Here is a 57,671-nt window from a genome sequence, read left to right as displayed (position 1 = left end):
ATTAATTGCTTTAGCGAATTTCTTTATCATCTCTTAAGCCTATCAAATACTTCATATTAAAAAGTCCTGAAAAGCGCAGGGCTTTTTTTGTTGGGGAAATGTATCAAGATAAAAAGCCTGACCGCTATCACATTGATAGCGGTCAGGCTTTTCGTTCTATTAACCTTTGTAGTTTTCATCATATTCGAGATAAACAACATGTGTTTCAAGGTATTCATTCAGTCCGTGTTTTCCGTCTGCTCCACCGATTCCCGATTGACCGCGGCCGGCATGGAATCCATTGATGGCCTCGAAGTTTTCACGATTGACGAAGGTTTCCCCGTAACGAAGCTCGTTTGCGGCCCTCATGATTTCATGGAGGTTCTCACTGAAAATAGAAGACGAAAGACCATATTCTGTATCGTTCGCAAGCTCAATCACTTCGTCAAAATCCTTGTAGGTCATAATCGGCAGTACCGGTCCGAAGATTTCTTCCTGGATGATGTCCATCTCCTGCTTCACATCGACAAGAATGGTAGGCTCATAGTAGAAGCCTTTCTCAATGTTAACCGGCTTTCCGCCCGTAAGGACCCTTGCCCCGCTTTCGACGGCAGTGTCGACCATTTCCGTAACGGTCTCAAGGCGGTCTTTATTCACAAGGGGACCGATCTCGTTATCGCGGTTTGTTGGATCTCCGACAGTAGTGTTTCTCATTGCTTCGGTCATTTTACTGATGAATTCTTCTGCCACATCCTCATGTACATATACCCGTTCGGCATTCGTACATGCCTGCCCGGAGTTTGTGATCCTGGATGTCTTGATCTTTTCAACGGCCAGGTCAATATTGGCATGCTTTGTGACGATGGCCGGAGCCTTACCGCCGAGTTCCAGGTTTACTTTCGTGATCGATTTAGATGCGGCTTCCATCACTTTTGAACCTGCAGGGTAACTTCCCGTCATGGACACCATGCGCACTTTAGGGTGGCTCGACATCGGAGTCCCGATATCCGATCCTTTCCCTGTCACAAGATTGAAGACTCCTTTAGGCAGTCCCACTTCATCTGCGATCTTAGCAAATTCACAAGCAGTGTTCGGTGTGTACTGACTGGGTTTCAGGACAATGGTACAGCCTGTCACAATCGCCGGTGCCACTTTTCTCGCCAGGATGAACATCGGGAAGTTCCAGGGAACGATTCCTGAGACAACGCCGATCGGTTTTTTGTAAACCAGTATGTTCTCGTTAGACCGTTCACTCTCAAGGATTTCTCCTTCATAACGAAGCGCCCAACCCGCCATGTAGCGGAAATACTCGATGGCAACATCCAGCTCGCCTTCAGAGGCATCCAATGTCTTGCCGTTTTCTTCCGTCAGCATCTGAACAAATTGCTCTTTCCGCTCTTCCAATTTGTCAGCTATTTTATACAAATAAGAAGCCCGTTCCTTCGATGGAACCTTACTCCACGACAGAAATGCCGTATGGGCTGATTCGATTGCCTGATTGACATCCTCTTCAGTGCCTAACGGGATGGAAGAAATCGTCTCCTCATTCGCAGGATTAATGACATCCATCGTCTCATTTGACGTACTATCAACAAACTCACCATTCACATATAACCGATACTTCTTCACCATTACTCCTCCTCCAGATCTATTAATCACATATCTTCCTCTTTTCCCGTCCAATGGGGAGGAGTAAACATAAGGATGTGCAACAAAAGAGGGACGGACTTCCTTCACACATACCTGAATGTTGATATATCAGGGTTTTGGGTGAGAATATGGAGGTCCGTCCCTCAAAAAGGTTATTTACTTGGGTCGGCGATTTTGACGAGTTGTTTGCCGATGTTTTTTCCTTGGAAGAGTCCGAGGAAGGCGTCTGTTACGTTGTCGAGGCCTTCTGTGATCGTTTCTTCGTATTGCAGTTTTCCTTGTGATAGCCACTGACCAAGCTCGGTTGCGCCTTCTTTGAAGCGGTCACTATAGTCGTTGACGACAAAGCCTTTCATGAGTGCGCTGGATTTGATCAGTTTCGATTGAACACGCGGTCCAAGGTCACGGTCTGTCTTATTATACGAAGAAATCGCGCCGCATACTGGTATACGTGCATGTTTGTTTAGTAAACTAAGGGCAGCGTCACCGATTTCACCTCCGACATTTTCAAAGTACACATCAATGCCGTTTGGACATGCTTCTTTTAACGTTTTGTAAATATTGTCCGTCGTTTTATAATTGATTCCTTCGTCAAACCCGAGGGTATCCGTCAGATAGCTGACTTTTTCTTCTGATCCTGCAATCCCGACAACACGGGCGCCTTTGATCTTGGCGATTTGTCCAACCACTGATCCTACTGCACCTGCAGCTCCGGATACGACCACGGTTTCGCCTTCTTTCGGCTGGCCGATGTCCGTCAGTCCGAAATATGCCGTCAATCCAGTCATCCCGAGGATACTTAAGTGTGTAGAAATCGGGGCGACATCGGGATCGATGGAGCGGACCTCTTTTTCATTGGCAAGGGAATACTCCTGCCACGGAAGCATGCCGACTACGAAATCCCCTTTCTGGAAGTGCTCAGACTGTGATTCCACAATTTCTCCAACGACTCCGCCGGAGAGCGCTTCGTTTAATTGGAAAGGAGCAACGTAGGACTTGGCATCAGACATTCTGCCGCGCATGTAAGGATCCACGGAAAGATAAAGAGTCTTTACCAATACTTCCCCTTTGGATGGCTTTGGTACTTCGACATCCTTGTAAAGGAAGTCCTCTTTCACAGGCATTCCTTCAGGGCGGGATACTAATTGAATTTGTTTCTGTGTTTCAGGCAGCATAATGATTCCTCCTTGAAATTTGACTATATTCATTTTTTCCGATTACTTGAAACTTATCACATTAAGTTTAGATTCTACAAAGAATAACCCTTGAGAAAGGAGTGATAAATGTGCCAAATCTATGGGATGCAGAAATAGCTGTCACCTCCAATCAGGCTAAGAAATTGATTGAGTCCCAGTTCCCGGAGTTGATCCCTGCTGACACCAAAATTTTGGATTATGGTTTTGACAATACGGTCATGGCAGTAAATAACAAATGGGTTTTTCGGTTTCCGAGGAGAGAAATCGCTGTAAGACTTTTGCAAACGGAAGGAGTGCTCCTGCCACTCCTTGAAAAAAGCGCCCCGGATCTTCATATTCCGGTTCCTGTTTATTACGGTAAACCTTCGTCTCTCTACAAATGGCCGTTTCTCGGCTACCGTTTTGTAGACGGAAAGATTCCGTCACGTGCAGCGTCTGTCGAGAGAGAGGGGGAGTCTGCCATTGCCATGGCACGGTTTCTTAAAAAGCTTCACGGAACGAGTGTGGCGGAAGCAAAAAAACGTGGAGTACCTTATGACGAGCTTTCCCGATTGGATGTTGCAAAGCGGTACTCCATTTTGGAAAAAAACAAGGAAGAAATCAAAGATCTCAACCTTTTTCATCCAATGGAAAAACTAGAGAGGTTTCTTCAGAACTTACCGGGTAAGGCTTTGCCCGAGGAAATCGCATTGGTACATGGCGACCTTCACTTTAAGAACATCGTGGTAGACAAAGAGGGTCTCCTTTCAGGGGTCCTTGATTGGGGGGATGTCCATCTTGGTCACCGGGCCATTGATTTAAATCTGATCTACAGCTTTCTCACTCCAAAAGGAAGGACTCAATTTTTAAAAGAATATGGAGAGGTTGGGGAGGAAGAATTGGACTACGCCAGATTCAAAGCGGTTTATACGAACATGGTTTTACTTCTTTACGGCTACCATGAAAAGCAGCCTCATACAGTAGTGGAAGCTCAGAAAAGCCTGAAGCTTGCCCTGACATGAAAAAAAGCCTGGTTGACTACTCTGTCAACCAGGCTTTCTATTTCTCTTACTTCACATTTTTTTGGATGTATTTTACGATCTTACGAAGTTCATTGGCATGGGGACGGCCGAATGGACTCGTTTGTCTTTGCTGGTACATGGCTTGTCCTTTTTCATTCACAAGGAAGTAAGCCGGTTCACCATGCTGTCCGTGATCTTCATACGGAGCATCTTCACCATGGTAGAAGACGTCATATGCTTTGATCGCTTCTAAATTTTCGTCGGCCAGTACAGGGAAAGTCAGATCTTCTTTGTTGGCAAACTCCTGTAGATCGGCCATTTTGTCACTTGAAATCGTGAGCAAATGCACATTCTGTTTTTCGAAGTATTCTTTGTTCGCTTGAAGCTCCCTTAATTCTTCCTGACATACAGGGCACCATGACCCTCTGAAGAAGACGATGAGATGCCAGCTTTGATGTTCTTTCTGATGGTCCTCAAATGAGAAAGTTTCACCTGAAACTGCAGGGAGCGTGAAATTTGGTACCTTATCTTTTAATTGAAAAGCCATTATTCATTCCTCCTATGTTTTTTCTTACTTGTCAAATAGGCGTTAGGACAAACCTGACCTCTTGCGATTACATACAGTGTAGTAGTGTAAATTTCTTTCATAAGATGTATTTCCCTTTTGGTGAGAAATAAAACGTACAAATGTGCTTAGCATGAATGGAGAGGATGAATTCAATGAGAAATAACGGCAAACCGAAACTATGTATTTTCCCGGAATATAAGTGGTGCGGTCCGGGATGCAGCGGACCGGGTGCACCCGTCAATTCGGTGGACGTTGCATGTAAAGCCCATGACCTATGTTATGAGCGATACGGCCCGACATGTGAGTGTGACCGGATGTTCATGAAGAAACTGGAGGGGGAAATCAATCCCCATACTCAGAAGGGACGGCATGCTTTTCTCTTCCATCAATACATGCAGCTGCAGACGAGGGTTAAGTGCCAGGGGAATCGATGTGGAAGGGACCGGTGCAGGGGGTTTTGGATTTAGATAAGGACTGCTTGAATTGTTCAAGCGGTCCTTTTTTTAGGGTGAATAATACTTTGTATCCATTTATCTCCTCTTATTCAATTAAGTTGATGTTGAAATTGGTCGCTATTTGTTGAAAAATGGCTAATATACCGTGTAAGTCATTGTTCTTATTTTTTTGTATGTAAAAATATAGCATTCTTTAGGTGGATAGATTTTCTCCTACTTCTGAGGATTTTTTAAGCAGATGGTGGTATGAAAGTATTCAAAATGAATTTAGAACTAAAGTTCCTTTTTAAGTTCGCTCAGGGATTTTCAAGCTTGATTCTATTACAATTACCTATGATATCGATAGTAAGAGAGGAGAGGGCCTATGTCATCTAGTTCAACACAAAAGAAAAAATATCTTTTTGAAATCCATTTTTTAAGAGCATTTGCTTGTTTAGCTGTATTGGGAGTTCACGTGTCAGCTACTTATTACTCAATGAACGATAATACGTTTAATTGGTTTTCATATTTTCTAAACCAAGTAGGGCGATTTGGAACGCCTATTTTTGTAGTAATTGCCGGGTTTCTCTTATTCTACCAAGTAAAAAGAAACACGTATTCCTTAAGTAAGTTTGTTACTTCCCGAATATCAAAGATTATTATGCCATTAATATTATGGAGCTTGGTTTATCGATTCTTGCTCTATTATTTTGATAACCAACAGATTGGATCGATAAAAACAGAAATTGTAAAGATCTTTACAGGCGATCACTTCTATCATCTCTATTTTATTGCCATTATTGTTCAATTTTATTTTATCTTTCCGATTCTGCAAAAAGTTTTTAGAACAAAAATGGGATTGGTTGTTTTAACTGTTATCTCATTCTTTATCAGTTATCAAATGATAGGTTTTAATCCCGGAATTGAAGGGTTTATCGGCAATTTCATGGCAAGTAAATCGTTCATGCCGTTATGGATTTTCTATTTTTCATTCGGTGGATTGTTGGCATTCTTCTGGGAGGATATCAGAGATTTTGCAACTGACTTCCCCTGGAAGATGCTAACCTTATCATTACTCTTAACGGCAGGAGCAATTATAGAGTATTCAATCAATGGAGACCTTACGAACAGGAGACCAAGTAATTTACTGAATATACCTCTACTGAGCATTGGGACTATTGGGATGTATCCTTTACTTTCCAAGTGGAACTTTCTGAAAAAGCCTCTGACGTTATTAGGAAAGTATTCAATGGGGATTTATTTAATCCATCCCTTTGTTCTTCACTTGATGAAATTTTATTTACCATCTTCAACATGGGACATGATATATCTGCCAATAACATTTGTCGCAGTATTATTAATTTGTGTAGGATTGATCCGACTTATTCAGTACATTCCATTAAGCAGTTATTTCATTCCTGTACCACGAATTAAAACATCAAACAAAGAAAGTGTAGGAAATATTTCATCTAAAGAAGCAACGGCATAGAAAGAACCGGGGTGGCTTTATTATCCCCGGTTCTTTTTTTATTGATTTTTCAGCTCAGTGGAAGAGTATAGTGATAAACCGTTTCCTCTTTTATATAACCATTCTTCTCATACAATGCCTGCGCATGGACATTGTCCCAGTCCGTTTCCAAAATGACCGACTTTGCATTGGTTTGCATCGCATGTTCCTTCGCAGCGTCTAGTAACATCTGTCCGGCACCCAGTCTGCGAGCCTTTTTGGAAACATAAAGGTCATTCAGCTTCCAGATCCGTTCCATATAAACGGAGGAGAAAGAAGGATACAGCTGGGTGAATCCTACATATTCATCATCGTGAATGGCGACAAAGATCACAGATTCATCATGTGACAGACGGTCTTCGAGATACTTTCTCGCTCCAAGCGTATCCGATTTCTGATGGTAAAACATGCGATAATCATTAAAAAGTTCCACAAGGCCTTCCAGGTCTGAAAGGCGAGCACGAAATACCTTCATCCAATCCCCCCTTTTATACACTATTTTATGATAGATGGGGAATAACATGACGGTGAGATTCAATATGAATGGGGAAGGAGTAGTGAAAAGGGGGAGTTTTGGAAAAAGGGATAGCCTAAACGGGAGGCTCAAGTGGAAACTGGGCTTTTGGTCAGGGGAAATAAGAGAGAAATCATCGATTTAGAATTTATTGCGTCATTTTTATGGGTGATTGCGTCATTCTGCACGGAATTGCGTCGTTTATAAGAGTATATGCGTCAAAATACATATAATGGAAAAAATAACGGCGACTTTACATAAAAAAACCAGCCTGCACTAAAAGCAGGCTGGAAACTCAGATCAAAACGGTTTGATAGACATTAAGATAATAAGAATAATAGCGGCACTATGTATAATGATGTTGTATGGCTTTAATTCTGAGTTGATTTTTCCGTAAGATTCAGGAACATCTTCACCTTCGTGGTTGTGGATGATTTCGGCCATCTGCTTTACTTTTTTTGGCATGATACCGGCAACGATGAACTGGACACCGATGTAAATCACGATGGAAGCAATATACCAGCCGGCTTTGAATAGATATGGGTTGATGATACCCATAATCAGGCCGGTAATAAGTAGTACAATACTGCCCACTTTTGCAAAGGTTTCGATTTTTTCACTGAGATCTAATGAGAATTTCGCCTGATGTGACGTTTCAGGTGTTCTCATCACGACAGGCATCGAAAAGCTTGCGCCAAGGCCGGCGACCGCTGCAATAATGTGGACAAGAACCAATAAACCGTAAATTGACATGTTATTCACCTCCATATTAGGTAATTTTGAACAGGTTTCATTGTATAGTAAAATAGTACCATTTTCCAGGCTTTTTTGAAAATGGAAAGAAACCGAGGGACGGACCTCTGCTTTTTATCCATAAAGATTGATATGACAGGGTTTATCCCGTAAATAGGTGTGATTTTTGAGGTCCGTCCCTCCAAGAGATACAAAAAAACCATGAAGGCAAATTCGCCTTCATGGTTTTTTTAACAGTTATGCTTGTCGGGACTACCCAAGCCCCTTCCGCTTTTCTTAGTATCCTTCGACTACTAAATCAAGTTTCCCAGTTTCGGGGCTGATGACAAGTCCGTGAACGGGGATGTTTTTATCCATTAACGGGTGGTTCTTGATCATGTCGACACTGTGGGCGACGCTTTCCTGTACAGAGCTGAAGCCTTTCAGCCAGTCGTGGAGGTCGATCCCTGAGTAGTTGACGGTGTCGATTGTTTCTTCCGGAATCCCGCGTTCTTTCATTTTATCGAGGATACTGTTACTGTTGATGGCACTCATGCCGCAGTCGTGGTGACCGATGACAATAACTTCATCTGCCTGCAGTTCGTAGACTGCCACAAGCAGGCTGCGCATGATGCTTCCGAATGGGTGGCTTACGATGGCGCCTGCATTTTTGACGACTTTTACATCTCCGTTTTTCATGTTCATGGATTTAGGGAGCAGCTCTACTAAACGAGTGTCCATACAGGTAAGAATCACTAAGCGTTTGTCCGGGAACTTGGTGGTCCGGTACTCTTCATACGATTGCTCTTCTACAAATTGCTGGTTGTAATCAAGTATGTTCGTTAATAAAGTCATTTCTTCTCTCCTATAAAATAAAGTTATTTCACATTTTGTTGAATGTGATGTTCAATCTCTTTTATTTTATCCATAATTTCTTGCCGATTCCAATCAGATGTATTGGAAAGTTTTAAATATAATGAAGATATCTTTGCAAGGACTTCTGTCAGGTTCGGTTCTTTTCGTGGATAAGTGGACTTACCCATAAGGTTGAACAAGCCGTTCATCTGCTCGGATACTTTTTTGTATTGATGATCCTTGGCAATAAGGGCAACATGGAAATACTGTTGAACATCTGAAAACTGGAAGAAGATGTCGAATAGCTCGAAGGAATCGTTTTTCTTTACATTCAGTTCCATTTCGCCTTTTGGATCTTTGTGAATAATCCGGGCAAACTTAGGTGAACTTTCTTCTTCTACAATGGACATGAAGTTTTGACCGGGCATTAAGAAGTCATATCCTGAATTTGAAGCATCTATTAAGTTAAACTGCCTATCCAGTAATAGATACGGGATGGGGCATAGGTGTAAATTTTCCACATGATCACTCCCTAGAGAAAGGTTCCGGACGTCACTCTTGCGTCTCGTGAAAGACGTATGATACGACCAGAACCTTTTATTGTTGCATGCATGTGATTAAGGAGTTAGCCCTTCAAGGAAACAAGCCCATTGGACATATCGGTGAGATACTCATTGAGTTCCAACAAGTCATGAAAGCTTGTCACCTTTGAATTTTCCAAGAAATCAAGAGAGTAGTGGGAGACGAGTCTACCACCGACAAGAATGTCGATCTCTTGATGATGCGCTCTGATTTCTTCGATGCACTCTTTTAATCGGGTCAGTTCCGTCGTCATACCAATGGATATTCCAATGGCATGAGGTTTCCAAGCGCTAATGAAGGTTAACGCATCTTTGACAGGGACGTTTGCTCCCAAATAACGGGTATTCCATTGCTTTTCTTTGAATACTTCGTTCGCAAGTTCCAGTCCAAGACTGTGCTGTTCACCCTCAATGCAAAATAAAAGAGCTTTAGGTTGGTTTTCTAAAGCTTCTTGATGGGTAAAAACAGTAGCAAGCAGATATTTAAGAGTTGCAGTGGCTAAATGCTCATCTGCAACGGTAATTTGATTTTTCTCCCAAAGATCACCAATTCTATACATAGATGGCTTAATAATTTTCTCGTAAAAAGTAAAATTATCTATTTTTGAATGGATGGAAGACGAATGCAGTTCAAGTAATGAATGCACGTCTCCTGCGAGAATAGACTTGGTGAAGGCCTTGACCAGCTGATTCATTAATAATCACTCCCAGCAAAAATACCAATTACTATTCTCAATAGATAGAATCGAAATTCTTGCTGCAAATTTCAATCTATAATTGGATTGACTTTCCCAAAATTCTTATTTAATATAACCTCTGTAACACTAATAGTTGCTCAAGTACCTGAGAGAGGTTCATAGCATTAACCCTCTATAAAAAACTATGGTTCTATGAATCTAACATGAAGCTTTCTAAAACATGTTATCCTTTAAGCATAACAGGATATAACAATTTTTTCAATTTACCTGCCTGTTATGTGGATTCTTAGGCTAATGCTATGTCCTCCTTCATTCGAGGCACTCTGAAGGGGAGGATTTTTTACATGTCAGGAAGAAAAGACGAAGATTTAACAGACTTATCATTATTAGGTAATCAAGGGACAAATTACTTATTTGAGTATGCTCCACACATCTTGGAAGCATTCGACAATAAGCATCCGAACCGGGATTATTTTGTGAAATTCAACTGTCCTGAATTCACAAGTCTCTGTCCGAAAACAGGTCAGCCGGATTTTGCTACCATCTATATCAGCTACATCCCTGGTGAAAAGATGGTGGAAAGTAAATCTCTCAAGCTCTATTTGTTCAGCTTCCGAAATCACGGTGATTTCCATGAAGACTGCATGAACATCATCATGAACGATCTCATCGAATTGATGGATCCCCGTTATATCGAAGTATGGGGGAAATTCACCCCGCGGGGAGGAATCAGCATCGATCCTTACTGCAACTACGGAAAGCCAGGCACGAAATTCGAGACGATGGCAGACCACCGCTTGATGAATCATGATTTGTATCCGGAGAAAATCGATAACAGATAAAGTGTAAAAACGATTCCTGAGTGGAATCGTTTTTTTTTGTTACAGTATCGGTGAACCTAAAATTCCCTCTTTACCCTGAGAGTCAGTCATTAAACCTAACCCTTGTCCTCATCACATCTGCAAACCCTTCCAATTTTCACAATTATTAAACCTTATTTTTTTGACCGGATTCCCTTTACAAAGGGTCTTGATGGGCTTTATAATCCCGTTGTTCAACTATTTACGGAAAACCAAAATAAATTTTAAAGAAAAAGGAGGTTGCGGTGATGCGACAAAGAATATTTTCCTTCTTAATGATGAATCTTGGGGCATTTCTTGTGTCTGTGAATGTCCATTTTTTCTTATCGCCTAATAATTTAGCGACAGGAGGAGTCAGTGGGTTGTCGATCATCATGAACGATCTATTTCCAGGCTTGTCTCTTGGACTGTTCATGATTATCATCAATATCATTCTGTTTATCGTCGGTGTGATTTTTCTCGGCTTTAATTTCGGTGCGAAAACGATTTACGCGAGTTTCGCCCTTTCATTCTATGTTTGGTTATTAGAAAGACTTGCTCCGATGAGCGCGCCACTCAGTGATGATATCTTAATTCAATTGATCATCGGTCAATGCATTGCCGCAATCGGTATGGCGATTGTGTTCAACCAGCAGGCATCAACGGGTGGAACGGATATCGTGGCTTTGATCTTTAATAAATATTTCAATATAGATGTAGGCAGAGGCGTGCTGCTGGCGGATTTATCAATCGCTATGTCCTCAGCCGTATTATTTGGACCTCAAGTCGGAATGTATGCATTCTTCGGGGTCATCCTGAACGGACTGGTCATCGATTATGCACTGCAGCAGTTCAATTCCAATAAAGAGATTGTGATCATCAGCCGTTACAGTGATGAAATCAAGTCGTACATTGTGCACGAGCTTGGAAAAGGGGCGACGATCCATACGGCGACGGGAGCGTTCACGTCCGATGAAAAAGAAGTCATCACGACCATCCTTGGACGCAAGGACTTCTCCAAGCTGAAAGGCTTCATCACCCAGGTCGATAATCGTGCATTCATCACGGTTCACACGATGAACGAAATCCTTGGGCAAAACTTTAAACGATTAGCATAGAAACGAAACTCCACCTGCTTATAAGGTGGAGTTTTTTTATCGTGACTGCAAAAAAATATAGGAAAATATTCCATCCTTACTGTATAAATAGAAGTAGGGGGGTGGAAGTATGGAAAAGGAAGAACTGGAAAGGTTGGAACAAAAAATCAACTTTCTTGAAAAAGAGCTTTATCTCGTGAAACGGCAGTTGATTCACGCAAAAAGTGAAAACGTGTCACCTGTCATCCAAAAAGCAGAGGTTTACGCTGAACCTGAAAAATCAGTTCCTGCTGAATCTGCACAGCCCATCATCGAAAAAGAACCTTTTGACTTCTCCGTCGAACGCTGGCTTCCGAAAGTTTTCTTATTCGTTCTATTAATAGGAAGCATTTGGGGATTCATGGCGGCTTCTCAAAACGGATGGGTCTCACCGGGGCTCCGGGTGTTGACGGGTGGCGTTATCAGTGTCGTGATGTATGCCCTTGGTGAAAGGTTCAGCCGGGATCAGCGTAAATTATCCATCACGCTTCTTTCGGGAAGCATCGTCCTCGCGATCATTACGTTATTTTCAGCTAATATCCTATACGGTTATATCGGGGGACTCATCACGAATCTTTTATTAATCCTAATCATTTCTGTTGGCCTGTGGGCATCTCATAAGCACAGTTCTCAACTGATTCTTTGCTTGATCGGGGCTGGTGCATACCTGTTTCCGTTCATTTTCGCAGGGGATGAGCGGAATGAGTGGCTGTTTTACGGCTATGAACTGGTACTGTTCTTCGTATTGATGACGTTCAGTACGTTGAAAAGGTACCGGATAGCCTGGAATATTCATTATTATTTACTGTATTTTTCACTGTTTTTCTTTGCGGCGTTTGGCGTCGGGGAAATCACGCTGACCGTCCTCATCCCATTTGCGATTCAGCACGCGTATATCCTGCTCCTGATCGTCCTTAACCGGGATGGACGGGTGAGCGCCGAGATGATACCGGCCCTTGTGACAGGCAGCTTCATCCTTCTTGGATTGTTGAATGACATCTATGCAGAGATTCCTCTATTCTACTATGTGGCGTTCGCTGCTGTGTATATCGGGGTATCTTTCATTGAGCCAAAGGAGAAGAAGCGGACGAAGGATGTGCTGCTTGTCCTAGGATTTCTACATGTGCTGCTCTTCCTCTTTGAATGGTTTGAATATGATTGGCGATTCGTGCTGGTGGCCATTGAAGCGAATGCCCTGTTGTGGCTTGCAGGGAGAAGGGAAAGCTATGTCAGCCTTACCGGTTCGTTTCTCTTAATGATGTTTTCTTTCCTGGGCATGATGACCAGCGCATCGGAAGATTTCTTCAGTGTGGAATTGCCGATTTTCATCTTTGCTTTTACTTATGTATACTTGTTCTCCCGTTTTAACAAAGAGGACTCTTCTTTCTTGAATGTTTCACCAACCACGATGAAAGTCTTTCTAACAGGGCTCGTGATGTTCTTCATCCTGAGGTTGACCGAGTTCATCGTGATCGGCTGGGATTACACCCCGCGGACGACAGCCTTCACCGTCGCGATTGCCGCGCTGTCCATCGGGTATCTCATTTATGGGGAAAGCAGGAAGGACATGTTCTACCGGTGGGTGGGAATCATTTTCCTTGCCCTGGCTCTGTTGAAATTCTTCCTTGCCGATCTCGTGTTCCTCGATTTTACGATCCGTGCCATGATCCTGATTCCCATCGGCGTAATCGGACTCGTACTATCCAGGATTTTGTATAAAAAAGAATAAACACATTGCAAAGGCTTTCAGAATAATTATATAATGATGGTATCAACATTCGTGTAATGAAGAAGGGGGTGGAATTGAGATGAATCGTTCTGCAGGATTGCGTGGGAAGTATTTAGACTATATATACATTTGCCGTGCAATTTTTCATGCATTTGCGTTCAAGGGGACACGTATGCCCTTTTAGCAAATAGATATGAATACTGAACGGTAAGAGGTCTCAATTCCAATCACTTTTCTATAAAGAATCGGAAAAAGGGGGGCGTTTTCGCTCTCTTTTTTTGTCCCTTCTTTTATTAAAGGGGAAGTGCGGTGTAGTAAAGTCCCGCATTTCTGGAAAGCCATGGGCGAGCCTTCTGCTCCCCTATGGTTTTTTTTATGAACCTCTTACCTCTAAATAGATACTTGAAAGGAAGAGGAAAATGATTATTTCCAGTGCACAGGAACTCAGTAAAATGTTTGGTGGTCACTTAATATTTGAGGATTTAAGCTTTGAAATACCCGAGAGAGCCCGGATTGGCCTCGTTGGGCGGAACGGGTCTGGGAAGACGACCATCTTTAAATTATTGTCAGGGGTGGAAGCTCCGGATAAGGGGCTCATTCATCTGAAAAAAGGAGCAAAGGTAGGGTATTTGGCTCAAATTCCACAGTATGAGGAAGGTACGAAAGGAATCGATGTTTTGCGTTCCGCGTTTTCCGAACTGCTTCAGGTCGGTCACCGGTTAAACCAGCTGGAAACCAAAATGGGGAATGAAGAGGACCCGGATACTCTCACCCGGTTACTAGAAGAATACGGAAAGCTTCAGGATCAATTCACCCTTTCCGGAGGATATGAGATCGAGTCCGATATTGCGAAGATCGTGAACGGCCTCGCCATTGGGGAACTAATCGAGAAGGATTTCAATGCGTGCAGCGGCGGGGAACAGACAAAGCTATGTCTAGGTCTGATTCTCTTGGAGAAGCCGGACCTGCTGCTTCTTGACGAACCGACGAACCATCTGGATATCGGGGCGGTTGAGTGGCTTGAGGATTTTTTGAAAGAATATGAAGGGACCGTCGTCTGCATTTCCCATGACCGCTATTTCCTCGATCACGTCATTACAAAGGTATATGACCTGGAGGACGGAGAGCTGACGATTTACCATACGAACTACTCCGGATTTGTAAAAGAAAAAGAAGAGCGTCTTATGATCGAGTTCCAGGCGTATCAGGAGCAGCAGAAGAAAATCAAGAAGATGAAGGAGGCCATCAAAAGGCTGAGGGAATGGGCGAATCAAGCGAATCCCCCAAATGAGGCCCTGCACAAGCGGGCGCGGAATATGGAAAGAGCACTAGAACGGATGGAGAAGATCAAGCGACCGATCCTGGACCGCAAGAAGATGGGACTGGAATTTGAAGAAACGGACCGGAGCGGGAAAATCGTATTTTCCATGGAGGAGGTTTCAAAAGCCTACGGGGAAAAGATTTTATTTGAAAGTGCAAGTCTCCAAGTCCACTTCAAGGACCGCACAGCCATCGTCGGTCAGAATGGCACAGGGAAATCCACGATCATCAAGATGCTTCTAAGGGAAGAATCAGCAGATAGTGGCGTGGTGAAAATCGGAAGCAATGTGAAGCTCGGCTATCTTTCCCAGCACTTTACGGTTGCAGACCCGAATGTCCGGTTGATTGATGCCTTCAGGGAAGAGGTACCTGTAACAGAAGGGGATGCCCGGCATATACTTGCCAAATTCTTATTTTATGGACCGAATGTGTTCCGGAAGGTGGGGCAGCTGAGCGGTGGTGAAAAGATGAGGCTGCGTCTTGCCCAGCTTATGCACCAGGACATCAACTTCCTTGTCCTCGATGAACCGACGAATCATTTGGACATAGATTCAAGAGAAGTATTGGAAGATGCATTGGAAGATTTCAAAGGCACGATCCTCGCAGTATCCCATGATCGGTACTTTTTGAATAAATTGTTTAAGAAAACTTATTGGATCCATCGGGGTGAGCTTTATTTCTTTGACGGGCCATACAGCTGGGCAAAGGAAAAGCTGCCTGAACTAGCCCCGGAAGAGGCCGTCGCGCAAGTGGTGAAGGAAACGAGGCCAAAAGCAGTCGCAGAGAAACCTTCCAGAACGATGGAAGAAATCGAAGCCGGGCTTGAAAAGGTGGAAGAAGAGATCTTTGCGATTGAAGAGAAGCTTCTCGCGCAGCCAGACCTGGATGTCATTCAGGAGTTGTATAAGGAAAAAGAACAGAAGGAACAGGAACGGAACAAAATGTATCAGGACTTAGAAGAATTATTGGCTTAAGAACAGGGAGATGACGGAGGGAGTCATCTCCCTTCCAATTTTTCAGGGGAAATTCGTATAATAAAACAAAAGGAGGATGAGAAAACATGGAAACCAAAGAAGTGATCATCATTGGAGGAGGACTGTCAGGTATCATGACAGCCAGGACACTAATGAAAAAAGGGGTAGAGGATATCCTCATAGTGGAAAAGAGTAGAAGTGTCGGTGGCAGACTGGCCACAAGGCGGATCGGGGATGGGAAAGCCGATCATGGAGCCCAATTCTTCACGGTCCGTTCGCGGGAACTGCAAGAGGAGGTAGAGAAGTGGCTCGAAGGAGGGTGGGTAAAACGCTGGTTTGGCTCTCCCTATCCCAGATACACATCCACGGACGGCATGAACTCCCTCGCAAAACAACTGGCCGGAACCATCCCTGTCAAACTGAACACCAGGGTATCTTCCATTCGCGACGGGAGGGACGGACCTCTGGAAGTGGAACTTGAAACTGGAGAAAAGATCCTGACCCGCCATTGCGTAGTGACGGCTCCCGTACCCCAGGCCCTACAGTTGCTTACGGGCACTTCACGTTTACGCGCCCCCTCTATTTCTTTTGCCCCGTGCTTTGTCGGCATGTTTACTTTTGACGGGGCAAGCCGTATCCCGTCACCAGGTCACTTAGATGAAGAGCTTCCTGACGGTGTGGAGCGGGTGGTGGATCACTATAAGAAAGGTATCTCCTCCACTGTTACCGTGAGTGTGTATATGACAGGGGACTGGTCGAAGCGAAACGAAAGGCTTGAGGATGACGATATCTTAGGGGAAATCCAAAAGGTGGCGGAGAACTATCTTGAAAGAGGAAGTGCGGTGACAGGAGCTCAGCTGAAACGGTGGAAGTATGCAGAAGCAGAAACTGTGGTACGCACTCCTTTCGTGGAAATGGGTGAAGAAGGACGGATCATCCTATGTGGGGATGCTTTTCTCCGTGAGAATGATGGAGCTGGACGTACGCGTTTTGAGAGTGCCTATTTATCGGGGATTTCAGCTGGTAAGAGGCTCGCTGAGAAGCGGAAGGGAATATGATCCGTCCGTATAACGACCATATTCTGAACAAACACTACAAAAAGGTACATAAACTAAACGATAAGCAGGGGAATACATGGACATACAATTAAGACAGGCAACGAAAGAGCAGATTGACACTATCATGAACGTATATATCAGATGTAAACATGATCTTGATGAAAAAGGTTTGCTGCAATGGAATGACCAGTACCCAAGCAGGGACTATTTTAAAGAAGAAATGGACAACGGGAACCTTTATGTATTGATGGTGGACGGGGAGGTCGCGGGGTCCGCTACTCTCAACGAGTGGCAGTCACCTGAGTGGTCGGAGGTCCCGTGGGAACTCAGGAATGAATGGGTGATCCACGCCCTGTTTCTTGACCCTCTTCAGCAAGGAAACGGATTGGGGACGATATTCATGAAAAAGTGTGAGGAACTGGCTGGGGAAAAAGGGTATGAAAGTATCCGGCTTGATGCCTGTTCCCGAAACACGGGGGCAAACTCCCTTTATGAGAAACTCGGATATGAATACCGCGGCTCTGTCTATTTCACTTCGAAACCAGAGGGCCACCAGGAATATCGATGCTATGAAAAAGCGGTGACTCTCTAAAATTCAACGGTTGTTCAAATGTACCAAGGTTAGAGGCAAGAAGAAAATGATATACTTCAAGGTACAGTATGCGCTGAATAAGTTAGCAGGGAAGCGATTATATTGACACCGATTATGGATGAGGCAAGAGCCTTTATTACACAGTGTTATCAGGAACTGAATAAAAGCGAATCGGACATCATGTTTCGCCTTCAACAAATAGAAGAAGAGCTTTCTGAAGCAGGGACCTACACACATTCTAACGAAGAACTGGTCCACGGAGCGAAAATGGCTTGGAGAAACAGCAATCGCTGCATCGGGCGTCTGTTCTGGAATTCATTGTCTGTGTTTGACGAACGGGAAGCCTCGACGGAAGAGGAAGTGTTCCAGGCCCTCTCGCGTCATTTGGATTACGCATCGAACGGAGGCAGGATCCGGCCGACCATCACGGTGTTCAGACCCTCTCATCCGAACAAGCCCGATATACGGTTATGGAACCACCAACTGATCAGATATGCGGGTTATGTGGAAAATGGTCAATACAGAGGAGACCCCCATTCCATCGAATTCACTCAAAAATGCCGGGAGCTCGGCTGGCAGGGGGGAGGGACGGACTTTGATGTTCTTCCCTTGGTCGTGCAAATCGGAGATCAACCTCCAGAGATGAGAGAGGTCGAGCCGCATCTTGCCTTGCAGGTGCCTCTTCGTCACCCTGAATTCGATTGGTTCGGGGACCTTGGGCTGAAGTGGTACGGTGTCCCGATCATTTCGGATATGGAATTGAAGATCGGCGGGATCTCATACAAGGCGGCACCGTTCAACGGCTGGTATATGGAGACAGAAATCGGTGCCCGGAATCTCGCTGATGAGAACCGCTACAATTTGATCCCGAAAGTGGCGAGCTGCATGGGATTGGATACTACAAGAGCGGCCACCTTGTGGAAGGATAAGGCGCTGATCGAATTGAACATTGCCGTGCTTCATTCTTTTAAAGAAGACGGGGTAAGCATCGTGGACCATCATACGGCTGCCCAGCAGTTCCGGCTTTTTGAAGAAAATGAGAAGAGTGCGGATCGCGAGGTAACCGGAGACTGGACGTGGTTGATCCCGCCCGTTTCTCCGGCAGCGACTCATATTTTCCATAAAGAGTTCAATAACACGTGGAATTCGACCAATTACTTTTATCAACCTAAACCATACTAAAAGAAGCTGTTTTCTGTCCTGTACAGAAAACAGCTTTTTTCAAGTTAAAAAGTAAACGGCGGCCGCTTGGATACTTCATAGTATTGGAACCAGAACCTGAACTCGTCGAATAAAACAGGACCATCGAATGTGAAGTTCTCAAAGAAATCCTCGATCAGTCCGGCGTCGGCATCATCCATGATCCCTGTGACATAAAGGGGAGTCTTAAACCGCTTGTACAAATCTTCATATCCATAAAAATGAAACAAATCCTCTAATTGCTCCTCATTCATGTTATCACCTTCCTTACTAGTAGGGTTTCTTTTTCTTCTAAAAATATCCATAAAAAAACAGCATCGGAGGGGGCCGAGCTGCTTTAAGGTGTCAAGATGAAAGTGATGATTATGGACAAGAACTGAAAGAAATGGGCAATCGTACAAGCACAAGTAGTACAACCCTCATAGTATACATTATGTGAAGCCACTCCTTTCATTCTTCACACTGAGGGACGGACCTATAATAGGTCCGTCCCTCTCATCTTAAAGATTATTGTTTGTGGGAAGCGTATTTTTTCATTCCAAGGGTTGTACCACCCGCGATGATCAATAGTGCTGCAAGGAGGTATTCAAATGGGAATTCGTTGGTGTCAGCGGTTCCGCCCATACCCGTGTTCGGCATTTCTGAAGGCATGTCGGCTTTGAATTTGTCCGGGAATTGGTCAGCAAATGCACCTGATAAACCTTTCGCAGGGTTCAGCATATGTTCATATGCCATACGGATTCCATCCCATGCTTTTTCATAGTCGCCGGCTGCGTAGCTGTCGAAAGCACCAATCAGTTGCTCAACATGCATTTGAAGACCTTCTGCAAGAGCGTCAGACTCTAAACGACCGTCTGTAGCAGTTTCAAGGAATTTAGAGAATTCAGCGCGGTAGCCATCGAGATTCTTGATTGCTTCTTCTTTTGCGGCTTCATCTTCAGCACCCGTAGCCTTTACATAGTCCACGAAGAATCCGATATGTTTTGACCACATGTCTTTGAATTGGTTTCCTGCCTCTTCACCATATACAGATGCTATCGCTGCAGAAAGATCTTCCGTATTGGCATTCAGGGCATTGACGGAAGCATCGAAGTCTTTAGAACCGTCGATCCCATTTTGCATCGCCATCGTCGCTAGGGCAGCATGCTCTGTTAAAAGATGGTTAAGCGTGGATCGTAAGTCCGTTGCAGGAGTCACGGCCATCGTGTTTTCAAATTTATCGGGATATTGGTCTGTGATAGCACCGGATAGTCCTTTGGATACCATCGCCATATGTCCGATGGCTTCACGCTCATATTCATAAGCCTTTTCATAATCTCCTGCTACATAACTGTCAAAAGCACCGATGAGCTGATTGATATGCATTTGAAGTCCTTCTGCCAAACTATCGGATTTCAATCGTTCTCCCGTTGCTGTCTCAAGGAAGTTAGAGAATTCTTCTTTGTATCCTGATAGATTCTGAAGGGCTTCATCTTTTGCAGCCTGATCATCAGCACCCGTCGCTTTCACATAATCAACGAAGTATCCGATATGATTGGTCCAAATCGTGTTAAACTGATTTCCTGCTTCTTCACCATAAACGGAGGCGATCGCGCCTTTCAAATCGGCTGCGTTATCATTTAAAGCACCAGCTGCCGCGTCGAAATCTTCAGCGCCTTCTGCTCCGCGTCTCATGGCTTCAACGGCTAAGTATGCATGCTCTGTAAGTAAGCGGTCCAAAGAAGTTCTTAATTCCCCTGCCGGCGTATCCACTTTTGTCATAGAATGATCTTCACCATTATGTGCTGATACAGCACCTGCAGTTGGAATCAGTAGTGTCATACTTAATGGGACGGCTAAATAACTTTTTTTCATTTTCATAGTGGTATCTCTCCTTTTGGTTTTTTATATTTTCATAAAGCTAACGACAGAAGTTAAGAGATGGATCACTTTTTTTGAAACTTTTTTTTCTTTTCTTTTTAATCAGCATAAAAAAGCCCGGCAGTAAAGGACTGCCGGACGAGAATAATGGATGAAATTATATTTAAATATCGGAAGCTAACACGATATCGCCCTGAGGAAGCTGGCTATTGGCATCGGGTTCAAGAGTGATGGCCACTGTATCCCAATCCTTCTTCGTGAACTCTTCATTGAATTTGAAGACAACCGAACCTTTTCCGTCATTGCTCGTGACAAATGTACCGGCACGCTCAGGCTTATCATCTTTAATGAGCCATACCTGGTATACCTCTTCATTTGAAAGATCCTGCAGTTCAGAAGCCTGGACGACCATGCTTGTTTGTGCACCCTGTTTGATGATGCTTGCGGTTCCTTTGGCGTCTCCATTCACAGCAGCGAGATCCACATATTGTACGACCTGATCGATCGTTGCCTGTTCCACGACTTCATTCTGATCTTCAAGCTGTGTAAATAGATACGCATTGCCGATTAAAGATAAGGCTAATGCTGCCGCCACAGAAGGAAGGAACCATGCATTCTTTTTCTTTTTAGATAGAGGTTTTATGTCCGCGGTAGGTTTCTCTTCACCGAGAATGCCGGCCATCACACGGTCTTCCAGGTCCTTGGGAGGTTCGACGACATCAGATGCGAAAGGCATAAAATCCATTAACTGCTCCAGTTCATGAAGTTCCTCCTGACACTGGGGACAGCTCTTCAGATGTTTCTCAAATTGAGCTTTCTCGAGTTGGGATAAATGTCCGTTGTAGTAATCCAGTAAATGATCGCATTGTTGTGTGGTCATTCGAATGTACCTCCTTTCCCTTTTAGACACGTGTGTAAATGTTTCAGGGCTAAACGAATCCTTCCTTTGACTGTTCCAAGAGGAGTGTCTGTCGACTCAGCAATGGATTGTTGAGTCAATCCTTTAAAATAGAATAATTGAACGATTCTTTGCTGGTCATCCTTCAATGATTGGATACAATCCCTGATCGCGGTTCCTTTTTCCTTCCACTCCAGTTGATCGGCGGGAGTTTCATAGGTTACCTGAAGAGAATCTTTCTCTATATATTCAACAGACTCATGTTTCTTGCGTCTGCGTAACGCATCCAGGCAGGTGTTCCGTGTCATGGTCAATAACCATGATGAAAATTTCCCTTTGCTGTGGTCATATGGTGAATGTTTCTTCCAGAGCTTCATGAACACCTCCTGGATCACTTCCTCCGCGATTTCGCGGTCTCCAGTCATTTTATATGAAAAGGAATAAATCAATTTTTCATATTGCTGATAAAGCTGTCGTAATGCAGTCGAATCTTTTGCCAAAACTTGTTGATACAGTTCTATATCCTGACGGTCATTGGGCATGGTACGCTCCTTATATTTGACATATAAAATAAGAATACTAAACAACGGAGCGGAACTCAATTTTAATAAGCTAACGAGGGCAGTAGGGATTTGGATCACATATGTTTGGAAAAAATGTTAGTGGGGTATATAGATGAGTTATTGTTTTGGGTACAACAAAAAATCCCCCAAAGGAATGGGGGATGTCTGCTGCTTATTTTACTTTTTGTAGTTTGTGAATCACCGATAGGGAACGTCCTGTTCCGATGGCTACTGATTCAAGCGGGTTAGGTGCTAAGTGAACCGGTACAACGATTTCCTGGCTCAACCAATCTTGAAGTCCGTTTAATAGGGCTCCACCACCAGTCAGGATCACACCGCGGTCGACGATATCCCCACTCAGTTCAGGAGGACAATTTTCCAATGTTGCACGGATCGTCTCCAAGATGTGAAGGAGGGATTCCTTCAATGCATCCTGAATTTCGTTTGATGATAGTTCAATCGTTTTAGGAAGGCCTGTGACAAGGTCACGTCCACGAATATCCATCGTTCTTTCCTCATGGTCGATCAATGCCTGACCTACTTCGATTTTCACCATTTCAGCCGTTCTTTCACCGATCAGGAGATTATAACGTTTACGAACGTACTGGACGATATCTTCATCCATTTGGTCCCCGCCGATACGGATCGTGTTACAAGAAACGACACCACCGTAAGAAATGATCGCGACTTCCGTCGTTCCTCCGCCGATATCCACGATGACGTTGGCAACAGGCTCACCCACTGGAAGATCTGCACCGATCGCGGCAGCGACAGGCTCTTCGATAAGGGTAACGGATTTCGCACCGCTTCCTCTCACTGCATCCTGAATCGCTCTTCTTTCTACGCTTGTCGCACCGGAAGGAGTACATACGACAACAGTCGGCTTTCGAATAGAGAATCCAAGTTTCTTACTCGCTTTTTTCATCACTTGCTTCAACATTTCAGTCGTCACATCAAAGTCGGCGATCACACCATCTTTAAGAGGGCGAACAGCCACGATCTTTCCAGGTGTTTTCCCGATCATGCTTTTAGCTTCAGTCCCAACGGCGAGTACCGTTTTGTTTTCAGTGTCAATTGCCACAACAGATGGCTCATTAAGTATAATTCCTTTATTTTTACTATAAACAAGTATATTTGCAGTTCCTAAATCGATCCCAATTTCAGAGTTTGATAACATCAGTATTCCTCCAACTATAAGAATTCTACACAGTATAACCTTCTATACAGTATAGGAGATTTTCGGGGGTTATGAAGGTGGAGATATTTACCACCGACAAAATGTTACAAACTATGACAGATATGAAAGCGCTCCTCAAAAAATAAAACGTATCTACAGAGCCTTTTTGCATACCCCAATAAGTATAGAGGGACGGACCTCTACTTTTTGTTCGTTAAAAAAATTTAAACGTTCTGTAATAATCATAGGGGTGATTTTGACTAGTAAAATGGAGTTGTGGGGAGGAGGTGTAGGGGAATGGTGTGAGGTTATTGTCGGAAATTGGGAGTTGGTGGCGAATAGGACAGGTCGCCTGGGGCTCCGGAAGGGGGTATCAGTGGAATTTCGGATATCTCAGCGAAACGTCCATTCACCGCTGTTTCTCAAATTAACAAAAAAGAGAATGCCACATCATAAGGCATCCTCTCATTCTATTAAAGCGTAAAATGCTCCAATTCTTTCTTCATGTCGGACGTCATCTTATTTAATTCGCCCACTTGTTCATTCATACGTTCAAAGTATCGAAGCTGTTCTTCCGTGGATGAAGAAATTTCTTCTGTACCGGCGGCGGTTTCTTCCGTGATCGCTGAAATGTTTTCAACGGCGGCAATCACCTGATTGGTACGCTCAGAAGAGGCAAGCATTCCGCTCTCGAGCTTGGCGAGATTATCGAATATAGTAGAAACATTTCCAGAAATCTCTTCAAAAGCCTGCTCCGTCACACTCATAGAATCAACCTGCTGGGTGGAAAGGGTTTTCCCTTTTTGGGAAGCATCCATGATGGACTGAATACCCTGTTTGATATTCCCGACCATGCTGCCGATCCGCTCCGTAGCGACTGAAGAGTCTTCCGCAAGCTTCCGGACTTCCTGTGCTACAACGGCAAATCCTTTCCCGGCGTCTCCTGCCCGTGCGGCTTCGATCGCTGCATTTAATGCAAGGAGATTCGTTTGATCTGCAATTTCCCTGACCGCCTGGGCGGCATTCTCGATTTCCCCCGTATATTGGGCGAAGGATTCAACCGAATCCATGATGGAGGAAGAAGATTCGGCAATCATCTCGGCAAATTCCTGCTGCTTATTTAAGGAAGTTCGGCCGTTTCCGATAGATGTCATTGCGACTTTGCTACTTTCGGAAGATTCTGCACTCTGCTCGACATTCCGGGCAAAGTCATCACCCATCACAGCCATAAGGGAAGCGGTGGATTGAATATCCTCAGAAATCGATTGACTCCCTTTGGCGAGCTCCTCCGTGGAAAGAGCCACCTGATTGCTGCTTTCCGTCAGATTAGACATTTGAGAGCGGACATCCTGAGTGAATCTTTCTACATTGGATCCGATGTCATGGACAGATTGGACTGTACTCCGAAGATTTCCAACCATATGGTGAAACGCCGTTTGTAGCTTATCGACTTCGAATCTGCTGTTCTTTTCTTTAACTGAGTCGATTGTGATCGTTAAATCTCCATCGGCCATTTTTTCAGCATTTTCTACCATCCGGTTCAATGGCTTGACGATTCTCCTTGTAAGCAGGTTAGATGCCAATAGAGATAGGAAGACCGTCACAATTAAACCGATGATGGAAGCCCAGACGATGAATTGGATCCGACTCTTGTTTTCTTTTTGCAAATCCTGATACCAATCGCTTGTTTGTTTATTTAATAGATACATATCGTTCAGCACCCCTGAAATACGTATCGACTGCCGTTTGATCTCTGCTTTGTTCATTTCACTGAGAGCGGAATCCGAAGCCGACTTCAGTTCAGTGAATTTCGAATCTATGGAAGACAGGGTCTCCTTTTGATCTTTAACGGAAATGAGTTTCTTCAACTCAGTGATTTGAACCGTGGTTTCTTTCAATAAGCTTTCTACCATCTGTTTATTTTCTTCCGTGGAATTGACCGAGTAGTTCGAAAGGGCTTGTTTCGTAACGATGAGATCCCCTCGTAAAATTTCCGTTTCAAGCAGTACCTGCACATCTTCCTTTGCAGAATTCTGGAGTGAAATCAATTGCAAAACGATGTAGCCGATAATAATGGTCGAGAGGACAAGGGGGATCAGCCCCAGGATCAATAAACGTTTTTTTAGTGTCATGACTTTTCTCCTTAGATGAATTTATGGCAGGTTGACCGTGATATCTCCCGAGATGATCTTGCTTTTAGCGTCTTCCAGTTTCTTCGTCTCTTCTGGAGTCAGTCTGGTCACACGGATCGGGGCAAGGCCGACACCGTCTTCTTTAAGACCGAGTTCATAAGCATGCTGAGAGATTTTCCCTTCGGTAATAAGTTCTTTCGTTATATTAAAAACGGCGTTGTCGACTTTTTTGACCATGGAAGTGACAACAGATTTTTCGGCAATGAAATATTGATCTGAATCGACTCCTCCAGAAAGATTGCCTGCTTTTTGAGCAGCCTGGATGGCCCCAACCCCTGTAAAACCGGCAGCCGGGTAAATAAAGTCCACGCCCTGTTTCATTTGTTTTTCTGCAATCTGCCTGCCCAGTTCTGCATCACCGAAGTTATTGGCATTGTCTTTTAACACTTTAATAGAAGGATTGATATATTTCGCACCCTGTATATAGCCTTGTTCAAAGCGCGCGATAACCGGTACATCTGCTCCGCTGATGAACCCGATCGTCCCAGTCTTGGATTTCATCGCGGCAACCATACCGAGAAGGAAGCTTCCTTCATGCTCTTTAAATGTAATCGACGTAATATTTTCCATTTCTGAAAAACCGTCTATCAACAGGAATTTTTGATCAGGGTTTTCTGCTGCCACCTTTTCAAGAGCATCCTGAATCGAAAAACCAAGACCGATCACAAGTTCATGATCCTGTTCAACCAGTTCCTGAAGGGCATCTTCAAAATTTCCGTCAGGAGCTTCTCTATAATCGAATAAAATACCTAATTCGTCACGGGCACGTTCCAGCCCCCTGAAGGCGGAATCATTAAATGAACCATCCCCAAGCCCAGTGTCTGAGAGCAGGATTCCGATACTATGCTGTTTCTCTGTGCTGGTTTCTTCCGTCATAGGCGTTGAACACCCCGCCACAAAAAGCATGACAAGAAGAAACATACTGATTATATTCTTCAAACCGTAACCTCCAAATATGGTGATAATAAGACATATTAAATGTCCGTACCTCTGTATTATCGGAGGGACGGACCTATTTTTAAAGGAGATGTGGAAAAAAGCAGGGGGAATGGGCGTTGTCTTGTGGCGGAGGGGTAGTAATAGTAGGGTTTGAAAGGGTTTCGGACAAGAAGCGGGAGGGGGAGTTTGCGGGATGGGATATCGGCGAACACGAACTTTTCTGCACAAAAAAAGAGATGCTCATAACAAGCATCTCCAACCTTTTAATACGCTTTACGGAAAAATTCCGCCAGTTCTTCACTATGTTTTTTTCGTGCTTTACGGTGCTCGGCACGATTTTGGGCTGTTTCGTTCAGCCATTTCTCTTCTTCTGTTTCCGGCACGACTTCAGGAATGATCGCCGGCTTATTTCCTTCCAGGGCCACAAATGTTAAGAAGGAAATGGCAGCCACATTGGTTTCTCCTGTGAGAAGGACTTCAGAGGTCACTTTCACACAGATTTCCATGGAGCTGCGTCCCGTGTAGGTGACGATCGCTTCCAATGTAACGGCGTCGCCGACTTTAATCGGCTGAAGAAAATCGACGGAATCCGTGGAAGCCGTTACGACGGGCTTGCGGGCGTGACGGGTAGCGGCAATGGAAGCCACATCGTCTATATAGGCCATCAGTTTTCCACCGAACAGCGTCCCGTGATGGTTCGTATCGGGTGGAAGAACATGGGTCGTTTTACTCGTTTTCGTTTCTTTCATGGTCTTTTTTTCTCTCAATGGTTTCACCTTCCGTTGTCAATGTGAAAAAAGATTACTACCTTATACTATTCACTAAATGGTGCCGGGAGAAACATAAATGACGCAAAAAGTTATAGAAATATACTAATGATGATGGCTGTGATAAAGCTTGCGAGTGTCCCGGCAAGGATGGCTTTTAAGCTTAACTTGGACACCATCGGTCGTTGGGTCGGCTCTAATGAACCCAGTCCGACGATCAGCTGTCCGATGGAAGACAGGTTGGCGAAATTACAAAGGGCAACAGAAAGGATCGCCACGGTCTTGGGTGAAAGGTCACTCATCATTCCTGAAAGTTCTTTATATGCCACAAACTCGTTCACAGATAGCTTCGTCCCGATGATGGACGCTGCCCGGAATGCTTCATCCATCGGAATGCCGACGAGTAGGGCAAGTGGATAGAAGACATATCCGAATACGGTTGAAAGGCTTGTATCGACGAGTCCAAGCAGTCCATTTACAGCAGCAAGGATACCGATGAACGCAATCAGTAATCCACCGATATTAATCGCTAGTTGAGTACCACTCAGGGCGCCTTCGGATATAGCTTCAAATACATTCGTATGAGTGGTTTTCCCTAATGAAATATCTCCGTTCGTCCGGGATTCTTCTGTTTCCGGCTCGATGATCTTCGAGATGACAAGGGATACGATGGGAACACTGAATACAGAAAGAAGAAGAAATTTCATGTCGATCCCCATGAGTGAGTATCCAATCAGGATGGCACCGCTCGCTGATGCCGTTCCCCCGACCATGACGGCAAAAAGCTCGGACCGTGTCAATTTTACTAAGTAAGGCTTGATCAACAGGGGAGCTTCCGCCAATCCGAGAAACGAATTCCCGATTGCATTAAAGGATTCAACTTTTGTCGTACCAAGGATTTTCCCCAAGCCGATTCCGATATATTTCACGAAAAACGGGATGATCCGTAAGTAGTAAAGAGCTGAGATCAAAGCTGAAATGAAGATGATGGCGCCTAACACATTGATGGCGAACACGAATGAAATATTCGTCCCTTTTTCAAAAAATCCCCCGAACACAAACATGATTCCTTCATTGCTGTAATCAATGACTTTCTGGACACCAAGGGCGGCTTTCTTCAAGACCGTTTGTCCAAACGGAACCTTCAAAACAAAAAGAACCAGCAGAAATTCCAGGCAGATTCCGATGATGATCGTCCGCCATTGGATGGCTGAGCGGTTGCTGCTCAAAAGCCAAGCCAGAAATAAAACGCCAAGTAAAGATAAGATGCCATACACTAAACTCACACTATCAATCCTCCAAAATAGGTTCTTCATCGAATCCTCACGTTGATGTCGTATGATGTCAGACTTCTTAAAAAATAAATAAAAAAGTGCATGAAGACATTCTCTGATACACATAGGGAAAGTCTCCATACACTTATAGTCAGTATATAGCATGGACTTTCCTTATAGTCCGGCACTTTACGGCTGCCAGGTAGAGACTTATGGTCCATATCACCATAGATATATAAGGAATTCGTATGAAGTTATTTTTAAAATATGTTCTTTACTTTATCACAGGGTGAAAGCCCTCCACAACCGTTTTTTCAAAAAGAATTTGATGGAAAAACGTGGTGGTTCGTTTTAACTATTTTTAACAAAATTCCAAAAATAATAGTTTACTAGTATACCTTTTGGGGAACTTTCACAAACACATGTAATAAATTTGAAGGGAAGAGGATCGATGTTGGAGAATAGTTTGTTTTTTACAATTTTATCCTGTGTCTTTTTTATGGGATTGGTTGCGTGGGTTTCATACATAAAAACGAAGGGATCCCTGAATGATTCCACTGGTTATTTCCTGGCGGGGAGGGGGCTCACAGGAACGTTCATTGCCGGATCGCTGTTACTCACAAATCTATCGGCAGAACAGCTGGTCGGACTGAATGGACAGGCGTTCCGTACGAACCTGTCAAATATGGCGTGGGAAGTGACCGCCGCTTTCGCCATCATCATCATGGCATTGTATTTGCTTCCGAAATATCTAGGGAGGAGCTTCACTACACTGCCTGAATTTCTGAATCAGCGTTATGACAAGGGTGTCCGTCAATATACGACCATTCTCTTCATGCTTGGGTACGTGTTTGTAACGATCCCATCGATGCTTTATTCCGGGGCCCTTGCTGTCTTGAAATTATTCGATGTCCCTGAACTGCTTGGAATTTCCTACACTCAATCGATTTGGGTGATTGTATGGACGATTGGCATCATCGGCAGTATCTATGCTATTTTCGGCGGACTGAAGGCTGTGGCAATCTCTGATACGTTGAATGGCGTAGGATTGTTGATCATTGGGATTCTCGTCCCGATTTTAGGATTCTATGCTCTGGGGGAAGGAAACATCTTTTCAGGAGTGAAGGAAATTGCGACAAAGAACCCTGAGAAGCTTAATTCGATCGGGTCCGCCTCGGATTCCGTCCCATTTTCAACCATCTTTACAGGTCTGCTTTTTGCGAATTTATTCTATTGGGCTTCCAATCAGTATGTGATTCAGCGTACGCTTGGAGCGAAGAATTTAGCAGAAGGACAGAAAGGTGTCATTATTTCAGGTTTCTATAAACTACTCGTTCCCTTTATGATGATGCTTCCCGGAGTCATTGCATTCCATCTGTATGGTGATTCTTTGAAAAGTGTTGACTTAGCATATCCAGCATTGATAAATGCCGTACTGCCATCTTATTTAACTGGGTTCTTCCTGGCAGTGTTGCTTGGAGCCGTGCTAAGCTCCTTTAATTCATTGCTGAACAGTGCAGCGACGCTTTTTGCCCTTGATATTTACAAGCCTCAGTTCAATCCGGATGTGAGCGATCAGAAATTGATCACGATCAGTAAATGGTTCGGAGCGTTCCTGGCCGTCGTATCCATGTGTGTGTCTCCGCTATTGATTAATGCGACGGACGGATTATGGGACTTGATCAGACGATTCACGGGATTCTTTAATATCCCGATCATCGTGGTCCTGTTAGTGGGGGTATTTTCAAAACGGATCCCGGCATTAGCAGCGAAAACAGTCATCATCCTTCATGTCATCACGTATTATATGCTCGTGTGGGGTACTGGACATCTTTTCGGATACACCATCGATATCAACTTCATTCACATCTATGGGATTCTCTTTGTAGCGGAAGTGGCCCTGATGCTTGTGATCGGCTGGTGGAAACCGATGAAAAAACCGTATGAATACCGTTATAATCCGAAAGTGAACATGATGCCTTGGAGATACAGCATTCCATTATCCATCGTTCTGATGGCTTCAGTCGTAGAGACGTATTTCATGTTTTCACCGATTGGTCTTGCATATGAGTCAGCGGTCATTTCACCTTATTTCTGGCCTGCCACCGGAGGACTGGTTCTCATAACGGCAGCACTCATAGTCTGGTCGCTGAAAAGCTGGAACCAAAAATACAGAACATATTTACTCAAAAACAAAACATACAAACTGAATCGGACAAAAAAGTACTCCATTCAACCCAACCTGAACCCGATCTACTCAACCAAATTTCTGAAATAAAAAAGGGACGGACCTTCATTCCTATGACCTGGTCATAGGAATCGAGGTCCGTCCCTCTCATTTTATTTTGTGCGTTCTAATAGGTTTGCAAGAACGTGTTTTTTGTAGGATTCGACATAGCGTTCTTCGTAATGGCGTACCCCTGCTTTTTTTAGTTCTTGTACGTACCAGCCTTTGCTTCCGATATGCATTGAAATCAACATCCTTTCTTTGCGTAGTATTGATTGGAATCTCCGACTAGCTCATTACATGAGCTACGTTAAGATTGCTTACGGTTGTACATTGTAACATCTCACTTTTTATGGGAAAAGGGGGTAAACCGAATTTTTCGGATTCATCCTTTTCTGAAAATTTTTTTCGGGTTCAATTTCGAAAAAGCGAATCCCTGCAACCGACAAAATAGGTAACTCAGAGTGATGCTGCCCTATCTATAAAAAAAGGAATGATCCGTCACGGATCATTCCTTTTTAGTGAGCAGATTTCTTCAGTTCCAATTCTTCCTTTTCAAAGCGCTCGAACATGATGAAGAAGAGACCGGCACTCACAAGAGCCAGGATGGAAAGGAGGATAAACGTCCAATCATACCCTACATAAAGAGACAGGGTGATGGATAGAGGCGCAATCGTCCTCGCGATCGTGAAACGCAGGCTGGCTGCGGCGAAATACTGGCCGCGCATATGATCTGGTGCAAGCTTCGATACGAAGCTTTGCTGGATCCCCGCAGTCATCAGTTCGGCGAAAGTGAACACCGCCATGCTGATTACAAACATCCAGACAGAACTGGTCTGCCCGAACATGAAAATCGACACTGCGTAGATGACAGACGATAAGATGAACACATTGCGCTCTCTGAATTTCGTGATCCACCTCGTAATGACCACGGTTAGAAGGGCGACCAGGAATCCATTTTCAGATAAAATCAGTCCGAATACCTGCTCACTCACGAGTGTCAATGACCAGTCTCCTAAGCTGAAAAGAGTGGCCTTATCCATGACATCTTTAATATATACAGGAATCAGGAGATCCAATTGCATGAACGTTTGACCTACCAGGACCCCGGCTAAAATAAACAATAAGAACGTTTTATCCTTGAAAATCACACTATAGTCTTTGAATTGATCCGACAACACACTGTGCCAGGCTTTCTTTTTTCCCTCTGTGACAAGGAGCTTATTTTTATCAGCGGGTGCCGTTTCCCTTGTCATTTTATATAGTAGCAGAGCTAAAAGCATACATATTAGTGCCGCTGCGATCAATAATTGAAAACGGTAGTGGACGTAGAAAATACCCCCTAATATCGGGCCGACAACGACGGCGATATTGATGGATGTATAGAAGACGGCAAACACATGGCTCCGATCTTTCTCATCCACGACATCGGCAACCATGGCCTGACTTGCCGGCCAATAAAAGGAACCGAATACACCGACCAAACTGAAACAGATAAAGCCGATCATGGCAGAATCGAGCCACGGCGAACTGGCCAGTCCAAAGATTAAAAAGGCAAAACCTTGTCCGAAGGCCGAGATGACCATCATCCGCTTTCGTCCGAATCTATCCGCGCAATAGCCTCCCATCAGATTCGCGAGTACCGCGAATACCTGTGAAAGAACCAATAATAACCCAGCAGTCTGCTTTCCGAATGACTCTGTAAAATAGATCGTCAAAAACGGAAAGAACATCCAGAAAGTAATGTTAATCGCTGCTTCCCCAAACAGCCGGACCTTTAAATTACGGTCCCAATCCCGAATTCTCACCTATACCCCTCCCCTTATGTAACTCTAGATGAACTAGAATATCATAGCCCGACAGGACAAATTAAACAAGACTGATTTACTGGAATTTTACAAAATATTTACTCATGCCAATATGGTGCTCGAGATACCCTTTTCGCCTTTAGGAATACATTAGAAGTAGTAAGGGAGAAAGGATCGGTGGATGGTGGTGAGCGATAGACTAATTCTCATTACTGGGGCGTGGACCCAGGTCGTCGGGACAGTGATTGCTGCCATCGGTGAAACCATGATCATTCAGGAAGAGCGATTGGAATTGGAGCCTCTCGGATTTCGACTGGTCTCCATCGGAAATGGTCTCGAGGCTACAGGCAATTCTCTGCAGGCTGTCGGGGCAGAAAAATTGTCGGATGGCTCCATAGGGGAGACTTACCGGGTGGCCGGTGACTGGCTCCAGGCTTCAGGAAACGTCACGAATGTAATCGCAGCTGAGCTTCAATTTTCCGGTCAAGAGGTGGAGGGATTGAATCTGGATATATTCGGGGACACCGTCCAGTCCGTAGGGGCAGGACTCGAAGCCTACGGCGCAACATTGAGCACACGTGCGTACTCCAACCTCCTCGCTGCTGGAAATACGATTCAATCCCTGGGGGCAGCCCTTGAAGCAGTAGGTGAGACTTATATTTTAAAAGGAATGAGGGGACTAGGGCTGCAAATCACCACTTTCGGCAGCTATGCCCAGGCAGCCGGTGCGACGATTGCTGCCATTGCGTTGACGAAACAGTATGGGTAGGGGCATTTTTTTATGAAAGAGAAAGGAGATTACTAAATAATAAGGATTTGTCTCTATTAGGGACGGATAATTGGTTGTTTGTCTGAAGGTGGGGGAAGGATTTAACTTGTTGGAAATGGGAATTGCGTCATTATCAGAGGTGATTGCGTCGAAATAAAATTTATTGCGTCATTTTTTTGATATTTGCATCAAAATCTTGGGTATTTGCGTCTTTTTACAATGATACCCATAAGACTGAGCGCTCAGTCAGCTAGGTTCAATCAAGTCCAACCAACATCCCCCAAGCCAACCCAACGTCATCCACCAACCAACCCCCTCCCCAAAACAAAAACCCCCAAAAGACAGCCAAGCCGCCTCCCAGGGGTTCACACTACATACAAAAATTAAAGCGCCCAACCGCCATCGCGGAATACTGCTTCAGTCGAGCCGTCTTCTTTCACTCCGTCGATGTTCATTTTGTCAGAACCAATCATGAAGTCAACGTGGGTGATACTGTTGTTCAAGCCGTTTTTCTCAAGCTCTTCTTCATTCATTTTCTTTCCGCCTTCGATACAGAATGCATAGGCATTACCGATCGCAAGGTGGTTTGATGCGTTCTCATCGAATAATGTGTTGTAGAATAACACGTTCGATTGAGAGATTGGGGACTGATGTGGAACAAGGGCGATTTCACCAAGATAGTGAGACCCTTCATCGGTGTCCACAAGGCGCTTCAGGATTTCCTCTCCTTCTTCAGCCTTTACGTTCACGATGCGACCGTTTTCGAATGTGATCGTGAAGTTGTCGATTACATTACCACCGTAGCTAAGCGGCTTCGTGCTTGAAACTGTGCCGTTTACACCAGTCTTAAGTGGAACCGTGAACACTTCTTCTGTCGGCATATTCGCCATGAAAGTCGTTCCTTCTTCGTTCACACTTCCTGCTCCTACCCACAGATGGCCTTTCGGAAGCTCGATGGTAAGGTCCGTCCCTGGTGCTGTGTAATGAAGCTTCTGGAAGTTCTTTTCGTTCAGGTATTCTACTTTTTCGTGAAGGTTTGCGTCGTGATCCTTCCATGCCTGGACAGGGTCAGCCTGGTCGGCACGGACCGCTTTGAAGATTGCGTCCCATAACAGGTCGACTTGTTCTTCTTCAGAAGCATCCGGGAATACTTTTGCAGCCCAGTCTTTCGAAGGAGCGGCGAGCACACACCAGCTGACTTTGTCAGATTGGATGAACTGACGATATTTGGACATCGCTTTACCGGCAACCTTCTGGAAGTTCGAGATGCGATCAGGATTGACGCCTTTTAAAAGGTCGGGGCTTGAAGAGACGATGCTCATGAAGGCAGCTCCGCCTTCCGCAAGCGTTTCGACTTCGCGTGCTTTCCACTCAGGGAACTCCTGGAATGCTTCATCCGGGGCAAGATCGTATTTCGTACGGTTTACGGTGTCATCGCTCCAGTTTACATATACGTGCTTAGCTCCTACTTCATAGGCTTTCTTTACTACTAAGCGGACAAATTCTGCAGAGTCGATGGACGTGTTGATGACGAGGGTCTGGCCCTTTTGAACATTCACTCCAACTTCGACTGCAAGACTTGCGTATTTCTCTAAATTTTGTTGGAAATTAGTCATATGTATTCTCCTTTTTTCAGAATGTTCTATTACATCCTTATTGTATCAGTGCGGGCACCGTTTGCAAGTGTTTACACCTATCTTTGTATCGTATGTCAAAGAAGAGGAAAGTATTTATTCATGCCTTTAAATTTGAACGTTGTATGGCAACGACTCAAGATTCATAGCCTGCACTCGGACAACTATACTATAATGATGGGAGCGCTTTTAAAAAAGGGGGAAGACAATTTGCCTTGGAATGTCCTATTATTACGAATGTCCGCCATTTATGGGTTTATCGGAGCATTTCTCGGGTCTCATATGGCCGGGGCCGGATCGTATGCATTCAAGCCGATCCACGCTCATATCCTTGTGGTCGGGTGGTTGAGCTTATTTGCCTACTCTTCCTATTATCGATCCTATCAGGTACCGAAGTCTTCTAAGCTGGCATTTGCCCATGTGTGGACGGCGATCATCGGTTCGATCGGATTGACCGTCGGGATGTGGATGTACAATTTGAATCCATTCAATCTGCCTGCGGGCTTTACGACCGTCTTTTATATTGTCGGGGGAAGCACGCTGTTACTCAGCTTTTTCCTGTTTCTATTGATGACGTTCAAGTATAGCGAGAGTAAAAAGTAAGGCCCGTTCCGGTTGAAAGGGTTTTGTGTCGGTCAATCGTTCAGCTGCTGAATATTCTTCAATAATCAGCCGCTGAACCAACATTTAATTCTCATAAAAAAAACTCCCCACCGGAAATCGGTGAGAAGGATCTTTAAGTGGATGTTTCATCCCGTTTCTGCTCTTGAAAGAGGAACCGGTAGTCCATGGGATTCTGGATGAGGTCGGACAGGGTGTAATCATCGAGGACAGAAAGATAGGCGTTCAATGCTTTGCCGAGGACATGCTTCAAACCGCATACCGGCGTGATGATGCAGGTGTTGTTTTCAGCATCGAAGCATTCGACAAGATGGAAATCCTCTTCCGTCGCACGTACAAGTTTCCCTATATTGATGTCTTCAGGGGACTGTGCAAGCCTGATCCCGCCATTTCTGCCGCGGGTCGTTTCGATCATCCCCATTTTTCCGAGTTCATATGTCACTTTCATCAGGTGATTCTTTGAGATGCTGTAGGCATCCGCGATTTCTTTTATATTAGAGAGTTCGTCCTTCGGTTTTGACGCAAGGAAAATCAGGACCCTCAGTGAGTAGTCAGTGTATAAAGTTAGTCTCATGTATCTCACCTTTCCGTTCCATTATCCCCATTATACAAAAGGAAGTAAGTTTGTGTCTAAATGTGACTGTTTTGTTAAAGATGTATTTTGTATATTGCTTTAGTTGATAAGCGGGAGTAGTCTAAAGATGTATTCAAAATATATCTTTAGAGGTGACCAAAATGCTATCTCAAAAAACCATTGAAATCGTGAAATCCACTGCTCCAGTATTAGAAGTCAAAGGAACGGAAATTACGTCTACTTTTTATAAAAATTTATTTACCAATCATCCAGAATTACTAAATATTTTCAATCATGCCAATCAGAAAAAGGGCAGACAACAAACCGCATTAGCGAATACGGTGTATGCTGCAGCTCAAAATATCGATAAGCTCGAAATGATCCTGCCTGTTGTAAAGCAAATCGCCCACAAGCATAGAAGTTTAGGAGTCAAGCCTGAGCATTATCCAATTGTTGGCGAGCATCTGCTTCAAGCCATCAAGCAAGTTCTGGGAGATGCAGCGACAGATGAGATCATCGAAGCATGGGGAGACGCATACGGTGTCATTGCCGGAGTATTCATCGATGTAGAAGAAGAAATGTATAAAGAAACTGAAAATAAAGATGCCGGCTACAGAGACTTTAAACCATTCCTCATTGCTAAAAAGGTAGTGGAAAGTGACGTTATCACTTCTTTCTATCTTCAACCGAAAGAAGGCGGCAGTGTCCCAACCTACATGCCGGGTCAATATTTATCTGTCAGAGTGACGATTCCTGGTGAAGAATTCACCCATATTCGTCAGTACAGTTTATCAAGCGCGCCAATGGACCACCAGTTCAGAATTTCTGTTAAAAGAGAAGCAGATTGCGATCCGGCAGGGAAGGTGTCCAACTTCTTACATGATAAAGCAATCGTAGGAAGCGAGATTGAAGTCAGTGCACCGGCCGGGGATTTCTATTTAGAGGACGGGGACTCACCTGTTGCGTTTATAAGCGGAGGCGTCGGAATCACACCTATGATGAGTATGCTCGAACAAGTGGCCAAATCCACACCGGAACGTAAAACAGCATTTATCCATGCGAGCAGACATGAAGGCGTGCATGCCTTTAAAGGGGACGTCGAAAAGCTCATGACGGAACTTGAAAACGGGGAAGCTTGCTATGTTTATGAAAATCCACGGGAAGAATCTCCATCCCACTTTAAAGGATATGTGAATAAAGAGATCCTGAAACAGTATGTGGACGCTGGAACCGAATGTTATGTGTGTGGTCCTGCACCATTCATGAAAGCTGTCATCGGTACATTGAAGGAAATGGGTGTATCCAAGGTGCGTTTCGAGTTCTTCGGTCCGGCAATGGATTTAAGTAAGCAGGAAAGTGTGACGGTTTAACGATTTGAAAATAAAATCGAATAAATGAAAATAAACCTTCCTTATTTGAAAATAAAAGGGTGCTCAGACAGATCAGCATCCAAATTCATTTTATTTCGGTGAAGGATAACAGAAAAACGCTAGGGATTCCTAGCGTTTTTCGACTTTAGTAGCGATGTTCATCGTTATCTTCACGATTTTTAAACGCTTCCTGTGTCACGATCAATTCTTCATCGCCAGCGGCATCCTCAGAATGTTTAGCAGATGTACTATTTTGAGGGAAGTTCCCCGGGTGTCCCTTTTTCTTTGATTCGAATGATTTACCACGTGCCATATCAGCCACTCCTTTTCGTTCGTGATAGTGGTAGTTTTTCCAGGAGGAACGAAAATATGTGAAAGTGAATTGTCAGAAAATAGACGCATCCTACATGTGCAACCTTCTGCTCGGTTGGATATACTAGTAGTAACAGATTCAGGAAATGCTTCTTTAGAACCAATCCATTTCCAAGGGGTGATAGCGTTGGATTTTTCAAGCATTGTTTCGGAACAGCGAATTAAGAAGGCGTACGAGGACGGGGAGTTCGAGAACCTTCCCGGCTATGGAAAACCGCTTAATCTTGACGATGACAGAGGGGTTCCCCAGGAATTAAGAATGGCCCATCGAATCATGAAGAATGCAGGATTCACAACGGATGAGAAGAATGTAAAAAAAGAAATGATGAGGATCGAAGACTTGATCAGAGTCTGTGATAATGAAGAGGAAGAACGGGAATTAAAGCAGAATCTGAATGAGAAAATGCTGAAATACAACAGCTTGCTTTCAAAGAAGAGAATCAAAACAAATAGTTCTTTGTTCAAAAATTATGAACATAAACTGGAAGATAAGCTGCTGAAATAAAGAAAACACCACTTTCCGTCACGGAAAGTGGTGTTTTCTTTATTTTGGGTCCTCGTCCTCTTTAAATAGGAAGAAGGAAATCACGCCGGATAGGAGCGTGCCCCCGATGATCAGCATGAACTTTGAACCAGTTTCGATTTCGGAATAATATTTGCCGAGCATCCAATAACATGCAACGGCTACGAGTATCATGATGGGGATGATCATGGTGAATCGTTTTTTCAACAGTGCCACATCCTTTAAAGCTTCTCTTCTTAGTTTACCACAGATTATGCTTTGACACTGTTCTGAATCCGGGCTGCACTTGTGGCAGTATCTTGAACATATTGTGCAATCGTCCGGTTGTCACCGTGAAGGGTTTCGATGGTGGCACTGATTTCCTCAAGGCCCGCGGAAGTCTGTTGGATGACAGCAGCGAGCTCCTTCGTTGAAAGCTCTGCTTCCTCGGTCTGGCCCCTTACGTCAGATGCGGTGGACGTGAGGCGTTGGAATTCGTTTGACAGGGCGTCCAGCTTCTCGCGCAACGATGTGAAATACGCGGTGACTTCACCGGTAGCCCCGACATTCTCATTCAGCTTCTCAGAGCTTAGATTCATGATTTCAACAGCAGAAGAGTTTACTGCGTTGACGGATGCGAGATTGTCGTTGATGCGTGTCGCCGTATTCCGGGTGATTTCCGCCAATTTCCGTATTTCATCGGCTACGATACTAAAGCCTCGTCCTGCTTCTCCTGCCCGCGCAGCCTCGATGGATGCATTCAAGGCGAGCAGATTGGTTTGGTCAGTGATGTCCTGGATACTGCCGATAAAGCTGTTGGTTTCTTCAATTTTGTTGGTGAGCTCTTTAAAGGTCTGGTGAAGGCCTTCAATGATGTTTTTTAATTCGATCATATTCTCCTGCAGATCCATGACCCTTTCGCTTCCTGATACGGCAATCGCATTCGCATCGGTTGAGTGGGCGGTAAGATCATCAGACAGCTTCGCCACTTCCTCCATCTTACTCATTGTCGTTTCAGTCACGAGGGCGATGTTATTGATTTGATCACTTTGGGTGACACTGCCCGCTGAAATTTCATTCACTGCCGTTTTCATTTCATCATGGGAGACGAGATGGGTTTGGACCTGTTCGTTGATTTGCTGGATGCTTCCTGAGATGGTCGCAAGTTCTTTTTGTAAGAAGTTTCGCTGGTCTTCTTTTTTCCTGCTTTCGTTTTCGGTCGTGTGGATAAATTCCTGAAGCTGCCTGAATTGTGTACGATTCAGTTGGATGACGACGGCCAGGACGATTCCTAACAACACATAACTCAGCAGAGAAGGGATAAATAATTCAGTGAAAATGGGATCATCCTTTGGAGCAAGCAATCCATTCAGTAAGAGCATGGCAAGACCGGATGTGAACCCAATTCCGAAAATGACAGGGTTAAAATGAATAGCGCTGATAACAGCTAAAAATAAAAGGATGACTAAGTCGGGAGGGTTCGATCCTTCAAGAAAAAGCCAAATTCCCATTATGATATACGAAGTAGGGATGGCGAAATATACATAAAGATTCGGTTTTTTCAGAATGAATTGAAGCACAACAAAGTATCCGGCTAGAAACAGGATCTGTAATGCGAATACCGTTACGGTGATGGTGCCCGATTCATTAAGTATTGAATACGTGAGGGCGGCTGCAAGACTGATTCCATAGGTAATCAGCAGCAGAAGATTCTTTCTTTTACTATCGATTTCTTTCAATTGCTTGGGGGTCATGACATTTCTCTCCTTTTAATAAAATCCCGTATATTCCATATATCGACAAATGTTGCTTACTTCTTCATAACGTTTTACAGTAATTTTCACAAAATTTCGAATGAAACTATCACTCAATAATCAGAGGCTTTATCCGATATTAGTAGTAGACTACGATGAGTAAGGTGGAGCGATCAGATGGATAAGACGTCTATAATAGGAGTCATTTTAGGATTGATAGCGGTGGGAGTAGGGATGGTATTCAAAGGAGTAAGCCCGGTTGCCTTATTGAACCCTGCAGCCATTTTGATTATTTTACTGGGTACGGTGGCCGCAGTGACCATCGCTTTCCCGACACATGAAATCAAAAAAGTGCCGAAACTCTTCGGCATACTGTTTAAAGAACAAAAATTGCAGGACCCGAAACAAACGATCCAATTCTTCTCACAAGTGGCGGACCTTGCACGGAAAGAAGGGCTGCTTGCACTGGAAGCCAAAACACAGGAAGTGGATGATCCATTCCTCAGGGACGGACTTTCATTGGCGGTGGATGGACAGAGTGCCGATTACATAAGGGATGTGCTCCATGAAGAAATCGATGCCATGGAAGAACGTCACAGTGCAGGGGCCCTCATCTTCACACAGGCAGGGACGTATGCGCCGACACTTGGGGTCCTGGGGGCAGTCATTGGGTTGATCGCGGCCCTGAGCCACATGGATAATACCGATGAGCTCGGCTATGCGATATCTGCGGCTTTCGTTGCGACATTGCTTGGTATCTTCACGGGTTACGTCTTATGGCATCCTTTTGCCAACAAGCTGAAACGGAAATCAAAGCGTGAAGTTCAAATGAAAATGATGATGGTGGAAGGCATTCTTTCCATCATTGAGGGAGAATCTCCCCGTGTGATTGAACAGAAGCTTGCATCCTATTTACCGGCAAGTGAACGGATCTTGTTACTAAAGGGGGATGAGGATGAGGCGGCGTAAGAAGAAACATGACGACGAACATATGGATGAATCCTGGCTCATCCCGTATGCTGACTTACTCACTCTGCTTTTGGCCCTGTTTATCGTCTTGTACGCATCAAGCTCCGTGGATGCACAGAAGTTCAAGGAGCTCTCCCAGGTGTTCAGTGAAATCTTCACCGGAGGCACGGGAATGATGGAGTATCCAAGCCCTGTCGCCCCCCAGCAGTCCAGTGATCAACAAGAGAAGCAGGCTGCATCAGCTGGGGTAGATAAGGAAAAAGAAAAGGAAAAGGAAGTAAGTAAAGAAGAGCTTGCAAAGCAGGCCTTCATGAAAGATCAGGAAGAGCTGAAGGAAATCCAGGAAAAAATTAATGAATACATCAAAACGAATAATCTGGAGCTTCAATTCGTCACCAAGCTGACGGATGAAGGGCTCCTCCTCACGATTCGCGACAATGTATTATTCGACTCTGGGTCTGCAACGGTCCAGGGCAGTGACCAGAACGTTGCGGAGGAACTATCGGGCCTACTCGAAATGAATCCGCCTCGAAATATCATCATCAGCGGTCATACAGATAATGTGCCCATCCGTAATGCGGAATTCGACTCAAACTGGGAGCTCAGCGTCATGAGGGCGGTCAATTTCATGAAAATCATTTTAGACAATCCCTCCCTTGATCCCCAATGGTTCAGCGCGAAAGGATTCGGTGAATTCGAACCGATCGCAGACAACGGAACAGCAGAGGGACGGGGACAGAACCGCCGGGTGGAAGTGTTGATATTGCCGAGGGTGACAGAATAGAAGAGGGGACCTGCAGCGGAAAATCCGTTGCAGGTTTTTTGACGTATTTCCGGGGAAATGGAGGAACCATGTCGAAGGACAGGAGGCTTTCTGCAGAATGGCAGAGGATCATGTGCTGAAAAAATTTTAATAAGATAATGTTTCACGGTACCCATTTCAGGGAAAAGTCTGGCAAAAGCATGTAGAAGCAGTGGCTAATTTTTCAGGATCCGGGGTCTGTGAAAGATATCGATAGGCTTTATACATACGTTTGAACCAACAATTCCCCCGCGTATTATTCCAAACGTTAGCCACTGCCTCTATCAAAGGAGGAGCACGATTGGATACGTTTTTCGACATCATAGGTAAAATTTCGGCGTGGTTATGGGGTCCACCATTAATCATTGTCCTGGGTGCAACGGGGTTGTACTTAACAATATTATTAAAATTCATACAATTTCGGTATCCTCTTTACATTTTTAAGCAAACGGTTGGAAGTGTGTTTAAAAAGCCGAAAGGAGAAGGGACGGTCACTCCCCTCCAGGCGCTGACGTCTGCCCTGTCGTCCACGATCGGGGCCGCGAATATCGTCGGTGTCCCGGCTGCAATCATGTTCGGTGGTCCCGGGGCCGTTTTCTGGATGTGGGTCATTGCCCTTATCGGGATGGCGCTTAAGTTCTCGGAGAGTGTGCTTGCGGTCCGATACCGTGAGAAGAATGAAAAGGGAGAATTTGTCGGCGGTCCCATGTACTATATGACGAAAGGATTGAACATGAAGTGGCTTGGCGTCTGGTTCGCCTTTGCCCTTATGATCGAGCTGATTCCAAGCGTCATGGTACAAGGGAATGCCGTAGCTTCTACCGTGGAAGAAACCTTTAACGTAAATGGGTTGATTACGGGTATCATCGTGGCACTTATCGTCGTGCTGATCGTATTCGGCGGAATCAAACGGATCGGTAAGGTGACGGAGATCTTCGTTCCGTTCATGGCTCTGATTTATGTGGGGAGCGCCTTAGTGATTTTGTTTATGAATATGGATGCAGTACCTGAATTCTTCAGTTTGATTTTGTCACATGCCTTTCAACCTATGTCTGCAATGGGAGGTTTTGCCGGAGTGGCCATCGCGGAGACGATCCGCTGGGGATTTGCCCGGGGATTATACTCCAATGAAGCAGGGCTCGGAACGGCTCCGATTGCTCATGCAGCGGCGCAGACGGATCATCCTGTGCGCCAGGGCCTTTGGGCAATTGTCGGGATCGTGATCGACACGATCATCGTCTGTACAGCTACCGCTTTTGTCGTCTTATCATCAGGGGTGTGGACGGCAGAAAATGCTTTAGATGATCCTTCAGCCCTGACGACAGAGGCATTTACGAACTACTTCGGAGAATTTGGCGGGATCCTCGTCACGGTTTCACTGATTTTCTTCGTTTTGTCCACGATCATCGTCATTGTCTTTTACGGTGCGAAACAGGCAGAATTCCTGTTTGGCTGGAAGGCGGCTCAGGGGATAAAAGTGGTGTATACCGTTGCCATCGTCCTTGGATCTGTCGGAGCGGCCAAGGTCATCTGGCAATTCCTTGATTTAGCATTGGCGGCAATATTGATTCCGAATATCATCGCGGTCCTTTTACTAAGTAAAGAGGTTAAAAGACTCACCAATGAGTTCTTTACTTCCGAAGAATACTATTTAAAGGACACAGGTAAGGTAAAAGAAAAGAAAATATCGTAAACTTGTAGACTTGTTTTTCCGAAAGGAAGAGCAAGTCTTTTTTTTTTTTTGCAAACTTCCAACTTGTGTAAAATGAAACAAAAGTTTAGAATATTAACAAAAGTTACTTTTCTTTATAGGGGTGGGAGAAAGTGAACGAAAAGGAAAAGCTTTTATTGTCTTTCATTGAAGAGAATCCGTTTATGACGCAGCAGGAATTATCTGAGCGAAGTGGGGTTTCCCGATCGGCCGTAGCCGGTTATATTTCCAATCTGGTCAGGCAGGGGAAGATTTTAGGCCGTGCGTATGTGATCCCAAAGAGGAACGGGATTACCTGCATAGGGGGAGCCAACATCGACCGAAAGATGCAGTTGCTGGGTGAGATGATCCCGGAAACGTCCAATCCTGCGAGATCGGAACAGACGAGTGGCGGTGTGGCGAGAAATGTTGCTGAGAATCTTGGGAGACTCGGGAAGTCCACTAATCTCATCACCGTCGTAGGGGAAGACACAGAAGGCAGCTGGCTCATGAACGAGACGAAAACATTTGCTGATGTATCGGGGTCCCAGAGGCTTTTAAATGAAAGCACAGGAGCTTACTCAGCCGTATTGGACGAAAAGGGTGAATTGTTATTTGCCTTGGCAGATATGAACATTTATGAAAGCGTTGACATTGGTTTTATAGAAAGGCGATGGGGCTTGATTGCATCTTCAGACATGGTGCTTCTTGATACGAATTTTCCAGAAGATGTGTTGAAGTACATCATACGAAGATGTCAATCCGAAGGGGTTCCTCTGGCGGTGATCCCTGTGTCGGCTCCAAAGGTGAAGAAACTCCCTTCTTCATTGGAAGGTGTGTCATGGTTCATTTGCAATAAAGGGGAAGCAGAGATGTATCTGGATATGACGATCGAAACGGAGGGGGATTATTTCAAGGCGGCGAAGGACCTGACGATGAGGGGAGCGGAGCGTGCTGTCATTACCCGTGGAGATCAGGGCTTGATTTATTACACTACATACAACGAAGCAACGGCCATCCTGCCCCCGAAGGTTGAAGTGCAGGATGTGACCGGTGCTGGTGATGCCCTCGTAGCCGGCATATTATTTGGCTATTTAAAGGGATCCGATACGGACGGGGCGTGCAGGATCGGTGTGATTTGTTCGTCGATTACACTTCAGTCTAGGCATACGGTGGCACCGACTCTTAACGAAAGCAAGCTGCAACAGGAGTTCAGTCTCTATTATTAAGGGGGAAATGGTTGTGAATATCACTTCATATGTTGAATACTCAGAGGAAGTCAAAGAAGCGAAAAGGAAGGGCATGGCGCTCGTTGCACTGGAATCGACGATCATCTCTCACGGCATGCCATATCCACAAAATGTGAAGACGGCAAGGGAAGTTGAAGATATCATTCGATCAAAAGGCGCTGTACCGGCAACGATCGCGATTTTGAAAGGGAAGATTAAAATCGGATTATCCCATGAGGAGCTCGAATATTTAGGGCAGGCAACAGACGTAATCAAGGCGAGCCGCCGTGATATCCCGTATATCCTGGCATCCGGTAAAGACGGGGCGACGACAGTGGCGGCGACGATGATTTGTGCAGAGCTTGCCGGTATCCCGATATTTGTGACGGGCGGGATCGGAGGGGTGCACCGGAACGCTGAGGTGACGATGGATATTTCGGCGGATCTTGAGGAACTGGCCGTATCGAATGTAGCGGTTGTGTGTGCCGGGGCGAAATCCATATTGGATATCGGCCTGACCCTCGAATACCTGGAGACAAAGGGAGTACCCGTTCTAGGATACAGAACTGAGTCATTGCCGGCATTTTATACAAGAAGCAGTCCATATTCCGTGAATTATAAAGTTGAATCAGCAGAGGAGACAGCCGGCATATTGAAAGCGAAATGGGAACTGGGTCTGAAGGGCGGAGTGGTTGTAGCCAATCCGATCCCCGAAGAGGATGCCATGGATGAGCAGGAGATGGATCGTATCATTGAAGCAGCGTTAAAAGAAGCGGATTCAGAAGGGATCAAAGGAAAGGAAGCTACTCCATTCCTGCTTGGAAAAGTAAAGGAGCTGACTGATGGGAAGAGCCTGACGGCCAATATAGCCCTCGTGAAGCATAATGCTCATATCGGAGGAGAGATTGCTGTTCGATACGCCGAACTTCGCCGGATTGAAGCGATTTGAATGGAGATGACTGTAGGGTGACCCGGGCATAAATGTGTGCCCGGGTTTTTCGTGTGAATTGAGATTCGTCGTTTATATGTTGCAAAAGGTAGGGTAAAATGGTGGTAATAACGTTACGATAAAGGAAGGTACTATGGCTCAAATGCACCCTTATACTGCATTGAATGTAGATTCAATTCCAGTCCCGGCAGCAATAATCGATGTGACACGACCATCTTTTATAGAACAAAATGAAGAATGGAGGGGGATCACCCTCAAGGAAGACAATCTTCTGGTGAAGATGTTAGAGGATGACGATTATTCGATTCGCTTGCATCATCAATACTACGGATTCAAGCGGAAACAGATTGGTGAGTCCAAAGAATTGGTCATGATGACCCCATTCGGGCCCGGCGTTTCACGGGACGATTCCAATCATTCTCATTCGGCGGTTTATGAAGCCCTTATCCACAACACGCCTACGTGTGTATGTATCATTGATAAAAACGGGAACGTGATGGAAATGAATCAGTCTTTCCAGGAGCTGTTCCAGATTTCTGATGCCATTCTGGGAGAACCTCTCTGTCAGCAGCCTCCACTACAGAATCAACCCTTTAATTCCATCGTCAAAAATGGATTGAAAGGCTTGAATACGACAGGGGAAGAAGTTACTTTCGATTTGGGGACGCACCGGAAAATCACCTGCAATATCACCATTTCCCCAGCCAATTATAAGAGTGACGGAACGGTGGATAGCGTGGGGATCATTCTTCATGACATCACAGAAAAGAAAAAGTATGAAAATGAATTAATGTCCTTAAAGGTAGAACTTGAAAATACACTCCGCCTTCAAAAGACGATCACGTACAAGATAAAGAAAAGCGATCATGATTTCGTCATTGAAATGGCAGCGGGGGAACTGTTGAATAAGCTGAACCTGACCCCTTCTAAAGTAATCGGGAAAACGATCCAGGAAGTATTCGATTTCCACCACTTGGGGAAAATCCAGCCGAAGTTAAAACGGATATGGGAAACGGGAGAAGAGCTGACGTATGAAGATGAATACAAGGAATTAGAGTATTTGGCTTCCATCGTCCCGGTGATACAAAGAGGCGAAGTGGTGGAAATCCTTGTTTCCATATCAGACATTAGCATGATTAAGGATATCCAGAGAAAACTCATCGAAAGCGAACAAAAGTATAAATCGATTGTAAAATACAGTCCCGATAATATTTATATGGTCGATACAAACGGGATCATACAAGAAGTGAATCCCACTGTGAAAACCCAGTGGGACCACATTTCACCGCATATGATCGGAAGTCACTTCAGTGAGTTCATTGCAGAAGGCAGTAAGGAAACGGCGGTCAGGAAATTTGAAGTCGCCCTTAAAGGAGAAGCGTCAAGATTCGTCACCACCTTTGAAAATGGAGAAGGTGGCAAAAGCCATGTAGCCGTCACCAATATCCCAATCCGTGTAAAGAATAAGGTGATCGGGATTTACGGATTTGGACAGGACATCACGGAAAAACTGCAGATGGAAGAAGAACTGAAAGAAGCGAAGGAGCTCCTCGAAGCATACTTCGAGCATGCAGGAGACGGGATCGCCCTTTTGGATCCGGAAGGAAAGGTCTTAAAGGTGAATCAACAATTTGAATCGATGTTCGGGTGGACGAAGGATGAAATCACAGGAAAGGAAATCACCTTTCTCCATCAGGAAGATCAGGTCGGTCAGTTCAGACAAAATCTGTCCACTGTGATGGCCGGGAAACGGATTAAAGACTATGAAACCGTCCGGTACCGGAAAGACGGCTCTCCGGTTGAGATTGCTTTTAATATGAATCCCATTTTGAATGATGATGGACGTTTGATCGGTATTTCTGCCATTATACGTGATCTTTCCGAGAAGAAGCTTAACGAAGACCTGCTGAAGAAGTCAGAGCAGCTGGCGATGATCGGTCAACTTGCAGCGGGCGTGGCTCACGAAATCAGGAATCCCCTGACGACCCTGAAAGGATTCCTCCAGCTCATGAAGGAAAATGCCGAGGATGACTTTTATTTGGGGGTCATCCAGGGAGAGCTCGACCGGATCGAAATCATTACCAATGAGTTTCTGGCACTGGCAAAACCAAGGGCCGTTAAGTTTTCCCTCACGTCCCTGACAACCCTTCTTACAAGCTCTGTTGAATTCATCAAGATGGAATGCCTGAAGCAGGGGGTCGATGTAAGATTTTCGGTGGAAGAAGCCGAAATCTATTGTGATTCCCACCAAATGAAACAGGTCATTTTGAATGTGATGAAAAATGCCCTGGAAGCCATGCCTGCAGGGGGACTCCTCAATGTTCAGTTAGAAAAAGTGGATGGCCATGGGAAGATCTCGATTCAGGACAACGGGAGCGGAATCCCGCCTGAACGCATGAAGCATCTGGGGGAACCGTTTTACAGTACGAAAGAAAAAGGGACCGGACTCGGGCTGATGATTTGTCAAAAAATCATCAAGGAACACCACGGTTCACTATCCATTCAAAGCAACGTCAGCGAAGGGACCACCGTCACGATCCTCTTACCGATTGCAAAACCAAAATAGAACGTGCTCCACGATGAGAGATGAATCTTGTCGTGGAGTTTTTTTGTTTTTCCAGGTATTGTCGATTTTTCAAAGGGCAACAATCCGACAAATACTGTAAGAAACCTTAGAGATGAATCCTGGAACTTCGATATTTTCCCGGGAAATAGCGTCTTCTACAAATTTCTGCACGGGGGTTCTCTTGTAAGGAACTTGTCACCTATTGGCGAGAGCACACCGGCAAGTTTCAACATCCTGGGAATAGGGCAAATGAATGGAAAGAGGTGAAGAGAGATGAGGACGAACGTCTTTATAAGCGGTGGAGGCATCGGAGGGCTGACACTCGGGCTGAAACTCGCTCAGTGTAACATCGATGTAACCGTCGTAGAGCGGCTGCCGGGTCCGGGTTCCGTTTACAAAGGTGAGCTTCTCCAGCCGAAAAGCCTGGAAATATTCGAATCCCTGGGAGTCATAGACGATGTCTTGGAAAACGGACACAGCATTTCGGATTTGGAGCTGATTGAATTGAAAAGGGCCAAATCGAAGGCTGACCATTCAACCATGAGCTATTCCATCCTGCCGACTCCGTATCCATTCTCCCTCATGATCCATCATGAAACGCTAAAGGACATCCTGCGAAAGAAAGGGGAAGCGTATCCATCCTTCCATTATCGGGCGAATACCGTCTGTAAAAATATAAACGGTCATACGGTGACCGTCACGGACCGGGAATCGAAGGCAGAAACGGAGATTCATAGTGACTTCATTATCGGGGCAGAGGGAAGGAGCTCGGTAACCCGTGACTATATGGAAGTGGATGTGAAGGAGAAGAAGTACAATCATCATTTCCTCACGGTCACATTCCCACGACCAAAGGAAATGGTGGATGGGCGCATTATTTCTACATATCAATCATTTTTAGGCTTATTTCCACTGCCGGATGACGAAGTGAGGTCGGTTTATCTCATCCCGGCAGGTGAATACAAAACACTCCGGAAAAAACCAATTTCAGAGTTTCATAAACTCTATATTGAAATGTGCCCGGATCTTGACGGGTATGTGAACCAGATAGACGATTGGAAGAAAATCCAGCTCATGGTCCCATTGAAATATCATGCTGAGACCTATGTGAAGGATCATTTCGCCCTTATCGGGGACGCCGTCCATACGGTCCATCCCATGGCGGGTGAAGGGATGAATATGGCGATTCAGGATGGCAGCATCCTTGGTGAGCTATTATGTGACATGTATAAAGAGGGGAAATTAGATCCAGCCAATTTGGAATGGTATCCAAAGGTAAGAAAAAAGAGGGTCGCCCATCAAATGCATCTCAGTCACTTATCGGCCCTTGTCTATTCCTACCCTTATCGTCCCGTAGGCTGGCTCCGGAATAAAAGCCTGCAGAGGATGGAAAGGGACTCGATTTCCCATTACAAACAGATGCTGAACATATCTGGCCTCGGCATGTGGAGGGAAACCCCTTATGACCGGATGATCCAGGGGGGCATGCTCCCGATCAGACATGATTCATTAACAGAAGAAGAGAAGTCTACGACTACATTTACGGCAGACCAGGATTATCCCTGGAAAGGAAAGGAGGCACTACAATGATTGGAGAAATGGTAAAGGTATGGCGGGCTCGAACATGGATGAAAAAGAATGTCCCTTTCCTATACAGCTGGCATGCTTATGTCGGATATGAAATGGACCTGTTTGAAAAATTCACAAAGCCTGCTTCCATCCAGGAAGTGGCGGTTGCTCAAAACATCGAAATGGATCTCCTTGAACAATGGGTGGAAGTAGGGATCAGCATCAAGCATCTAAAACGGGTGGAAGACATGAAAGTCACGACGAGGAACAGGTGGAAGCTTCCGACATCCAAAAAAGATCCCCACTCATCCGGGATCCTGCTGAAAGAAATGATGGAGCTCCATATCCCGGCACTGTTATCGTACCCCCAACTACTTCGGAACCAGACGAAACAGCATTTCAACTCGGATGTCCATGGCTCAACTGTTGCGAAAACTTCGATTCTATTGGAACGATTTGCTTTTCCAAAGGTGCAGAAGGCGATAAAAAAATACAATGCGGACTCCATCCTGGACTTGGGATGCGGCGAGGGAGGGTATGTAAAGAGAATTGGAGAGCGCTACCCTGATAAGAAAATGGTGGGAATTGAGATCCATGAAGCCGTCGCCAAGGCAGCAGAGCAATCCCTTAAAGACTTTGAAAATATCGAAATACACTGTGGGGACTTACATGAATATGAGCCTGAACAGCGCTTTGATATGATCATGGCCAATAATCTCTTTCACTATATCGATCCATCCGAACGACTGAAATTCTTTGAAAAAGCATCTGCGTGGCTCGGTTCAGAAGGGGTCTTCTTCGTCCTCACACCGATGCAGAAATCAAAACATGGAAAACAATTTTCCAGCGCCTTCAACAGCTTCTTCATGACTTTCCAGAACCTGTACCCGATTCCTTCACAGAAGGAAATGGAGACACTGGCGGGGAAAACTCATTTCAAAGTCGAGTCCGTCGAGCCGATCGTGAAAGAAGGCGGATGGTATGTGATGATTTTCAGGAAAAACGGATCCTTGTGAGAAGGGACCCGTTTTTTGTTTGGAGTTAACTTTTCGTTCAGCTGCTAAAAAATGGGTGGAAATAAGCAGCTGAATAACGCTTGAGCTTCACCAGCTAAAACCCCATGGTCACACATTCATCATAATTATTTTCATGTAAGAGGGTAAACCTCGATCATTTTAGGGTAAAAATAGAAAAGTAGATCATGAATGTGGAGGAGAGCCGATTGAGTAAACATGAAATATATGATTGTATCGGAATCGGGATCGGGCCGTACAATTTGAGTTTGGCTGCCCTGATGGAGGAAAGGACAGATCTGAAGGTGAAGTTCTTCGATCAGACCCCGGAGTTTCAGTGGCACCCGGGAATGCTGATCAACCGGACAGATTTACAGGTTCCGTTCATCGCAGACCTTGTTACGTTTGCGAATCCACAAAGCCGGTATAGTTATTTGAATTATTTACATACCCATAATCGTTTATATAAATTTTTCTTTTTTCAAAAGTTTGAAATGCCGCGTCAGGAATACAATGAGTATGCCCGCTGGGTCTCGGGTCAGCTGAGCGCTTGTCAATTTCACAGCGAAGTGATCGGGGTGACGGATGTTGGCGACTGTTATAAAGTGGTGGTCGATAACCGGCTGGAAGATGAACGTGAGGTTTATTATGCGAAGCACATCGTGATGGGAACAGGAAGCAAGCCTCTTGTTTTAGAAGGAATGGAGGGGTTGCCGGATGAAGACGTCCATCATACGAGCAAGTATCTGTTCCATAAAAAAAGGACGATGGAAGGGGCCTCCATTACGATTGTAGGTTCCGGTCAAAGTGCAGCCGAGGTGTTCTTTGATTTATTGAAGGAACAGGAAAATCATTCGTATCATCTGACATGGCTGACCCGTTCCGAAGGGATCCTGCAGCTTGAATCGTCAAAGCTCGGGCAGGAATTCTTCGCCCCGGATTACGTGGACTATTTCCATGGATTGACGTATGAGAAGCGGATGGAAGCCTTGAAAACCCTCGATCAGCTTAGGAACGGGATCGACCAGGACACCCTTAACAATATTTATAACATTCTCTATAACCATTCTGTCAGCGACCAGGCACCACGCACGACCATCCAGCCCCTGACGGAAGTGAACAAGATCCGGGATGAAGGGGATGGTTACGACTTGAGCTGCCGCCAATGGCAGGAAGATCGTGAATTCACTTATCAAAGCGACAAGGTGATTTTAGCAACTGGGTACAAACCGAATATTCCTGAATGGTTCTTTGAGGAGTTCGAAGACAAAATCGTATGGGAAGATGATCAGAAATTTAAAGTCTCCCGGAACTATAAGCTTGAATTTAAAGAAAAGCAGGATCGCGATCATCATTTTTACACAGTGACGAATCTGGAGCACTCCCACGGTGCCGGGGCGACGAATCTTGGGTTGGCCGTCGACCGGAATATCCATATCATTAACGACATCGTGGGGGAAGAAGTCTATGAAGTACAAAGGGATACGATCTTTTCCCAATTCACGATGGATAATAAAGGGTTTTAAATCTTGTGTGAAGGGTAAAGTACAAATGTGATAAAAACAAACAATAATTAGGAGTGTTTCAATTTATGGCTAAGATCGCAACGTTAATTACAGACATGTTTGAAGACGTAGAATTTACAGATCCCGAAAAAGCATTTAAAGAAGCAGGCCACGAAGTCGTAACGATTGAAAAAGAAAAAGGGAAATCAGTCAAAGGCAAACAGGGCGATGCAACGGTGAAAATCGATGAAAGCATCGATGACGTCAATCCAGCAGACTTTGATGCCTTATTATTACCAGGCGGATTTTCCCCGGATCAGCTGCGCGCAGATGACCGTTTCGTGAAATTCACAAAGCATTTCATGGATGAGAAAAAACCGGTTTTCGCGATTTGTCACGGTCCACAATTATTAATCACGGCCAAAGCATTGGAAGGACGGAAAGCGACAGGCTTCAAGTCCATCAAAGTCGATATGGAATATGCCGGTGTGACATACGAAGACAAAGAAGTCGTCGTGTGCGGCAATCAGCTTGTAACTAGCAGAACGCCCGATGATATCCCGGCATTCAACCGCGAATCACTGGCGCTTCTATCTAAATAAGGCAGTTAAATGAAAGGGGACATTCCCCAAGGTATTTTGTACCTTTGTGGGAATGTCCCCTTTTTTGTCACTGTTCACGCTTTTCTTCTAAGGCTGCCCAGTTCTTCAATAATCGCGTTCATTTCGCTCGGGCTGAAATGATTCTTGCGATTCACCATGACATAAAGGTCGTGGAGATCTTCGTACATTTCTTCATTAAAGTCTTCAGGCTTGACGGCACCTGCATTGACCATTCTTAATTTTTCTTTGATTGCTGTTACCATGAAATTGATATTTTCTGCTGTGTTTTGTGATAGATCCATCTAAATCTTCCTTTCTGACGTACAATGTCGTACATTCATCTTTCCATGATTCCATCTTCCTGTCAATAAGGCATGGATAGAAGTGACTCCTGGAGGATTTTTTTCGGAGAATGTTTTACACTATTAAGGAATGGGAAATGAGTAGATAAGCTATTACGTGAGAAATGGATAAGTACCTGGTATCTATATTGCCTGAAAGTGTATGATTAAGTGGAATCCGGCTATAGCCGATTACTGAATTTGAAGGAGGGTAATACATATGGGAAGGAATAAGTTTTACAAAGGGGTCATACTTGGTGCTGTTGCAGGGGGGCTTCTGTCTCTCCTGGACAGGTCGACACGCCAGGAAGTGGGTTCCACTTTGAAAAATAGCGGACAGTATATTTCCACCTATTCAAAAAATCCTCAGAGATTGCTTGAGACATCGAGGGAAGTGTATGAGAAACTGCGCATGACGGCCGATCAGGTCTCGAGGGACATTCACTTCATCAGTGAAAAAGTGGATGAAATCAAAGGGATGACCCCTCAGGTGAAAGAGATCATCGAAGAGACGAAAGAAACGTTTGAAGACTCTTCAGAAGCGTACAAAGATACGTTTTCAGGTCAAGAAACATCAAATGAACTAACTGCTCAGGATGAAGAAAGTCAGCCGATTGCTTCTTCATTTAAGGGATATTAATGAAATGAGGTGAAAGCATGTCGGATAAGACGGTCAAAGGAGATTGGAAAGGATTTTCGAAAAGTCTTTTCACTAATATCAGTGCGAATGACGTAACGGGCCTTGCCGCGCAAATTGCCTATTATTTTCTTTTATCGCTCTTTCCACTGCTGATTTTTATCGTCACCCTTCTTCCATATCTGCCCGTTAATCAGGGGGATATTCTCGGATTGGTGAGGGATTTTGCGCCGGGTGAAACGATGTCGATGATCGAGGAGACGCTGCAGGACGTCATGTCCAATCGTAATTCCGGCTTACTGTCCGTCAGTATCATCGCCACGATCTGGTCGGCATCGAACGGGATGAATGCCATTGTGAAGAGTTTGAATCGGGCATATGACGTCGAAGAAACAAGGTCTTTCATTGCGACGCGACTGATGTCCATCCTTTTGACGCTGGCCATGATCCTTGTCTTTGTCATTGCTCTGCTGTTACCGGTATTCGGTAAGCAGATTGGCCTTTTCCTATTTTCCCAATTCGGATTTTCGGATCAGTTTTTAACGATATGGAACGGGATTCGCTGGGCCATCACGCCCATCATTCTCTTTATCATTTTCGTCGGATTGTATTTTTTCGCTCCAAGTAAACGGATCAAATGTTTAAGTGCATTCCCGGGAGCGATCTTTGCGACGCTTGGATGGGTACTTGCTTCCTTGGCTTTCTCATATTACGTAGGGAGCTTTGGAAATTATTCCGCCACATACGGCAGCATCGGTGGGATCATCGTGCTCATGATCTGGTTCTACTTGACGGGAATCATCATCATGATCGGTGGAGAAATCAATGCACTTGTGACGATTAAAGACAAAGATTCGTGTTAAAATAGGGGAAATCATTCCCTGGACATAGTAAAGGTTGGAGTAGGGGAAGATTCTATTAAACATTCGTGTTTAAGGAGTCTTCTTTTTTTATGTGAGATAGAAAGCGAGGCGGGGCATATGTTAATTGCGGCAATGGTTGAACGATTGGGCATCATCGTGACGATTGCCTTTGTGATGACGAGGATTAGCTTCTTCCGGCATCTGATTGAAAAAAGGACACATGTGAAGAAATCCCAGACGCTCCTCCTGATCCTCTTGTTTGGATTCTTCGGCATCGTTGGTACATATACAGGGTTGATCGTGAATCCGTTTCAGGAAGAATATACGAAATGGCAGTGGCATCTTCAACAGAATGAAGCGATTGCGAACTCGCGGGTAATCGGCGTTGTGGTAGCAGGACTACTCGGTGGCCCATGGATCGGTCTCGGGGCAGGACTGGTTGCGGGTGTCCACAGGTTTTCCCTTGGAGGGTTCACGGCATTTTCATGCGGGATCTCGACGGTACTGGCAGGTTTATTGGCAGGCTGGATCGGCAAGCGGGAAAAGAAAAACAGGCTAGTCTCCCCGCAAAAGGCATTTCTGGTCGGCTTTCTTGCAGAAGGGATGCAGATGCTTCTCATCCTTCTTTTGTCCAAACCATTTGACGATGCATATCTGCTCGTGTCTGATATCGGATGGCCGATGATTCTCGCCAATGGTGTCGGCACCGGTATCTTCCTGTTGATCATTAAAAGTGTATTTCAGGAAGAGGAGCGGATGGGGGCTGCTCAGTCCCAAAAAGCACTGCGTCTCGCAGACAGCACAGTGAAATACATGCGAAAAGGTTTGAATGCATCGTCAGCACGGGCAACATGTGAAATCCTCATGAGGGATGTCAATGCACTGGCCGTTTCAATCACGAACACATCCCACATCCTCGCTCATGTCGGACTTGCATCTGATCACCACCACGAAGGGCGCCCGATTCAGACGGAAGCAACGAAACGGGTCATCGAAACCGGTGAGCTGATGAAGGTGGGACGGGAAGATATACAGTGTGACCGGAGCGGATGCCCGTTAGGAGCGGCCATCATGGCCCCGCTACTAAACGGGGATGACATTGTCGGGACCCTTAAATTCTATTTTCATTCGGAAAAGGAAATTTCACCGATATTGATGGAATTAACAAAGGGGATTGCCACACTCCTTAGTCATCAGCTGGAACTTGCGGAAATCGATACCCATAAGGAGCTTGCGAAAGAGTCGGAAGTGAAGGCGCTGCAGGCCCAGATCAACCCCCATTTTCTGTTCAATACGATCAATGTCATTGTGTCATTGACGCGGATCAATCCGGATAAGGCCAGGACACTGCTTATTTCCCTTTCCCAATTCGTCCGCCAGAATCTGACGGGGAGCACGAAATCAACGTCCACCCTTAAAGAAGAAGGTCAGCATGTGAAAGCGTACCTGGCCATTGAAGAAGCACGATTCTTTGACCGTCTCGAAGTCGTGTATAGAATCGATGACGATGCCTTACAGGCGAAAGTCCCTTCCATCACCCTGCAACCGCTCGTGGAAAATGCGATTAAGCATGGGATGAAGAATGTCGAAGAAGGGTTTGTCTTAACGATCTCCATAAGAAAAGAAGGAGACAAAGTGACCGTCAGCGTTATGGATAATGGGTGTGGAATCGATGAAGACAGGTTGAGTAAGCTACTGTCGGAGCCGGTGGAATCAAAGTCAGGCACGGGAATCGGTCTCTACAATGTGAACAAACGCCTGGAAATGATGATGGGAAAAGAAGCAGGGCTAAAGATATCATCTTCAAAGGAAAGTGGAACCACCGTTAGATTTACGGTAAGGAGTGAGCAGGAATGAAAATCGCGATCATCGATGATGAACCGTACAGCCGGGAGGAAATGAAGCATCTCCTCGGCAGCTATCCCTGGGCGGAGGTAGTCGGGGAAGCAAGCTCAGCGGAAAAAGGCCTTGAGATCATTTTGACGAAAGAGCCCGACGTCCTATTCCTGGACATCGAAATGCCCGGCATGAGCGGAGTGGATCTCGCAGCAGCCCTTCAGAACATGAAGCATAAGCCGGAAATCGTCTTTGCCACCGCGTACCCTGACTATGCCCTTAAGGCTTTCAGGGTCGAGGCTGTCGATTACCTGCTGAAGCCTTTTGAAGAAGATCAGCTTGCACAAACGATGGAGAGGCTGAAGTCTTTAGTAAAGGTCGAATCCCGTGAAAACCCATCCCTGGGAAAACTGGCCGTGAATGATGAGGATAAGATTGTATTCGTCAGGCCGGGGGATATTCTCTATATTTTCAGAGAAGAGCGGGAAACATTCATCTGTACGAAAAAAAAGAAATATACGTGCAGGATGCCGATAAAGGAATTGGAAGCAAAACTCGGTACCTATCCTTTCTTCCGCGTCCACAAAAGCTATCTCGTTCAGCTGCCCTTTGTGGAAGAACTGATTCCATGGGGGAGCGGGGTGTACCAGCTGAAGGTTCATGGAGCCGATGAGGCGATTCCTGTGAGCCGGAATTATGTGAAGGAGCTGCGGGAGCGGTTGGAGTTGTAGCGCATGTACCAGGTACAATGAGAAGGATTTGTACCAGGTACATTTTTGGAATTTTGTACCTGGTACAAAACGATTGATTGGTGCCTGGTACAAAACACTGGATTTGTACCAGGCACCAATTACGCAATCAGTGCTAGGCACCTGCCTATACCCTAAGCACGTCAATCCTTTCTTCCTGCATTTCAGCACGGATTTATAACATCTTGGACAGAATGTGACGAAAATGTGAATGTGCTTGCTATAATGAAAGCGTATTCATAACTGAACGAAAGGAGATCATATACATGGTCACATTTCTGGTCTCGATTGTTGTCTTAATTATTGGTTACTTCACATATGGAAAATTTATTGAAAAGATTTTTGGAGTGAATGAAAGTCGTTCCACCCCGGCTTATGCAAAGGCGGATGGAGTGGATTATGTTCCGATGAAAACAGGTAAAAACTCCATGATCCAGCTGTTGAATATCGCCGGTGTCGGCCCGATTTTCGGCCCGATCATGGGAGC

General features: G+C 44.9%; 57 protein-coding genes and 1 riboswitch (2 of these 58 cut by a window edge). Of the genes, 32 read left to right on the top strand and 25 right to left on the bottom strand.

The genetic code is table 11. From position 1 onward, the window contains the following. A protein-coding gene (locus AM506_RS23270) for a hypothetical protein (protein ID WP_268788377.1) crosses the window boundary here: on the top strand, positions 1-37 show its 3' portion. Its footprint begins 86 nt before the window's first position; only the last 37 of its 123 coding nucleotides appear in the window; its start codon lies off the left edge, out of view; it ends in the stop codon at positions 35-37. A 122-nt stretch (positions 38-159) separates the two neighbouring features. Here AM506_RS23270 and aldA read toward each other — a convergent pair whose 3' ends face one another. Further along, positions 160-1,611 carry an aldehyde dehydrogenase gene (gene aldA, locus AM506_RS05280; RefSeq protein WP_082386247.1) on the bottom strand — a complete coding sequence of 484 codons (1,452 nt, stop codon included), beginning with the start codon at positions 1,609-1,611 and terminating at the stop codon, positions 160-162. Positions 1,612-1,781: 170 nt separating this feature from the next. Beyond that, positions 1,782-2,804 carry an NADP-dependent oxidoreductase gene (locus tag AM506_RS05275; protein ID WP_060671450.1) on the bottom strand — a complete coding sequence of 341 codons (1,023 nt, stop codon included), beginning with the start codon at positions 2,802-2,804 and terminating at the stop codon, positions 1,782-1,784. Positions 2,805-2,914: 110 nt separating this feature from the next. Here AM506_RS05275 and AM506_RS05270 point away from each other — a divergent pair, with 110 nt between their 5' ends. Then, on the top strand, positions 2,915-3,826 hold the full coding sequence (locus tag AM506_RS05270) for a phosphotransferase (protein ID WP_060671449.1): 912 nt from the start codon (positions 2,915-2,917) through the stop codon (positions 3,824-3,826). A 46-nt stretch (positions 3,827-3,872) separates the two neighbouring features. On the opposite strand, the gene AM506_RS05265 is transcribed toward AM506_RS05270, so the two are convergent. Next, positions 3,873-4,376 carry a peroxiredoxin family protein gene (locus AM506_RS05265; RefSeq protein ID WP_060671448.1) on the bottom strand — a complete coding sequence of 168 codons (504 nt, stop codon included), beginning with the start codon at positions 4,374-4,376 and terminating at the stop codon, positions 3,873-3,875. 170 nt (positions 4,377-4,546) lie between these two features. Here AM506_RS05265 and AM506_RS05260 point away from each other — a divergent pair, with 170 nt between their 5' ends. After that, positions 4,547-4,861, top strand: coding sequence for a hypothetical protein (locus tag AM506_RS05260; RefSeq protein ID WP_060671447.1), 315 nt, complete (start codon positions 4,547-4,549; stop codon positions 4,859-4,861). Between the two features lie 352 nt (positions 4,862-5,213). After that, entirely contained in the window at positions 5,214-6,317 is a 1,104-nt protein-coding gene (locus tag AM506_RS05255) for an acyltransferase (RefSeq protein WP_060671446.1), read from the top strand. A gap of 49 nt (positions 6,318-6,366) precedes the next feature. On the opposite strand, the gene AM506_RS05250 is transcribed toward AM506_RS05255, so the two are convergent. The 5 genes from AM506_RS05250 to AM506_RS05230 form a co-directional block, all read right to left on the bottom strand. After that, a complete protein-coding gene (locus tag AM506_RS05250) occupies positions 6,367-6,810 on the bottom strand; it encodes a GNAT family N-acetyltransferase (RefSeq protein ID WP_060671445.1) in 444 nt (147 codons plus the stop codon). Positions 6,811-7,149: 339 nt separating this feature from the next. Beyond that, complete coding sequence (locus AM506_RS05245) at positions 7,150-7,602, bottom strand: DUF2269 family protein (RefSeq protein ID WP_060671444.1); 453 nt, start codon at positions 7,600-7,602, stop codon at positions 7,150-7,152. A 276-nt stretch (positions 7,603-7,878) separates the two neighbouring features. After that, positions 7,879-8,436: a beta-class carbonic anhydrase gene (locus AM506_RS05240; protein WP_060671443.1), complete on the bottom strand. Its 558-nt coding sequence runs from the start codon at positions 8,434-8,436 to the stop codon at positions 7,879-7,881. 23 nt (positions 8,437-8,459) lie between these two features. After that, positions 8,460-8,957: a hypothetical protein gene (locus AM506_RS05235; RefSeq protein WP_152968532.1), complete on the bottom strand. Its 498-nt coding sequence runs from the start codon at positions 8,955-8,957 to the stop codon at positions 8,460-8,462. A 104-nt stretch (positions 8,958-9,061) separates the two neighbouring features. Further along, entirely contained in the window at positions 9,062-9,712 is a 651-nt protein-coding gene (locus AM506_RS05230; protein WP_060671441.1) for a cobalamin B12-binding domain-containing protein, read from the bottom strand. Between the two features lie 347 nt (positions 9,713-10,059). On the opposite strand from AM506_RS05230, the gene queF reads away from it, so the two are divergent. The 8 genes from queF (at position 10,060) to AM506_RS05195 (ending at position 18,545) form a co-directional block, all read left to right on the top strand. Continuing rightward, on the top strand, positions 10,060-10,557 hold the full coding sequence (queF, locus tag AM506_RS05225; protein ID WP_060671440.1) for a preQ(1) synthase: 498 nt from the start codon (positions 10,060-10,062) through the stop codon (positions 10,555-10,557). Positions 10,558-10,823: 266 nt separating this feature from the next. After that, positions 10,824-11,672: a YitT family protein gene (locus AM506_RS05220; protein ID WP_060671439.1), complete on the top strand. Its 849-nt coding sequence runs from the start codon at positions 10,824-10,826 to the stop codon at positions 11,670-11,672. Between the two features lie 109 nt (positions 11,673-11,781). Beyond that, complete coding sequence (locus AM506_RS05215; RefSeq protein ID WP_060671438.1) at positions 11,782-13,419, top strand: DUF2339 domain-containing protein; 1,638 nt, start codon at positions 11,782-11,784, stop codon at positions 13,417-13,419. Between the two features lie 79 nt (positions 13,420-13,498). Then, a complete protein-coding gene (locus AM506_RS23365; protein ID WP_327205517.1) occupies positions 13,499-13,603 on the top strand; it encodes an RAxF-45 family protein in 105 nt (34 codons plus the stop codon). 235 nt (positions 13,604-13,838) lie between these two features. Further along, positions 13,839-15,713: a ribosomal protection-like ABC-F family protein gene (abc-f, locus tag AM506_RS05210; RefSeq protein ID WP_060671437.1), complete on the top strand. Its 1,875-nt coding sequence runs from the start codon at positions 13,839-13,841 to the stop codon at positions 15,711-15,713. 86 nt (positions 15,714-15,799) lie between these two features. Beyond that, positions 15,800-16,771 (top strand): NAD(P)/FAD-dependent oxidoreductase, encoded by a 972-nt coding sequence (locus AM506_RS05205; RefSeq protein ID WP_060671436.1) that lies wholly within the window; start codon positions 15,800-15,802, stop codon positions 16,769-16,771. Positions 16,772-16,847: 76 nt separating this feature from the next. After that, positions 16,848-17,363, top strand: a complete 516-nt coding sequence (locus AM506_RS05200) for a GNAT family N-acetyltransferase (protein ID WP_060671435.1) — start codon at positions 16,848-16,850, stop codon at positions 17,361-17,363. Positions 17,364-17,477: 114 nt separating this feature from the next. After that, positions 17,478-18,545, top strand: coding sequence for a nitric oxide synthase oxygenase (locus tag AM506_RS05195; protein ID WP_060671616.1), 1,068 nt, complete (start codon positions 17,478-17,480; stop codon positions 18,543-18,545). A 44-nt stretch (positions 18,546-18,589) separates the two neighbouring features. On the opposite strand, the gene AM506_RS05190 is transcribed toward AM506_RS05195, so the two are convergent. The 9 genes from AM506_RS05190 to AM506_RS05145 form a co-directional block, all read right to left on the bottom strand. Next, entirely contained in the window at positions 18,590-18,817 is a 228-nt protein-coding gene (locus tag AM506_RS05190; RefSeq protein ID WP_060671434.1) for a hypothetical protein, read from the bottom strand. A 253-nt stretch (positions 18,818-19,070) separates the two neighbouring features. Beyond that, complete coding sequence (locus AM506_RS05185; protein WP_060671433.1) at positions 19,071-20,423, bottom strand: hypothetical protein; 1,353 nt, start codon at positions 20,421-20,423, stop codon at positions 19,071-19,073. Positions 20,424-20,586: 163 nt separating this feature from the next. Beyond that, entirely contained in the window at positions 20,587-21,303 is a 717-nt protein-coding gene (locus AM506_RS05180) for an anti-sigma factor (RefSeq protein WP_060671432.1), read from the bottom strand. Further along, entirely contained in the window at positions 21,300-21,863 is a 564-nt protein-coding gene (locus AM506_RS05175; protein WP_060671431.1) for an RNA polymerase sigma factor, read from the bottom strand. The genes AM506_RS05180 and AM506_RS05175 overlap by 4 nt, the downstream gene beginning before the upstream one ends. A gap of 193 nt (positions 21,864-22,056) precedes the next feature. After that, entirely contained in the window at positions 22,057-23,061 is a 1,005-nt protein-coding gene (gene mreBH / locus AM506_RS05170) for a rod-share determining protein MreBH (RefSeq protein ID WP_060671430.1), read from the bottom strand. A gap of 473 nt (positions 23,062-23,534) precedes the next feature. Beyond that, on the bottom strand, positions 23,535-25,193 hold the full coding sequence (locus AM506_RS05160) for a methyl-accepting chemotaxis protein (protein WP_060671428.1): 1,659 nt from the start codon (positions 25,191-25,193) through the stop codon (positions 23,535-23,537). 21 nt (positions 25,194-25,214) lie between these two features. After that, entirely contained in the window at positions 25,215-26,192 is a 978-nt protein-coding gene (locus AM506_RS05155) for a BMP family lipoprotein (RefSeq protein WP_060671427.1), read from the bottom strand. Positions 26,193-26,455: 263 nt separating this feature from the next. Next, the gene (locus AM506_RS05150) at positions 26,456-26,959 is read right to left on the bottom strand and encodes an acyl-CoA thioesterase (protein WP_060671426.1); all 504 of its coding nucleotides are present in this window, start codon (positions 26,957-26,959) and stop codon (positions 26,456-26,458) included. 92 nt (positions 26,960-27,051) lie between these two features. After that, positions 27,052-28,245: a NupC/NupG family nucleoside CNT transporter gene (locus tag AM506_RS05145; protein ID WP_060671615.1), complete on the bottom strand. Its 1,194-nt coding sequence runs from the start codon at positions 28,243-28,245 to the stop codon at positions 27,052-27,054. A gap of 145 nt (positions 28,246-28,390) precedes the next feature. Further along, a riboswitch (purine riboswitch) is annotated at positions 28,391-28,492 on the bottom strand. Positions 28,493-28,684: 192 nt separating this feature from the next. On the opposite strand from AM506_RS05145, the gene AM506_RS05140 reads away from it, so the two are divergent. Next, positions 28,685-30,511 carry a solute:sodium symporter family transporter gene (locus AM506_RS05140; protein WP_060671425.1) on the top strand — a complete coding sequence of 609 codons (1,827 nt, stop codon included), beginning with the start codon at positions 28,685-28,687 and terminating at the stop codon, positions 30,509-30,511. 62 nt (positions 30,512-30,573) lie between these two features. Here AM506_RS05140 and AM506_RS22015 read toward each other — a convergent pair whose 3' ends face one another. Together AM506_RS22015 and AM506_RS05135 are read right to left on the bottom strand one after the other, a co-directional pair. Continuing rightward, positions 30,574-30,702 carry a YflJ family protein gene (locus tag AM506_RS22015; protein ID WP_082386245.1) on the bottom strand — a complete coding sequence of 43 codons (129 nt, stop codon included), beginning with the start codon at positions 30,700-30,702 and terminating at the stop codon, positions 30,574-30,576. Between the two features lie 276 nt (positions 30,703-30,978). Next, positions 30,979-32,268, bottom strand: a complete 1,290-nt coding sequence (locus tag AM506_RS05135) for an MDR family MFS transporter (RefSeq protein ID WP_060671424.1) — start codon at positions 32,266-32,268, stop codon at positions 30,979-30,981. 187 nt (positions 32,269-32,455) lie between these two features. On the opposite strand from AM506_RS05135, the gene AM506_RS05130 reads away from it, so the two are divergent. Next, positions 32,456-33,037, top strand: a complete 582-nt coding sequence (locus tag AM506_RS05130; protein ID WP_152968531.1) for a DUF6944 family repetitive protein — start codon at positions 32,456-32,458, stop codon at positions 33,035-33,037. A gap of 383 nt (positions 33,038-33,420) precedes the next feature. On the opposite strand, the gene AM506_RS05125 is transcribed toward AM506_RS05130, so the two are convergent. Beyond that, the gene (locus AM506_RS05125; protein WP_060671422.1) at positions 33,421-34,653 is read right to left on the bottom strand and encodes an aminopeptidase; all 1,233 of its coding nucleotides are present in this window, start codon (positions 34,651-34,653) and stop codon (positions 33,421-33,423) included. Positions 34,654-34,908: 255 nt separating this feature from the next. Here AM506_RS05125 and AM506_RS05120 point away from each other — a divergent pair, with 255 nt between their 5' ends. Further along, positions 34,909-35,274, top strand: a complete 366-nt coding sequence (locus tag AM506_RS05120) for a hypothetical protein (protein ID WP_235576051.1) — start codon at positions 34,909-34,911, stop codon at positions 35,272-35,274. 133 nt (positions 35,275-35,407) lie between these two features. Here AM506_RS05120 and AM506_RS05115 read toward each other — a convergent pair whose 3' ends face one another. Beyond that, positions 35,408-35,866 (bottom strand): RrF2 family transcriptional regulator, encoded by a 459-nt coding sequence (locus AM506_RS05115; protein WP_060671421.1) that lies wholly within the window; start codon positions 35,864-35,866, stop codon positions 35,408-35,410. Positions 35,867-36,027: 161 nt separating this feature from the next. Here AM506_RS05115 and hmpA point away from each other — a divergent pair, with 161 nt between their 5' ends. Beyond that, on the top strand, positions 36,028-37,236 hold the full coding sequence (gene hmpA / locus AM506_RS05110; RefSeq protein ID WP_060671420.1) for an NO-inducible flavohemoprotein: 1,209 nt from the start codon (positions 36,028-36,030) through the stop codon (positions 37,234-37,236). 145 nt (positions 37,237-37,381) lie between these two features. Here the strand turns inward: hmpA and AM506_RS22945 are convergent, their stop codons facing one another. Further along, positions 37,382-37,549 (bottom strand): hypothetical protein, encoded by a 168-nt coding sequence (locus AM506_RS22945; RefSeq protein WP_200908413.1) that lies wholly within the window; start codon positions 37,547-37,549, stop codon positions 37,382-37,384. Positions 37,550-37,735: 186 nt separating this feature from the next. On the opposite strand from AM506_RS22945, the gene AM506_RS05105 reads away from it, so the two are divergent. After that, entirely contained in the window at positions 37,736-38,113 is a 378-nt protein-coding gene (locus tag AM506_RS05105) for a DnaJ family domain-containing protein (RefSeq protein ID WP_060671419.1), read from the top strand. Positions 38,114-38,152: 39 nt separating this feature from the next. On the opposite strand, the gene AM506_RS05100 is transcribed toward AM506_RS05105, so the two are convergent. Continuing rightward, positions 38,153-38,338: a hypothetical protein gene (locus AM506_RS05100; RefSeq protein WP_060671418.1), complete on the bottom strand. Its 186-nt coding sequence runs from the start codon at positions 38,336-38,338 to the stop codon at positions 38,153-38,155. 44 nt (positions 38,339-38,382) lie between these two features. After that, positions 38,383-39,864 carry a methyl-accepting chemotaxis protein gene (locus AM506_RS05095; protein ID WP_060671417.1) on the bottom strand — a complete coding sequence of 494 codons (1,482 nt, stop codon included), beginning with the start codon at positions 39,862-39,864 and terminating at the stop codon, positions 38,383-38,385. Between the two features lie 177 nt (positions 39,865-40,041). Here AM506_RS05095 and motA point away from each other — a divergent pair, with 177 nt between their 5' ends. The 10 genes from motA to AM506_RS05045 all read left to right on the top strand — a co-directional run bounded on the left by motA (position 40,042) and on the right by AM506_RS05045 (position 52,758). After that, a complete protein-coding gene (gene motA / locus AM506_RS05090) occupies positions 40,042-40,833 on the top strand; it encodes a flagellar motor stator protein MotA (RefSeq protein ID WP_060671416.1) in 792 nt (263 codons plus the stop codon). Continuing rightward, entirely contained in the window at positions 40,820-41,617 is a 798-nt protein-coding gene (gene motB / locus AM506_RS05085; RefSeq protein WP_060671415.1) for a flagellar motor protein MotB, read from the top strand. Before motA ends, motB begins: the two co-directional genes overlap by 14 nt. Positions 41,618-41,936: 319 nt before the next feature. After that, complete coding sequence (locus AM506_RS05080; protein WP_060671414.1) at positions 41,937-43,328, top strand: alanine/glycine:cation symporter family protein; 1,392 nt, start codon at positions 41,937-41,939, stop codon at positions 43,326-43,328. A 131-nt stretch (positions 43,329-43,459) separates the two neighbouring features. Then, positions 43,460-44,554, top strand: coding sequence for a carbohydrate kinase (locus AM506_RS05075; protein WP_060671413.1), 1,095 nt, complete (start codon positions 43,460-43,462; stop codon positions 44,552-44,554). Between the two features lie 19 nt (positions 44,555-44,573). Further along, positions 44,574-45,503, top strand: a complete 930-nt coding sequence (locus tag AM506_RS05070) for a pseudouridine-5'-phosphate glycosidase (RefSeq protein WP_152968537.1) — start codon at positions 44,574-44,576, stop codon at positions 45,501-45,503. Between the two features lie 133 nt (positions 45,504-45,636). Continuing rightward, positions 45,637-48,069, top strand: a complete 2,433-nt coding sequence (locus AM506_RS05065) for a PAS domain-containing protein (protein ID WP_060671411.1) — start codon at positions 45,637-45,639, stop codon at positions 48,067-48,069. 273 nt (positions 48,070-48,342) lie between these two features. Then, the gene (locus tag AM506_RS05060; RefSeq protein ID WP_060671410.1) at positions 48,343-49,659 is read left to right on the top strand and encodes an FAD-dependent oxidoreductase; all 1,317 of its coding nucleotides are present in this window, start codon (positions 48,343-48,345) and stop codon (positions 49,657-49,659) included. Continuing rightward, the gene (locus tag AM506_RS05055; RefSeq protein ID WP_060671409.1) at positions 49,656-50,654 is read left to right on the top strand and encodes a class I SAM-dependent methyltransferase; all 999 of its coding nucleotides are present in this window, start codon (positions 49,656-49,658) and stop codon (positions 50,652-50,654) included. Before AM506_RS05060 ends, AM506_RS05055 begins: the two co-directional genes overlap by 4 nt. 206 nt (positions 50,655-50,860) lie before the next feature. Continuing rightward, complete coding sequence (locus tag AM506_RS05050) at positions 50,861-52,177, top strand: lysine N(6)-hydroxylase/L-ornithine N(5)-oxygenase family protein (RefSeq protein WP_235576044.1); 1,317 nt, start codon at positions 50,861-50,863, stop codon at positions 52,175-52,177. A gap of 65 nt (positions 52,178-52,242) precedes the next feature. Continuing rightward, positions 52,243-52,758, top strand: a complete 516-nt coding sequence (locus tag AM506_RS05045; RefSeq protein ID WP_060671407.1) for a type 1 glutamine amidotransferase domain-containing protein — start codon at positions 52,243-52,245, stop codon at positions 52,756-52,758. 74 nt (positions 52,759-52,832) lie between these two features. On the opposite strand, the gene AM506_RS05040 is transcribed toward AM506_RS05045, so the two are convergent. Beyond that, positions 52,833-53,060, bottom strand: coding sequence for a DUF1128 domain-containing protein (locus tag AM506_RS05040; protein ID WP_060671406.1), 228 nt, complete (start codon positions 53,058-53,060; stop codon positions 52,833-52,835). 259 nt (positions 53,061-53,319) lie between these two features. On the opposite strand from AM506_RS05040, the gene AM506_RS05035 reads away from it, so the two are divergent. The 5 genes from AM506_RS05035 to AM506_RS05015 form a co-directional block, all read left to right on the top strand. Next, positions 53,320-53,739 carry a hypothetical protein gene (locus AM506_RS05035; protein ID WP_060671405.1) on the top strand — a complete coding sequence of 140 codons (420 nt, stop codon included), beginning with the start codon at positions 53,320-53,322 and terminating at the stop codon, positions 53,737-53,739. 17 nt (positions 53,740-53,756) lie between these two features. Beyond that, entirely contained in the window at positions 53,757-54,599 is an 843-nt protein-coding gene (locus AM506_RS05030) for a YihY/virulence factor BrkB family protein (RefSeq protein ID WP_060671404.1), read from the top strand. 117 nt (positions 54,600-54,716) lie between these two features. Next, positions 54,717-56,456: a sensor histidine kinase gene (locus tag AM506_RS05025; protein WP_060671403.1), complete on the top strand. Its 1,740-nt coding sequence runs from the start codon at positions 54,717-54,719 to the stop codon at positions 56,454-56,456. Further along, positions 56,453-57,166 (top strand): LytR/AlgR family response regulator transcription factor, encoded by a 714-nt coding sequence (locus AM506_RS05020; RefSeq protein WP_060671402.1) that lies wholly within the window; start codon positions 56,453-56,455, stop codon positions 57,164-57,166. Before AM506_RS05025 ends, AM506_RS05020 begins: the two co-directional genes overlap by 4 nt. Positions 57,167-57,450: 284 nt before the next feature. Continuing rightward, a protein-coding gene (locus AM506_RS05015; RefSeq protein WP_060671401.1) for a carbon starvation CstA family protein crosses the window boundary here: on the top strand, positions 57,451-57,671 show its 5' end (the start). The gene runs 1,228 nt beyond the window's last position; only the first 221 of its 1,449 coding nucleotides appear in the window; it begins with the start codon at positions 57,451-57,453; its stop codon lies beyond the right edge, outside the window.

Origin of the sequence: Rossellomorea vietnamensis (assembly GCF_001305855.1) — a bacterium.
Taxonomy (GTDB): domain Bacteria; phylum Bacillota; class Bacilli; order Bacillales; family Bacillaceae_B; genus Rossellomorea; species Rossellomorea vietnamensis_A.
Note: the sequence above shows the minus strand (reverse complement) of the source record. Positions and strands in the feature narration are given on the sequence as shown.

What these genes read in the sequence shown, in the direction of transcription:
- AM506_RS05175 (WP_060671431.1), bottom strand. Translation starts at nt 21,863, where the DNA reads ATGCCCAATGACCGTCAGGATATAGAACTGTATCAACAAGTTTTGGCA.
- AM506_RS05200 (WP_060671435.1), top strand. Translation starts at nt 16,848, where the DNA reads ATGGACATACAATTAAGACAGGCAACGAAAGAGCAGATTGACACTATC.
- aldA (WP_082386247.1), bottom strand. Translation starts at nt 1,611, where the DNA reads ATGGTGAAGAAGTATCGGTTATATGTGAATGGTGAGTTTGTTGATAGT.
- AM506_RS05205 (WP_060671436.1), top strand. Translation starts at nt 15,800, where the DNA reads ATGGAAACCAAAGAAGTGATCATCATTGGAGGAGGACTGTCAGGTATC.
- AM506_RS05040 (WP_060671406.1), bottom strand. Translation starts at nt 53,060, where the DNA reads ATGGATCTATCACAAAACACAGCAGAAAATATCAATTTCATGGTAACA.
- hmpA (WP_060671420.1), top strand. Translation starts at nt 36,028, where the DNA reads ATGCTATCTCAAAAAACCATTGAAATCGTGAAATCCACTGCTCCAGTA.
- motB (WP_060671415.1), top strand. Translation starts at nt 40,820, where the DNA reads ATGAGGCGGCGTAAGAAGAAACATGACGACGAACATATGGATGAATCC.
- AM506_RS05035 (WP_060671405.1), top strand. Translation starts at nt 53,320, where the DNA reads ATGGGAAGGAATAAGTTTTACAAAGGGGTCATACTTGGTGCTGTTGCA.
- AM506_RS05180 (WP_060671432.1), bottom strand. Translation starts at nt 21,303, where the DNA reads ATGACCACACAACAATGCGATCATTTACTGGATTACTACAACGGACAT.
- AM506_RS05215 (WP_060671438.1), top strand. Translation starts at nt 11,782, where the DNA reads ATGGAAAAGGAAGAACTGGAAAGGTTGGAACAAAAAATCAACTTTCTT.
- AM506_RS23365 (WP_327205517.1), top strand. Translation starts at nt 13,499, where the DNA reads ATGAATCGTTCTGCAGGATTGCGTGGGAAGTATTTAGACTATATATAC.
- AM506_RS05160 (WP_060671428.1), bottom strand. Translation starts at nt 25,193, where the DNA reads ATGACACTAAAAAAACGTTTATTGATCCTGGGGCTGATCCCCCTTGTC.
- AM506_RS05275 (WP_060671450.1), bottom strand. Translation starts at nt 2,804, where the DNA reads ATGCTGCCTGAAACACAGAAACAAATTCAATTAGTATCCCGCCCTGAA.
- AM506_RS22945 (WP_200908413.1), bottom strand. Translation starts at nt 37,549, where the DNA reads ATGGCACGTGGTAAATCATTCGAATCAAAGAAAAAGGGACACCCGGGG.
- AM506_RS05120 (WP_235576051.1), top strand. Translation starts at nt 34,909, where the DNA reads ATGTCCGCCATTTATGGGTTTATCGGAGCATTTCTCGGGTCTCATATG.
- AM506_RS05020 (WP_060671402.1), top strand. Translation starts at nt 56,453, where the DNA reads ATGAAAATCGCGATCATCGATGATGAACCGTACAGCCGGGAGGAAATG.
- AM506_RS05045 (WP_060671407.1), top strand. Translation starts at nt 52,243, where the DNA reads ATGGCTAAGATCGCAACGTTAATTACAGACATGTTTGAAGACGTAGAA.
- AM506_RS05030 (WP_060671404.1), top strand. Translation starts at nt 53,757, where the DNA reads ATGTCGGATAAGACGGTCAAAGGAGATTGGAAAGGATTTTCGAAAAGT.
- AM506_RS05240 (WP_060671443.1), bottom strand. Translation starts at nt 8,436, where the DNA reads ATGACTTTATTAACGAACATACTTGATTACAACCAGCAATTTGTAGAA.
- AM506_RS22015 (WP_082386245.1), bottom strand. Translation starts at nt 30,702, where the DNA reads ATGCATATCGGAAGCAAAGGCTGGTACGTACAAGAACTAAAAAAAGCA.
- AM506_RS05125 (WP_060671422.1), bottom strand. Translation starts at nt 34,653, where the DNA reads ATGACTAATTTCCAACAAAATTTAGAGAAATACGCAAGTCTTGCAGTC.
- AM506_RS05220 (WP_060671439.1), top strand. Translation starts at nt 10,824, where the DNA reads ATGCGACAAAGAATATTTTCCTTCTTAATGATGAATCTTGGGGCATTT.
- AM506_RS05245 (WP_060671444.1), bottom strand. Translation starts at nt 7,602, where the DNA reads ATGTCAATTTACGGTTTATTGGTTCTTGTCCACATTATTGCAGCGGTC.
- AM506_RS05055 (WP_060671409.1), top strand. Translation starts at nt 49,656, where the DNA reads ATGATTGGAGAAATGGTAAAGGTATGGCGGGCTCGAACATGGATGAAA.
- AM506_RS05185 (WP_060671433.1), bottom strand. Translation starts at nt 20,423, where the DNA reads ATGAAAATGAAAAAAAGTTATTTAGCCGTCCCATTAAGTATGACACTA.
- AM506_RS05260 (WP_060671447.1), top strand. Translation starts at nt 4,547, where the DNA reads ATGAGAAATAACGGCAAACCGAAACTATGTATTTTCCCGGAATATAAG.
- queF (WP_060671440.1), top strand. Translation starts at nt 10,060, where the DNA reads ATGTCAGGAAGAAAAGACGAAGATTTAACAGACTTATCATTATTAGGT.
- AM506_RS05250 (WP_060671445.1), bottom strand. Translation starts at nt 6,810, where the DNA reads ATGAAGGTATTTCGTGCTCGCCTTTCAGACCTGGAAGGCCTTGTGGAA.
- AM506_RS05025 (WP_060671403.1), top strand. Translation starts at nt 54,717, where the DNA reads ATGTTAATTGCGGCAATGGTTGAACGATTGGGCATCATCGTGACGATT.
- AM506_RS05195 (WP_060671616.1), top strand. Translation starts at nt 17,478, where the DNA reads ATGGATGAGGCAAGAGCCTTTATTACACAGTGTTATCAGGAACTGAAT.
- mreBH (WP_060671430.1), bottom strand. Translation starts at nt 23,061, where the DNA reads ATGTTATCAAACTCTGAAATTGGGATCGATTTAGGAACTGCAAATATA.
- AM506_RS05095 (WP_060671417.1), bottom strand. Translation starts at nt 39,864, where the DNA reads ATGACCCCCAAGCAATTGAAAGAAATCGATAGTAAAAGAAAGAATCTT.
- AM506_RS05255 (WP_060671446.1), top strand. Translation starts at nt 5,214, where the DNA reads ATGTCATCTAGTTCAACACAAAAGAAAAAATATCTTTTTGAAATCCAT.
- AM506_RS05060 (WP_060671410.1), top strand. Translation starts at nt 48,343, where the DNA reads ATGAGGACGAACGTCTTTATAAGCGGTGGAGGCATCGGAGGGCTGACA.
- abc-f (WP_060671437.1), top strand. Translation starts at nt 13,839, where the DNA reads ATGATTATTTCCAGTGCACAGGAACTCAGTAAAATGTTTGGTGGTCAC.
- AM506_RS05230 (WP_060671441.1), bottom strand. Translation starts at nt 9,712, where the DNA reads ATGAATCAGCTGGTCAAGGCCTTCACCAAGTCTATTCTCGCAGGAGAC.
- AM506_RS05065 (WP_060671411.1), top strand. Translation starts at nt 45,637, where the DNA reads ATGGCTCAAATGCACCCTTATACTGCATTGAATGTAGATTCAATTCCA.
- AM506_RS05140 (WP_060671425.1), top strand. Translation starts at nt 28,685, where the DNA reads ATGTTGGAGAATAGTTTGTTTTTTACAATTTTATCCTGTGTCTTTTTT.
- AM506_RS05115 (WP_060671421.1), bottom strand. Translation starts at nt 35,866, where the DNA reads ATGAGACTAACTTTATACACTGACTACTCACTGAGGGTCCTGATTTTC.
- motA (WP_060671416.1), top strand. Translation starts at nt 40,042, where the DNA reads ATGGATAAGACGTCTATAATAGGAGTCATTTTAGGATTGATAGCGGTG.
- AM506_RS05190 (WP_060671434.1), bottom strand. Translation starts at nt 18,817, where the DNA reads ATGAATGAGGAGCAATTAGAGGATTTGTTTCATTTTTATGGATATGAA.